Source organism: Dyella telluris, assembly GCF_014297575.1.
GTDB lineage: Bacteria > Pseudomonadota > Gammaproteobacteria > Xanthomonadales > Rhodanobacteraceae > Dyella > Dyella telluris.
Map to the genome: position 1 here is coordinate 1767974 of NZ_CP060412.1, position 57238 is coordinate 1825211.

Below are 57238 nucleotides of genomic sequence, written 5' to 3' on the forward strand. Positions count from 1 at the left end.
GATGGTGAAATTCAAGACCCAGACCGGCCGCAGCGTGATCTTCCGTGCACGCATGGCTGATGGCTCCGCCCCGCCGTTTGGCGCGGAGGTGGTGAACCAGAAGGGCGTGTCGCTGGGTGTGGTCGGCCAGGGTGGCCTGATCCTTGCGCGTGGCGTGGAACAGGCCGGCGTGCTGATGGCGCGCTGGCAGGACGACAACGGTGACGACCGAGCTTGCTCGTTCTCCTACGACCTGCCGGCGAAGACCAAAGCCAAGTCGACCGAACAGAAGTACGAGCAGTTCAACGTCACCTGCAAGGCCGACATCGCTCCGGTCGCACAGGTCGCAAAGGCAGCCCCATGATGCAGATCGCCTCCCTGTTCCGCCGCCCGCTGGGCCTGGCCGCCTTGCTCCTTGCGCTGTGCGGCTTCATCGGCGTTGCGCCCGCGGCGATGGCGGCTGGCGCCACCCCCTCGTGCAGCGGCGGGCCGTCGGGCAGTCTTTCGATGCCAAGCGTCACCGTACCGTCCAATACCCCCGTGGGCACTCTGCTGGGCAACCCGGTGACGATAACCGCCACCTTCAATTGCAACGGCGTGCCCAGCGTGCCGGCCGCTAACGGCGGCACCAATGCCGCGGGCATCCAGGTGTTCAACCTGAAGGCAAGCCAGTTGTATCCCCAACAGGTGCCGTCGCCGTCCAATACCAACATCACGGTGCTGACCTACGCGACCAGCGTGGCAGGCATCGGCCTGCAGCTCACCATCACTCCGGGCATGAGCGGTTACGACTCCACACCGGGTGACCAACAAGCCAACGCTTATATGGTGGGCAATGTACCTGCACCGAGCGGTAGCCTGACCGTGACCTACACGGCTCAGTTGGTCGTGATCAACAACAACGGCGGGCAGATCGGCTACGGCACCATCCAGGGAACAACCCTGCTCAACTACTACTGGTATGTGCGCGGCTGCCAGTCCCTCAGCGGTGGCTGCAACGGAGCCCAGGTCAGTGCAAGTCTCAATTCGACGCTTTCGCTCAATGGTGGAGCGGTGGTGGCGCTGCCCACTTGCACCATCGATGCCGGATCGCAGAACAAGGCAGTGACACTGCCTGCCATCACGACCACCACGATGAATGGCAAGGGCAACACCAGCGGTCTGACGGCGTTTTCCATCGGACTCACCTGCCAGAGCGGCGCCAATCTCTCGGTGACCCTGACCAGCTCCCAGTCCACCTCAACCGCTGGCGTCATGAACTCCACCGGCAGTGCGAACGGCGTGGGCGTGCGCCTGCTCGACCAGAACCAGCAGCCGATCCAGTGGAACACTGCAACCGCGCTCGGCACCGTGTCGAGCACCACGGTCTCTCTGCCCTATTACGCGCAGTACTACCAGACCGGCAACAATGTGACTATCGGCAAGGTCTCCGCGCAGGCCACTATCACCGTGGCTTACCAGTAGCGATCCGCACTTATTCGTAGGTGCGAATGGTCAGCTGTGCGTCACCCGCCCCCGCATAGCTTGCGTAGTAATTGAGCAGGCGGTCCTGCGAGCCCAGCACGGACTCAAGGGAAACCACCTCTTGTCGATACATGGAGGCATGGGCAGGTTGACCATTCGGTTCGAGCCCGCAGCCGCCCATCGACCGGCCAAACGACGCCGGCGTGCCTTCCGTGCTGCAGGTGGGTGCGACCACACCGCCCACGAAGGTGATCGTGCCACTCGCACTTGCATGCGCCCACGACGCGCCCAGCGCCAAGGCGACCACGCAACCCATCCAGGTCCTGCGAATCCAGCCCTTCATAAATGCCCCTTCCCGCGCCTCCTGCGGAAAGAGGAGGTGCATGACGGGTCTATCGGCGTGGGCCCCTGAGCCTTGATATGCAAAACCCGGGCAGGTGTTGGCAACGTGAACTGCGTCACGTTTTTGGCGGGTGTCGGGAAGCCGACTCGTAGAACTACGGATGGGGACGGACGAGGGGCGTCGCCGGGCTGCTCCCCTTAGCGGCCAGTCTCAGCGGAACTTGAGGGCCTTGTTGGGCAACGGTTTAGAAACGATTCCCGCGTGTCAGCGTGAGGAAACGTACTTCTCGCGACGGATATGCATCACCGGCAGGCCGAAGTCCTTCAGGGCGGCAAAGGCCGCGTCGACCATGTTGGGGTTGCCGCACAGGTAGGCGATGTCCCGGTCGGCGCTGGGCGCCAGCTCGGCCAGCACGGTCTGCACGTGGCCCGCGCGGTCGTTGGGGCGGGGCACGTCGCGGGGCTGGCGGCTCAGGCAGCCGTGGAAGCTGAAGCCCGGGTTGGCCTGGGCAAAGGCTTCGAACTCGTCGCCGTAGAGCAGCTCGGTCTCGTTGCGGGCACCGTACAGCAGCACCACTTCGCGCCCCTGCTTCACCAGCTCGGCAATCTGCGGAAGCATGGCGCGGTACGGCGTGACGCCGGTACCGGTGGCCAGCAGCAGGTAGCGGGCATTGGTGTCGCCGGCCTGCAGGCAGAAGCGGCCATACGGGCCGCTGGCGCTGATTTCGCCACCGATCGGCAGCTCGCCCAGCAGCTTGGTGGCCGCGCCACCCTCCACGTAGCTCACCGCGATCTCGATGCGCTGCACCGGCGAGGAGCCGTCGCCCACGGTACCCACCGAATAGCTGCGCTTGGTGGCGGTGCCGTCGTCGTAATGGAAGTGGATCTGCAGGAACTGCCCCGGCGTAAAGCTCAGCGGCTGGCCATCGGCGCGCTCGAACGCCATGTGCCGCACGGTGGGCGCCAGCATGGTGGAGTCGACGAGACGGAGCGGGAAATGGTCGGCCATGGGTCTTCCGGGGGAAACAGTGAGGGTCCCGTTCCTGAACGGAGCGGTGTGGCAAGCCACGTATAATAGAAGGCTGGCCCCTTCGGTGCAGCCCATGTCCCCTGATTCAACACCCGCGCTGGTCGTCGAAAACCTGCGCAAGACCTACAGCAACGGCGTCGAAGCCCTCAAAGGCATCAGTCTCACGGTCCAGCCTGGCGATTTCTTCGCCCTGCTCGGCCCCAACGGCGCCGGCAAATCCACCCTCATCGGCATCCTTTCCTCTCTGGTCAACGCCTCCGGCGGCGACGCCAAGGTGTTCGGCGTGTCGGTGAACCAGCAGCGCGGCAAGGCCATGCAGCTGATCGGCCTGGTACCCCAGGAGATCAACTTCAACCAGTTCGAGAAGCCGTTCGACATCTGCGTCAATGAGGCCGGTTTCTACGGCATTCCCCGCAAGATCGCCGCCGAACGCGCCGAGAAGTACCTGAAGGAACTGCGCCTGTGGGACAAGGCCCACCATCAGGCGCGCATGCTCTCCGGAGGCATGAAGCGCCGCCTGATGATCGCCCGCGCGATGATGAACGAGCCCAAGCTGCTCATCCTCGACGAGCCAACCGCCGGCGTGGACATCGAAATCCGCCGCTCCATGTGGCAGTTCGTCAGCGGCATCAACGCCGCCGGCACCACCGTGATCCTCACCACGCACTACCTGGAAGAGGCCGAAAACCTCTGCCGCAACATCGCCATCATCGACCACGGCACCATCGTGGAGAACACCTCGATGAAGCGCCTGCTGGCCTCGCTGGACGTGGAAACCTTCGTGCTCGACGTGAACCACGTGCCTGCCGACCTGCCCGCCATCCACGGCATCACCCTGCGTCGCATCGACGACCACACGGTGGAAGCGGAGATGGCCCGCTCGCACGACCTCAACTCGCTGTTCGCCGCGCTCTCCGAGCACGGTGTCACGGTGACGTCGATGCGCAACAAGACCAACCGATTGGAAGAACTGTTCGTGCGCCTCGTCGAAAACGGCCGCAAGGAAACCACGGAGAAGGCCGCATGAACGCCGCCGGCAACCTCGTTGCACTCAACACCATTGTCCGGCGCGAGATCGTGCGCATCATGCGCATCTGGACGCAGACGCTGATCCCGCCCGCCATCACGATGACGCTGTACTTCGTCATCTTCGGCAAGCTGATCGGCAGCCGCATCGGCCAGATGCATGGCTTTACCTACATGCAGTACATCGTGCCCGGCCTGGTCATGATGAGCATCATCACCAACAGCTACGGCAACATCTCCAGCTCGTTCTTCGGCGCCAAGTTCAGCCGCGCCGTGGAAGAAATGCTGGTGTCGCCCATGCCCAACTGGGTGATCCTGCTGGGCTACGTCACCGGCGCGGTGACCCGCGGCCTCGTGGTCGGTGCGCTGGTGCTGCTGATCGCGCTGTTCTTCACCGACCTGCACGTGTCTCACCCGCTCATCACCTTCTTCTCGGTGCTGCTGGGCGCCACGGTGTTCTCGCTGGCCGGCTTCGTCAACGCCGTGTTCGCCAAGAAGTTCGACGACATCGCCCTGGTACCCACCTTCGTGCTCACCCCGCTTACCTACCTGGGCGGCGTGTTCTATTCGGTGGACCTGCTGGGCGAGCCCTGGCGCGCCATCTCCATGGTCAACCCCATCCTGTACATGGTGAACGCATTCCGCTTCGGCGTGCTCGGCGTGAGCGACGTGAACATCTGGGTGGCCTTCGCGGTGATGCTGGTGTTCGTGTTCGGCCTGGCCGCCGTGGCGCTGAACCTGCTCAAGCGCGGCGTGGGCATGCGTTCGTAACAGACGAGGAAAAGGTAGGAGCGCACCTTGTGCGCGACCGAAGAGTTTCAGTGCACCGCTTCGCCGGGTTGTCGCGCACAAGGTGCGCTCCTACAGAAGAACCAAAGATCCATCCATGCGCGTCAACAAATACATCAGCGAAGCCGGCATCTGCTCCCGCCGCGAGGCGGACGAAATGCTGCTGGCCGGCCGCGTCACCATCAACGGTGAAGTCGTCACCACCGGCGCCAAGGCGCTGGAGGGCGACGAAGTGCGCGTGGATGGCGAAGTCGTCAAGGCGCGCATCCTGTCGCATGCACCGTCGACCAAGCGCGCGGTGTACATCGCGCTGAACAAGCCAGTCGGCGTCACCTGCACCACCGACAATGCGGTCAAGGGCAACATCGTTGACTTCGTCGACCACCAGGAACGCATCTTCCCGATCGGCCGCCTGGACAAGGATTCCGAGGGCCTGATCCTGCTCACCAGCAACGGCGATATCGTCAACGAGATCCTGCGTTCAGAGAACAACCACGAGAAGGAATACCTCGTGGCGGTGAACAAGGCGGTCACTGACGAGTTCCTGCAGGGCATGGCGCGCGGTGTGCGCATCCATGGCCAGATGACCAAGCCATGCAAGGTGCGCAAGATCGCCAAGTTCGGCTTCGCCATCATCCTTACGCAGGGGCTGAATAGGCAGATACGCCTGATGGCAGCGGCGTTTGGTTATCGCGTGACGCAGTTGCGGCGAGTGCGCATCATCAATGTGAAGCTGGGGCATCTGAAGCCCGGGCAGTGGCGCAATCTGACGGAAGCGGAGTTGAAGGGGTTGTTGCCTCAACGTACGCAGTGGTGATGGGCTATGGCGCTGTAGCGCGGCGGGCTGGACTTCTTCCTCTGCGGCTATCGCGCCTGCTTTCTCCCTCTCTCCTCCGGGAGAGGGTTGGGGTGAGGGGGCAGGCTTGCCTTATCTCTCCGTCGGAGTCGTCATTCCGGCGGGGGTCGGACAAGCGCGAAGAGCGGCCCAGTAGGGCGAGCGCAGCGAGTCATCCAGAGCCCTTGGTGTTGTTTGGTTATCGCCCTGCAGCTTCTTTCTTTTGACCGTCATTCCCGCGAAGTCGGGAATCTAGTGACTTTGCTGTGGGCCCTTGCTCTGGGCCTCCGGTCTCGCACTCTTCCGCGATCTGGCCGCTTACGCAGCGGGGGCGTTTCGACCTCCTGCCGGAGGCCGAGTCACTTTTCTTTGCTGGCCCAAAGAAAAGTAACCCAAAGAAATGGCCTTAAAGGCTGGCAGCATGCCGATGGGATAAGCCCGAACGGCTGAGGAACGGTGTTGCTTGGCAACCTTCGCCTCTACACAGCGGGTACTTCCAAGCGCTTCGCAACGCGCCGAAGCGCAGAGGACTTAACGCGGAGCGTCGTGCCGCGAAGCGGCACATCCTTCCTTGCCACTAGGACTTTCACGTTGAACATCACCTGTCGCTCGTCCTCTCCCGTTCGGGAGAGGACTGGGGTGAACACTGAGGCGAGAAAGAAACGGGCTTCACACGGTGCGAGAAACCCCTGTAGGAGCGCACCTTGTGCGCGACCGCAGCGCCATGTCGATACCGCTCCGTCAGGTGGTCGCGCACAGGGTGCGCTCCTACAGACAAGCTGAGCCGGCGTGCGATACGCCGTAGCGTCCCGCGACGCGATGTGCAGCGCAGCTGCACGAGCCTTCGGCTCGACGCTTTTGACCTACCCGCCCCCTTGAGCGGCGGTGAGGGGCGGACGACAGGCCCGCAGGGGGATCGGCAAGGATGCCGATCCCTTTTCGACAGGACAGGGACGTCCTGTCGAAAAGCCCGGCCGACCCTCACGGACTGGCCGGCTCTATCGGCCAGCGCCGCGATGGGGTGCCCCTTTCTTTTGGTTACTTTTCTTTGGGCAAGCAAAGAAAAGTGACCCGGCCTCCGGCAGGAGGTCGGAACGCCCGCCGCGTAGGCGGCCCGGTCGCGGTAGCGCACGAGGCCCACGGCCAAGAACAAAGTCACTTGCCCCCTGCCCATGCCCCCTTTTGTGGGGTTCGCAGGGGTGATGGCAAAAGCATGGAGCGGCAAGGTCAGCACAAAACCAACCGCGCCAAACCTCACCACACCACCATCGCGTTCCTTTCAGACTCCTCCCATGGATCACCTCCCGCCCTATGCCGACCATGCAGGGATTCCCCCTCAACGATCCGGCATGAACATGTCCGCCACCCGCCCCTTCTCCGGCACCGCCCTACTCGGCTGGTCCGCCCTCAATTTCATCCCCGCCTTCCTGATCTACCAGCTCATCCACGACAACATGGGGGTGATCTACTTCTTCTTCATTCCACTGGCGTCGGTCGCCACGTGGGTGGTTACCCTGCCCTTCGGACTCATGACCAGCCGGTTCAAGGAATGGGTGGCAGGCGGCGCGCTCGGGACGGTCTGGTCTGTCCTGCTGTGCGCGAGCTTGCTCGGTCACCCTTAACCGCGCATCACTGCTGCAAAGCAGCACTCAGTTCGCGAATTCGTATCGCCATGACCGCCAGACCTGGGCCTCGCGCGCACCACCGAAGGGTGCAGGTGCAGCACCCTTCGAATCACCCCTTGCACTCGGCCATGCGCCCCCTCAGGTGCATACGTATTCACTTCGATCATTCGGCGACGTCATCGCAGAATCGCCGGACTGAAGTTTGGGGAGAGGCCATGAATCTGAATTCCGCACCGGCGCCGAAGAACGCCGTCGATGACCTGGGACAGCACGCCACCGCGCGCGTGGTGTTGATTGCCGCCGCCGCCGCACTGGGCGGATTCCTGTTTGGCTTCGACACCGCCGTGATCAACGGCGCGGTGGATGCCATCCAGGGCAGCTTTGGCCTGGAAAAGACTCAGGTTGGTTTTGCCGTGGCCTGTGCACTGCTGGGTTCGGCGGTCGGTGCCTGGTTCGCCGGATCGCTGGCCGATCGTTTCGGCCGCGTGCGCACCATGCAGGTGGCCGCGCTGTTCCTCGCGCTCAGCGCCGTGGGCGCGGGCGTGGCGGCCAGCGTGGGTACGCTGATCTTCTGGCGCCTGGTTGGCGGCATCGGCATTGGCGTGGCCTCGGTGATTGCCCCCACTTACATCGCCGAAGTCTCCCCGGCCGCTGTCCGCGGCCGCCTTGGCTCGTTGCAGCAACTGGCCATCGTGCTTGGCATCTTTGCGGCCCTGCTCAGCGATGCCTGGCTGGCCGGCACGGCCGGCGGCGCGGCGAGCCCGCTCTGGCTGGGCCTGGGCGCATGGCGCTGGATGTTCCTGGTGGCGGTGGTTCCCGCGCTGATCTACGGCTCGCTGGTACTGGGCGTTCCCGAATCGCCGCGCTACCTGGTGGCCAAGGGCCGTGCCGCCGAAGCGAAGGAGGTGCTGCGCAAGGTGCTCGCCATCACCAGCGACACCGCGCTGGATGCCAAGGTGAAGGACATCCAGGACAGCCTGCATTCGGAGTACCGCCCCACACTGAAAGATCTGTACAGCCCGGGCCATGGGCTGCTGCCGGTGGTGTGGGTCGGCATCCTGCTGTCAGTGTTCCAGCAGTTTGTGGGCATCAACGTCATCTTCTATTACTCCAACACCTTGTGGCATTCGGTGGGCTTCAGCGAAACGGATGCGTTCTCCATTTCGGTCGCCACGTCGGTGGTCAATGTGCTGGTGACGCTGATTGCCATTGCGCTGGTGGACCGCATCGGCCGCAAGCCGCTGCTGCTGATCGGCTCGGCAGGCATGACGGTCACGCTCGGCGCCATGGCGCTGTGCTTCTCGCAGGCCATCGGCAGCGGCGAAGCGCTCAGCCTGCCGGCCCCGTGGAATATCGTGGCGCTGATCTCGGCCAATGCGTATGTGGTGTTCTTCGGCATGAGTTGGGGACCGATGGTGTGGGTGCTGCTGGGCGAAATGTTCCCCAACCGCATCCGCGCCATCGCGCTGGCCGTGGCTGCCGCCGCCCAGTGGCTGGCCAACTTCGCCATCACCACCAGTTTCCCGCCGCTGGCCAAGCTGGGCCTGCCCTTCGCCTACGGCCTGTACGCCGCCTTTGCCCTGTTGTCGCTGCTGTTCGTGGCGAAGTGGGTCCGCGAAACCAAGGGCCTGGAGCTGGAAGACATGCAGGGCTGAGCCCGCACGCCGGGTCTGACGCGTCCGCGCGACTGCGCACGGCCGTCCAGACCCGGTTTTCACCCCGCCATGCGATCATGTCGCATGACTGATTTCCGCACCCTCCCCCTCAAGCCCGCGTTGCTCGCCAGCGTGGAAACCCTTGGCTATGCCGAGATGACCCCGGTGCAGGCCCTGAGCCTGCCGCCGATCCTCGAGGGCCGCGACGTGATTGCGCAGGCCCGCACCGGCAGCGGCAAGACCGCCGCCTTCGGCCTGGGGCTGCTGCAACACCTGGATGTCGAGACCATCCGGCTGCAGGCGCTGGTGCTCTGCCCGACGCGCGAGCTGGCCGACCAGGTGAGCAAGTCCATCCGCAAGCTGGCGGCCAATATTCCCAACGTGAAGCTGCTGACGCTGTGCGGCGGCATGCCGCTGGGACCGCAGCTGGCCTCGCTCACGCACGATCCGCACATCGTGGTGGGCACGCCCGGCCGCGTGCAGGAGCACCTCAAGCGCGGCAGCCTGCATGGTGGCGGCATCAAGACGCTGGTACTGGACGAAGCGGACCGCATGCTCGACATGGGCTTCTCCGAAGCCATCGACGACATCGTCGGGCGCATCGCCAAGCATCACCAGACGCTGCTGTTCTCGGCCACGTATGCCGAAGAGATCCGCCAGGTGAGCAAGCGCCTGCAGCGTGAGCCGGTGGAAGTGACGGTGGAAGCGCCGCACGAGGAATCGACCATCGAGCAGCGCTTCCACGAAGTGGAACCGGCGCAGAAGATCGACGCGCTCGCCCAGCTGCTGGCCAAGGGCACGCTGAGCGCGGAACAGGCGCAGCACGCGCTGGTGTTCTGCAACATGCGCAAGGACGTGGATGCGGTGGCGCAGGAACTGGATCGCCGCGGCTTCTTCGCGCTGGCCCTGCATGGCGACATGGAACAGCGCGATCGTGACGAGGTGCTAGTGCAGTTCGCCAACCGCAGCTGCTGCGTGCTGGTAGCCACGGATGTCGCCGCGCGCGGACTGGACATCGCCTCGCTGCCGCTGGTGGTGAGCTACGACATTGCACACGACCCCGATACCCACACGCATCGCGTGGGCCGCACCGGCCGCGCGGGCGAGAACGGCCTGGCCATCACCCTGGTCACGCCGCGCGAGCGCCCGAAAGCGCAGAACATCGAGGAACAGCTGGGCCAGCCGTTGCCGTGGCATCCGTTGCGCGTGGCGCCGGCGCGCGGCAAGCAGCTCAATCTTGCGCCGATGAAAACGCTGGTGATCGATGCGGGCCGACAGGACAAGCTGCGACCCGGCGATATCCTGGGCGCACTCACCGGCGATGCCGGACTCGACGCCAAGGACATCGGCAAGATCGACGTGTTCGCCACGCGCGCCTATGTCGCCATTCGCCGGGACCTGGCCAACAAGGCACTGGAACGGCTGCGCGCGGGCAAGATCAAGGGCCGCAACTTCCGCGTTCGTACCTTGCAGTGATGCCCACCTTCCACCGTACGGGAAACGTTTGATGATCCGCTGGCTCGCCTTCGCTGCGCTTGGCGCCGTCGCCACCACCGCCCAGGCCGCCACGCCGGTGTATGGCTACCACGTGGTGCATGCCTACCCGCACGACACGTCGGCCTATACCGAGGGCCTGTTCTACAAGGACGGCTATCTTTACGAAAGCACCGGCGAAGAGGGTGACTCCACCGTGCGCAAGGTGGCGCTGGAAAGCGGCAAGGTGGTGCAGCGTCATGACCTGGACCCGAAGGTTTTCGGCGAGGGCATCGTCGACTGGGGCCAGCGCCTCATCCAGCTCACCTGGAAGGACCAGCGGGGTTTCGTCTACGACCTGGCCAGCTTCAAGCAACAGGGCACGTTCAACTACCCCGGCGAAGGCTGGGCGTTGACGCGCGATGACAAGCACATCTACATGAGTGACGGTTCGGCGGTGCTGCGCGTGCTGGACCCGCAGACACTGGCCACGGTGAGCAGCATCCTGGTCACCGACAACGGCCAGGCCGTGACCAACCTCAACGAGCTGGAGTGGGTGAAGGGCGAGATCTATGCCAACGTGTGGCTCACCGACCGCATCGCGCGCATCGACCCGGCCACCGGGCACGTCACCGGCTGGATCGACCTCACCGGCCTGTTCGATATCAACAGCCTGCCCGATCCGGGCAACGACGTGCTCAACGGCATTGCCTACGACGCCCAGCACGATCGCCTGTTCGTCACCGGCAAGCGCTGGCCGAAGCTGTTCGAGATCACCCTGGTGCCGCCGGCCCGCTGAAGACACCCACGCCCCTGCCATCCGGCAGGGGTTGTGACCCTCGGGCGGCGTTAAAGTGGGGCGTTGCCTTGCCCGGAGCTTTCGATGCGTCCTCTTCCCGTTCTGCTGCCTTTGGCCCTCAGTCTTGCCGTCTCCAGCGCCTACGCTGCGGAGGCGCCCGTACAGCCGCGCGCCCAGCCCTCGCTGCTGGCCCTTTCCACCGCACCCAGCGAAACGCAGTTGCACGCCACCATCGAAAAGCTGGTGGGCTTTGGCACGCGCCACACGCTGTCCGATACCAAGTCGGACAAGCGCGGCATCGGTGCCGCCCGGCGCTGGGTGAAGTCGCAGTTCGAAGCCATCTCGAAGGAATGTGGCGGCTGCATTGAAGTGGTGACGCCGTCGCAGGTGTTCACCGGCAAGCGGGTGCCGCAGCCCACCGAAGTGATGGACGTGGTGGCGATCAAGCGCGGCAAGACCGATCCCAAGCGCGTGATCGTGATGACCGGCCACCTCGATTCGCGCGTCACCGACGTGATGAATACGAAGTCCGATGCCCCGGGTGCGAACGATGACGCCTCCGGCGTTGCCGCGCTGATGGAAGCGGCGCGCCTGCTGTCGAAGGAAGACAACGACGCCACGCTGGTGTTCGCCGCCTTGTCCGGTGAAGAACAGGGCCTGTACGGCGGCAAGGTGCTGGCCGATTACGCCGTGCAGCAGGGCTGGCAGGTGCAGGCCGACCTCAACAACGACATCGTCGGCAACAGCCACGGCCAGAACGGTGTGCTGGACAACACCACGGTGCGCATCTTCTCCGAAGGCACCAAGAGCAACGAAACGCCGGAGCAGGCCAAGTACCGCGCTTACCACGGCGGCGAAGTGGATTCGCCCTCGCGCAACGTGGCGCGCTACATGGAACAGATCGCCAGCACTTACCTGCCCGACCTGCGAGTGCACATGGTGTATCGCACCGACCGCTACAGTCGTGGCGGCGACCAGGTGCCGTTCCTCGAAGCAGGCTACCCCGGCGTGCGCGTCACCGAGGGCCACGAGGATTACACCCGCCAGCACCAGGATCTGCGCACGGAGAAGGGCATCAAGTACGGCGACACCATCGATGGCGTCGACTTCCGTTATCTGGCCCGTGTGACCGCGCTCAACACCGTCACCATGGCGGCGCTTAGCCGTGCGCCCGCGCCGCCGACCGGCGTGAGCACCGAAGGCGCGCTCGCCACCGACACCACCATGCACTGGAAGAAAGTGCCGGGCGCCGCCGGCTACGTGGTGCACTGGCGCGACACCACTGCGCCGCAGTGGCAGTACAGCCGCAACGTGGGCGACACCGACCAGGCCGTGATCAAGGACGTGGTGATCGACGACTGGTTCTTCGGCGTATCGGCTGTCTCCGCCGATGGCTACGAAAGCCCGGTGGTATTCCCCGGCGACGCCGGCAGCTTCGAGCGTTCGCCCGCGCCCAAATCCCCCTGACGCGTCCGGCGCGCCTTTACCGTCATCCCCGCACCTGCGTTCGTTTGCGCAGGTCACGGGCATGACGGAAAGGCGTATCGCCTCCCCGCCAGCGCGGCGAGCCTGAGAGCAGGAAAACCTCTACTATCTCCGTGCCGCTGCACCTGCGGGTGCCGCGGCCGCATCGGGAGGGGTGCGCACAACGGACGATACCCGGGGGGGAATCCATGTTCTGCCAGATGCTTGTGCCGGCGCTGCCGCTGGCTGCCGTTGCCCTTGCCGCGCCCGAACGGTCGCGGCTCCTTCGCCACCGGGTGAGGTGATCCATGGGCACCCGGAGCAACGTTCCCCTGCGCGGCGAGCCTGAAGGGCGGATCAACCCGCAGACCGGCCGCCTCGTGCGCCACGGCCCCTTCCGTCGTTACCTGGCCTCCCATTGGCAGGGCAACCAGCCATTGGCACGCGCGTTCTGGCTCAACACGATCGCACTCGGTGTTTTCCTGCTGCTGATCGAAGCCGGCGCACTGGCCTGGTTCTGGTGGAAGCCACCGGCATGGGCGCTGGTGATGACGCTCTTGGCCGTCTATATCCCGCTGCGGTTGCTCATCGCGCTGTGGCAGCTGGTGGGCACCGTGCGCTCGGCCATGCTGCAGGACAACCGCTGGTCGTTACCGGCGAACCTGGGGCTGGCCGTCATCGCGCTGGCACTGCTGGGCCAGATGGCGTCCTACGGCATGGAGGCTCCCTCGTTGTCCGATGAGGTGCCCTGGCCAACCAAGCTGTACGTGCAACAGGTGACCGCGCTCGACGACGAAGGCACCGTGCAGGCCGCGGGCACCTTCGAGCCGCGGTTTGTGCAGCGGGTGGAAGACATGCTGTCCGACCCCGCGCATCCGCGGCACCGGCTGGCACTGACCGCCTCGCAAGGCTACCTTGCATCCGCCGTGGCGTTGCGCGACTTCCTCAGGCGGCGACCGGACATCGTCGTGGACGTGCCCACGCGCTGCGGCGGCATCTGCCTCATTCCGTTCATGGCGGCGAACCAGCGCAACGTGGCACCTCACGCGACGCTGATCTTCGAACCGCTCGCCCGCCACGATGACACGCTGGGGCTCCTGCAGCACGACACTCGCCGCGTGCAGGATGATTTCCGCCAGCGGCTGACGCAGCTCGGTGCATCGCCCTACTTCCTCGACGACACCCTGGGCCATGCCAACCACAGCGGTTACGTGCCCGATGCCACGGTGCTGTTCGACAACGGCAGCATCACCGGGGTGGTCACGCAGGACGCCTTGTTCAATGGCGCGCAATGGCGCTACGAGCAGTTCCTGCATCCGCTGCGCGGCACCTCCATGGAACCGCTCGCGCAGAGCATGGACCTGATCCGCACGCACTATCCGCAGATCTTCCACACCTGGCTGCAGGACGTGCTGGCCGCCCGCTACAAGGCCACCGCCAACCAGCGTTCGGCCATCTACGGCCACGAAACCATGAAGGCCATCGAGAGCGCCGCCCGCGAAGCCAGCCGGACCGTGCCGGACGCCACCCTGGAGCGGCTTGCCCTGCAACGTCGCGACGAACTGGTGCGAATCCTTGCCGCCAGTTCGCGCCGGCAGTGCGGCGAGTACCTGGCCGGCTATTCGGTGGAACTGGGCGTGCACGACATGGACTATTTCCTGGAGGACATCAACCGTTCCAAGGATCTGATCGCCGACGGTGCACCACTGGCGGGCGCCGGCCACTACGACCCCATCCTCGATCGCGATGCGCTGGACCAGGCTCGCCTGCCCGCGTTCGCCAGCGTGTCGCGTGGCGTCGGGCAAAGTCCTTATGACACCGCCTGCCCGCGCGAAATCCGCCTGCTCGATGCGCTCACGTCCACGCCGAGCACAGAGCACGCCATGGCCCTTCGCGCCATGGCGGTAGGCAAGGACGACACCGGACGCATGGCCTTCCTGCTCAACCCCTGAGGAAGATCACGCTTCCGGCCAGCGCACGCCCAGCGCGGCGAGCCGACGCAGGCCGTCGACGCTGGGCGACAACGCACGGCCACGCGGGGAACGGCGCAACCAGCCCGCGTCGAGCAAGGTGTCAGTCAACGAGACACCGAGCGGGCCACCCAGATGCAGGCGCCGTTCGGTCCAGTCGAGACAACCGCGTCCCGCCAGCGGCAGCAGTGCCTGTACGCGCGCCGCATCGAGTCCGGCATCGACCAGCGCCTGCGCGCCTTCTTCATGCAGCCGCATGCCCTCGCTGGCCGCCAGCACGAAACCTCGCTGCAGCAACACATCGCACAGGCCCACGCCCAGCCGCCCCGCCAGGTGGCGATAGCAAGTGCGTGCCATGCGCAGCGGGCGATCGCCGCCGCTGGGGTCCGGAAGCGCCATCGGCGTGCGCGGCAAGGCCAGGGCTTCGATCAACGCGGCGACATCATCATTGGCCAGGTGGTAGTAGCGATGGCGCCCTTGCTCATGCACGGCCAGCAGACCTCCTTCGAGCAGCCGCCTGAGATGCGCACTGCCGGTGGCCGCGCTCACGCCAGCCACGCGGGCCAGCTCGCCCGCGGGCCGCATGGTGCCGTCGATCAGCGCCAGCAACATGGCGGCACGCGCCGGTTCGGCGAGCAGTGCGCCAATCTCGGCCAATTGATACCGGCTGGGGGAGATCGCATCGTTCATGCGCGCAGTCTAACGCCGCCATCGCGACGGACCCTTCGATGCGTGGCGAAACATTCAGCGACCGGCGACGGGACACTGTGGCCATGGACATGCATCGCTATCCCGATACACGGGTCATCCGCCCCTCCATCCTCTACTTCGGCACGCCGGTGGTGCTGATCACCACGCGCAACCCGGACGGCACCATCAACATCACGCCGATGTCTTCCGCCTGGGCCCTGGCCGACCGTGTCGTCATCGGCCTTGCCGGCGGTGGCCAGGGACTGGCCAACCTGCATCGCGAGCGCGAATGCGTGCTCAACTTTGCCAGCGAGGCCATGCATCACGGCGTGGAACGCATCGCGCCCACCACGGGATGCCAACCGGTGCCGGGCTGGAAGCAGGCCAACGGCTACCGGCACGAACCGGACAAGTTCGCGCTGGGTGGGTGGCACGCCCTGCCATCGTTGTCGGTGCAGCCGCCGCGCATCAGGGAGTGTCCGTTGCAGATGGAAGCGCGCGTGATGCTGGACATCGAACGCCCGCTCGATGCGTGGCGCGACGGCGCCGGTGGTTACACCATCATCGAACTGGAAGTGCTGCATGTGCATGCGCATGACGACGTGACGGTGCCCGACACGCAACACGTCGATCCGCAACGCTACCGCCCGCTGTTCTATCTGTTCCGTCATTACGTGGGCCCGGGCAAGCCGCTGGGTCGCACGTTTAAAGCGGAAGTTTGAGTCGCGCGAGGTGATGTTGTCGCGCCGTGGCCCGGAGCTAGGATCGACCTCCACACGGTTTGTTGGCTGCACGGTCGAGCATGCGCATCCTGGTTACGGGCAGTTCGGGTCATCTGGGCGAAGCACTGGCGCGCACACTGCGGGACGCAGGCCACGAAGTGATCGGGCTGGATACCGTCGAAGGGCCTTGCACCCACCGCGTGGGTTCCATCGTCGACCGCGCCTTCGTGCGTCGCTGCATTGCCGGCGTCACCACGGTGTTCCATCCTGCCACGCTACACAAACCGCACGTGGCCACGCACAGCCGGCAGGCGTTCCTGGACGTCAACCTCACCGGCACGCTGAACCTGCTGGAAGAGGCCGTGGCGACGGGCGTGGAATCGTTCGTCTATACCAGCACCACCAGCGTGTTTGGCGACGCACTGACGCCGAAAACCAGCGAGCCGGCGGCGTGGGTCACCGAAGACATGGCCGCCGTGCCGAAGAATATCTACGGCGTCACCAAGGCGGCCGCCGAAGACCTGTGCCAGCTGTTCCAGCGCAACCAGGGCCTGTCCACCATGGTGTTGCGTACCTCGCGGTTCTTCCCCGAGGAAGACGACGACCGCACCGTGCGTGCACGCTATACCGACGACAATCTCAAGACCAACGAATACCTGTATCGCCGCGTCGATATCGAAGACGTGGTGAGCGCACACCTGCTGGCCGCCCGCCGTGCACCCGTGCTGGGCTTTCGCCGCTACATCATCAGCGCCACCACGCCGTTCCAGCACGACGATGTCGCCGAACTGCGCGTGCATGCGCCACTGGCGCTGCGCCGCCGCGTGCCCGGCTATGAAGAGATCTACGCGCAGCGTGGCTGGCGCATGGCACAGGGCATCGACCGCGTGTACGTGAACCAGCGTGCCCGCGACGAGCTGGGCTGGGCGCCACGCCACGACTTCGCCGCCCTGCTGGAACGCCTGCAGGCGGGCGAGGACATCCGCAGCCCGCTGGCACGGCTGATCGGCTCCAAGGGGTATCACGGTGAGACGTTTGGTGACGGCCCCTATCCGGTTGAGTCGTGAAGGCGGGGATGACGGTGAGGGGAAAGTGATCTCCCCGGGCAATTTGCCCGCGCTACCAGGACGATCGCGCTAAACCGCAATCGCCAACGCCGCCGCCAGCCAGATGGCCAGCACGCCGAACGCAAAGGCCTGGCGCGCCGGGCGGATGCGTTCGGCGCCGTCATCAGTCACCGGCGTGGTGACGATCCAGGGCACCGAGGCCAGCAGGGCAAAGCCGGTGAAGGCCAATATGGTCACCAGCCGGTCCACCACCCGCCATGGCGAGGGCTCGTGCACGCCCCAGTAGCCGAGGAAGGCCATGCCCATGGCACACAGGGTGGCGGACGCGGAACACAACCCGACAACTGAACCTGTTGGCGCTCGCATGGCGAAGGCTTCCGGCGGGAGATGGCCGGAGATTACAGCAGCCACCCCGCGCAGCCGCGTGAAAGGCCATGTCGAAACGGGAAGGGCCCGTTCGTCATGAGGATAGGCGCGCCGGAAAAGGCGCCCTTCACCTCATGCCAAGGAGTCGCCGATGTTCCTGTCCAGCCGCACCACCCGCACCCTCGCCAGTGCCTTGCTGTTCCCGCTGACGGCCGCCACGGCCCACGCTGCCCCGGCCACGTATGTGATCGACCCTGCCCACACCTACCCCAGCTTCGAGGCGGACCACTTCGGCGGCCTGTCCACCTGGCGCGGCAAGTTCGACCGCACCGCCGGCAAGGTCACCCTGGACAAGGCCACCGGCACGGGTAGCGTGGACATCACGGTGGATGCCACCAGCGTGGATTTCGGCCTGGATGCCATGAACGAGAAAGCGCGCAGCAATGAGCTGTTCGACGTGGCGAAGTACCCCACCGCCGTCTATCGCGGCACGCTGACCGGCTTCACCAACGGCGCGCCGACCCGGGTGGAAGGCTCACTCACCCTGCACGGCGTGACACGTCCACTGGCACTGGCCATCAAGAGCTTCAAGTGCGTGCCGCATCCGCTGTACAAGCGCGAACTGTGCGGCGCTGATGCCTACGCCACCTTCAAGCGCGACGAGTTCGGCATGGCTGCCGGCAAGGACTACGGCTTCAACATGGACGTGGTGCTGCGCATCCAGGTGGAAGCGCTGGTGGACGATGGCAGCGCCGGCAAGGTCGCGCAGCTCGCGCCGGCCCATTGAAGCGAGGGAAACCACCATGTCACTCACGCTCTACATGCATCCGCTGGCCGCGTACTGCCACAAGCCACTCATCGCGCTGTATGAAAACGACACGCCGTTCCAGGCCCAGATCGTCGACCTGGCCGACGATGTCCAGCGCGCGGCGTTCTACGCACTCTGGCCCATCGGCAAGTTCCCCGTACTGAACGACCATACGCGCGGCTGCCTGGTGCCCGAATCGAGCATCATCATCGAATACCTCGCCCGGCATTACCCGGGCAAGGTCACGCTGGTGCCGAAGGACGCGGATGAGGCACGCGAGGTGCGCTTCCGTGACCGCTTCTTCGACCAGTACGTCGCCGAGCCCATGCAGAAGGTGATCACCGATCGCCTGCGCCCGAAGGGCGACCGCGACCGCTACGGCGTCGCCATCGCGCGCGACAAGCTGCGCACGGCGCTGGATTTGCTCGAGCGTGAGTTCGAGCGCGACGACGGCAAGCGCTTGTGGGCCGCCGGTGAGCACTACAGCATGGCCGACTGCGCGGCGTCGCCTGCGCTGTTCTACGCCAACTTCGTGATCCCGCTGGAAGACGACCATCCGCTCACGGCGGCCTACCTGCTGCGGCTGATGCAACGCCCCTCGTACGCCCGCGTACTGCGCGAAGCAGAACCCTACCTGCATCTGGTGCCGGCCGAACCCGTCGAAGCCTGAGCCTGCATCAACACCTTCATTTCAAGGAGAGAATCCATGCTCATCGCACTCATCATCATCGTGCTCGTGGTTGCCGTCCTGCTGGCAACGGCGGCATCGCGCCCGGACCAGTTCCGCATCGAGCGATCCGCCACCATCAAGGCCACTCCCGAACGCATCTTTCCCTACATCAACGACCTGCATCGCTGGCAGGCGTGGTCGCCCTACGAAAAGAAGGATCCGGCCATGCAGCGCAGCTTCGAAGGTCCGGCGAGCGGCCCGGGTGCGGCCTATGGCTGGAGTGGCAACAAGAACATCGGCAGCGGACGCATGGAGATCAGTGAATCCACGCCGTCCTCGCGCGTGCGCATCAAGCTGGATTTCTTCACGCCGTTCAAGGCGAGCAACACGGCGGAATTCGTGCTCGAACCCACGGGCGATGCCACGCGCATCACCTGGTCCATGCAGGGGCGCTCCAACTACATGAGCAAGCTGATGGGCCTGGCGTTCAACATCGACAAGATGGTCGGCAAGGACTTCGAGGACGGCCTGGTCAACCTGCGCATGCTGACCGAACAGAACCCCTGATTTCGGAGTGCCGCACCGCACGCGGAGGCGCGCGTTTTTCAAATAAATAACAGCAGGCTTACGCCACGCCTAAGCAAGCCGGCTTGTGGCTGAACAAAATCGGGAGCGCGCTGTATTCAACGTCAACCGCCTTCGTCGCCTCTCGTTTTCCGGCCTGAGTCATCCATCAACGGATGGCACACAGGGGTCTCCAACACCGCCATGCAGTGGGCGCAAGCCCAGGGGTTGTGACACCTGTCCAAAACCTGTCGGAACCACGAGGACCCAAACCATGAAGAACCTTATGACGTCGCGTTTCAGCCTGATCGCCTTTGGCATGATCGCCGCCTTCGCCAGCGCCGGTGCCATGGCCCAGGCCGCTACCACCACCGACATCCCGGGCCACCCCCGCGTCAGCGAAGTGAACCAGCGCCTGGACAACCAGCAGAACCGCATCCAGGCCGGTGTTGCCGACGGGCAGCTCAACGCCAAACAGGCCGCACGCGACGAGAAGCAGGATTCGAACATCGCCGCCCGCGAAAGCCGCGACGAAGCCGAGCATGGTGGCCACCTCACCAAGCAGGAAGACAAGAACCTCAACAAGTCGCTCAACCACGACAGCAAGCGCATCCACAAGCAGCGCACGAACTGATCGTCATTGCGGGTTGGTTCGGGACGGCCCGGTGCACCGGGCCGTTCGCGTTTGCGGCCAACCAACTTCCAGCACTGGTCCGCGACGGTCGTCGTGCGAGTATCCCGGGACCATCAATGCGGCGGGAGGGTCGTATGGTCAACCGGATTCTGGCGGCAGCGTGCCTGTGTGCGCTCACGATCGGCGTGGCCTACGCGGCCGATTCCACGGCAGGAAAGCCCCAATACGGCGCCTGGGGCTTCGATCAGGCCGGCGCCGACACCAAGGTCAAACCCGGCAACGACTTCTTCCGCTACGCCAACGGCACCTGGCTGGATCGCACGCCGATCCCCGCCGACAAGCCTGCCGTGAGTCTTCGACTGGCGATGACCGACCTCACCGAACAGCGGCTCCATGACCTGATGGAGGCCGCGGCCAAGGGCAAGGCGGGTGAAGCCACGCTCGATGGCAAGGTGGGTGCGTTCTATCAGTCCTTCATGGACCAGGCGCGCATCGACGCGCTGGGCGCCAAGCCGATCGGGCCGCAGCTGGATGCCGTGAAGCAGGCAGGCTCGCGCGACGCGCAGGCCGGCTTGATGGGGCGCACCAACACCGATTTCGAAGGATCGCTGTTCAATATCGGCTTCGACGTCGACCTGAAGGACATCAACCGTTACTCGATCTACGTGAGCCAGGCCGGCCTGGGCATGCCCGATCGCGACTACTACCTGAAAGCAGAATTCGCCAAGCAGAAGGCCGCCTACCAGGCCTACGTCACGCAGCTGCTCACGCTGGCCGGCTGGCCGCAGCCGGAGACGGCCGCCAAGGATGTGGTGGCCTTCGAGACGGCCATTGCCGAGGCCAGCATCAGCAAGGTGGCCCAGCGCGATCCCGTGGCCATGTACAACCCGATGAGCCTGGACGCACTGAAGAAACTCGCACCCGGTTTTGCCTGGGAGGATTTCTTCCAGTCTGCCCAGCTTGGCCAGCTCAAGCGCGTGGTGGTGATGGAGAAAACCGCATTTCCGAAACTCGCCGCGCTGTACGCGAAGACGCCGGTGGCGACCATCCAGGCATGGCAGGCCGCGCGCATCGCGGACAACGCTGCGTATTACCTGTCGGAGCCGTTCCAGCGGGCCTACTTCGACATGCACGACAAGACGCTGGCCGGCCAACAGCAGATGGAAGTGCGCTGGAAGCGTGGCGTGCATGCCGTGTCGGGCGGTGACTGCGGCTTTGGCGAGCGGCTGGCCTGCTTCGGCAACCTCGGCTGGGCCGTGGGCGAGCTCTACACCGACAGGTACTTCCCGGCGTCGTCCAAGACCAAGATCGAAGAGCTCGTGGCCAACCTCAAGGCGGCCTACCGCGTGCGCATCGAGAAGCTCGACTGGATGGGGCCGGAAACCCGCAAGGAAGCCCTGAAGAAGCTCGACACCTACACCATCAAGGTGGGCTACCCCGATCATCCGCGCGATTACGCGAACGTCAGCATGCGCAGCGATGACCTGACCGGCAACGTGCTGCGCGCCGCGCAGGCCGACTGGTCGTTCTACGTGAACCGGCTCGATAAGTCCGTGGACCGCAGCGACTGGAGCATGACGCCGCAGACCAACGATGCCTACAACGGCTCGCTGCGCGACATCGTGTTCCCCGCCGCCATCCTGCAGCCACCCATCTTCGACCCCAACGCCGACCCAGCCATCAACTACGGCGCCATCGGCGGCGTGATCGGCCACGAACTGACCCACGGCTTCGACGACCAGGGCCGCAAGATCGACGCCTCCGGCGCGTTGCGCGACTGGTGGACGCCCGCCGATGCGAAGGCCTTCGAAGCACGCGCGAAGAAACTCGGTGCACAGTACGACGCCTTCGAACCACTACCCGGCGTGCACATCAACGGCAACCTGACCATGGGCGAGAACATCGCCGATCTCGGCGGCCTCACGCTGGCACTCGACGCCTACCATGCCTCCCTCCACGGCCAGCCCGCGCCGGTGATCGACGGCCTGACCGGCGACCAGCGCGTGTTCCTCGGCTGGGCCCAGGCCTGGCGCGGCAAGCTCACCGACGACGCCATCCGCCGCCAGGTCACCAGCGACCCGCATTCGCCGCGCACCTTCCGGGTGAACGGGCCGGTACGCAATATCGATGCGTGGTATCAGGCGTTTGACGTGAAGGCGGGGGAGAAGCTTTATCTGGACCCGAAGGAGCGGGTGCGGATCTGGTAGCCGGCCAGCCCAACCGGGCGGACATCCTTGGATTGCCGCCCTGCTGCATGGGTGATTAGACTGGCAAGCGTTCCTTGAGGGGGGAATCGTCATGCGTGTCTTGTCCGTGGCCGCGCTTTGCGTTGCGGCGATACTGAGCACCCGTGGAGTGATGGCTGATGACCTTCGTCATCAGGCCGAGGCCAGCTTGCTGGTCCAGGGAAAGGCCGTGGTGAATCCCGACGGCAAGATCGCGAGCTACAGCCTGCGGGAACCCGACAAGCTTCCCGCTCCCGTCATCGACCTAATCAGGCAGAACGTCACCGCGTGGACGCTGGTGTTCACCTATGCCCCGGCAGCACCGGTGGAAGAGCAGATGACCATGCGCATCATTGCGACCGAAGCGGATGACAAGCACACCACGCTGCGCCTCGCGAGCGCCTCTTTCGAGGAAACGAATCGCCCCGCCAACGAAAGCGTGCGCTCCAGGGACCGGATGCCACCGACGTATCCGAAATCCGTGCTCGACGCCCACGTTTCGGGAACGGTATACGTACTGGCACGCGTAGGCCGCGATGGCCACGTGCTGGATGCCGCGGCCGAGCAGGTAAACCTGCATCAGTACACGGAGCAATACACGCAGGGCCTCTACCGCAAAGCGCTCGGCGCGGCGGCAGCAAGAGCGATCAAGCAATGGACCTTCGATGTGCCCGTGGCTGGCCCCACCGCCGGACGGGACTTCTGGTATGTCCGCATTCCCTGCAGATTCCACCTGCACGACTCGCGCGACCCATCCTTCGACAGCCACACCGGCGACACGTATGGCTCCTGGGAAATCTACCTGCGTGGGCCACGTGAAACCATTCCCTGGGTACAGGATCCGTCACTCCTCGCCGAAGCACCGGATGCCACGCCGGACGGCGGAATCCACCAGCTGGGAGCGGGCCCGTCGTTGCAGGCAGCGCCGGCCCCGAACTGATACGCCGCGGAATCTCAGCCGGACAGGTCGCCCTGCCTGAGCGGGGCGCCGATTCCCCGATGGAACAGCGCCACCATCGGCGTGGTCATCATCGTGGTGACAATGGCCATCACCAGCAGGATGGTGAACATGCCGCTGTTGATCACGCCGGCATCCAGGCCCACCTTGATCACGATGAGTTCCATCATGCCGCGCGCGTTCATCAGCGAGCCGATGGTCAGGCTGTCTCGCCAGCTTTGACCGGCGATGCGCGCACCCGCAGTGCCACCGAGCAGCTTGCCGATCACCGATACCGCAAGCACCAGCAGCAAGGCGATGCCCGCACCACCGGTCAGCAGGTTGGGACTGGTGCTGAGTCCGGCGAGCACAAAGAACACTGGCAATAGCGTCGCCACGGTGAGGTGCTCGACGCGTTCGATCAGCTTGTGCAGAAGGCGATCGTCGCGCGGCAGGCTGACGCCGAACAGGAACGCACCGAACACCGCGTGCAGGTTCAGCCATTCGGTGATCGCCGCGCAGCCAAAACCACCGGCGAGCAGGAAGGCAAGCACGGCGGTACTGGTGTTGCCATCCGGCGCGTGGCGCGCGAGCAGCTTCGCGCACAAAGGGCGCAACACGAACCAGGTCAGCGCCAGCAGCAGCGCCAGGCCGATCATGGTGCGCCAGAACGGCGCCCAGGTGCCGTGCGCACTGATCAAGGCCACCACGAAGGCGAGCATGATCCAGGCGAGCACATCCGCCACGGCCGCAGCGGCGATGCCGAGCCGACCGGGAAGGCTGTCCGTCATGTGCCGTTCTTTCACGATGCGCGCCATCACCGGCAACGCCGTGATCGCGCAAGCCGTGGCGAAGAACAGGGTGAAGGCCAGCTCGCTGATGCCAGGCGGTGCGTAATCGGCATACAGCATGGGCGCCACGCCCAGTGCCACCGCCACGGGAAGGATCACGGCCAGGCCGCCGATCCAAGCGGCCGGACGCATAAGCCCACCCCTGGCATGGGCCGGTACGCGCAGTTCCGCGCCCACCACCACCATGAAAAGCACCAGGCCCAGCGTGCTCAGGCTCTGCAACTGGCCGAGGCTCTGCGCAGGAAACAACGCCTGCTGCCAGCCTGGTGCGATGGCGCCAAACACGATGGGCCCCAGGGCCAGGCCGGCCAGCATCTCGCCGACCACCGCAGGCTGCCCGAAGCGCCGTGCGATGGCGGCGATAAGACGCGAGGCCACGATGATCACCAGCAGTTGGACGAGCAGCAGCGGATGGCCCATGCAAGGCTCTCGGTGGGTGTGGGTGGCCCGGAGGCAAGAGGCGAGATTGCCCGGCCGGCGGGGCGCTCCGCAACATTCTTCGTTGGGGACCATGCCCCCGCCGCGTAGGGGAATGCCACGGGGCGGCCCCGCCCCGTCCAGGCGGCTCGGCCTGCGAAAATTTCCTGCTATTCCCTAACTCCGCCCCGGTCCTGGAGTTTTCGGGCTTATCCACGTGAAATCCACAATCTATTGGGTTGACCCACCCCCCGGTACCCCGATATGTTGTGCCCCGTCGGTGCCACTCTCAGACCAATGGTCGGAATGGCTTAAAACGGGAATCCGGTGGAAATCCGGGACTGCCCCGCAGCGGTAAGCGGAAACGAAAGCCAACAACGCACTGGCCCTCAGCGGCTGGGAAGCGGGAGCGAGTAGGTCGGGTCGAAAGGCCCACGTCCGCAAGTCCGAAGACCTGCCGACAACTGCAGCCAACGCGCTGCGGTGCGAGGTGACGGCTTCCGCGGGGAAGTGCGTCGATGCGCGGGGCGACCAGCCCTGCTGCTCGACCGACCGCGAAAACCTCACCTCATCCATCCAGCCCTGCGCGCGGGAGCAGGCGTTTGTGACCAAGCTTGGAGCGAAGTCGCCATGCAACCTATTGATACCACCGGCCGCGAGCGTAACGACGAGCGCGGCGACAGCACTGTTTTCCCTGCCGACGCCGTCGTGGCCGAAACGCCGCGCGCGGATGCTCCGTTTGCCCTGACCCCGCCCCACAACCCGGGCCAGATGCGCGTGACCAAGCGTAGCGGCCGCCAGGAAGTGGTGGACGTGAACAAGATTGTCCGCGCCGTGACCCGCAGCAGCGAAGGCCTGCATGCGGTGGACCCGATGCGCGTGGCGCTCAAGACCATTGGCGGCCTGTACGACGGCGCCACCACGCAGGAGCTGGACCAGCTCTCCATCCGCACCGCCGCCGCGCTCACCGCCGAGGAGCCCGAATACGGCCAGCTCGCCGCGCGCCTGCTGGGCGCGTTCGTGGACAAGGAAGTGAGCGGCCAGGAAATCCAGAGCTTCTCGCAGTCCATCGCACGTGGCGCGGAGCTGGGCATCCTCAATGACCGCCTGCGCGACTTTGTCGCCACCAACTCGCGCAAGCTCAACGACGCCATCGATCCGCTCGCCACGCGCCGCTTCGAGTACTTCGGCCTGCGCACGGTCTACGACCGCTACCTGCTGCGCCACCCGCAGCTGCGCAAGGTGATCGAGACGCCGCAGCACTTCTTCATGCGCATTGCCTGCGCGCTCGGCGGCAACGAGATCGGCGAGACGCTGGAGCTGTACCGCCTGCTCTCCTCGCTGGAATACATCGCCAGCTCACCGACGCTGTTCAACGCCGGCACCGCGCACGAGCAGCTGAGCTCCTGCTTCCTGCTCGACTCGCCGCTGGATTCGCTCGAATCCATCTACGAGAAGTACGGCGACGTGGCCAAGCTCAGCAAGTTCGCCGGCGGCATTGGCCTGGCCTACTCGCGCGTGCGTTCGCGTGGCTCGCTGATCAAGGGCACCAACGGCCATTCCAACGGCCTGGTGCCGTGGCTGAAGACGCTGGACGCCTCCGTGGCGGCCGTGAACCAGGGCGGCAAGCGCAAGGGCGCGGCCTGCGTGTACCTGGAGCCGTGGCACGGCGACATCGAGGAGTTCCTCGAGCTGCGCGACAACACCGGTGACGACGCCCGCCGCACGCACAACCTCAACCTGGCCAACTGGATCCCCGACGAATTCATGCGTCGCGTGGAAACCGACGGTGAGTGGTCGCTGTTCGATTCCAAGGTGGTGCCGCACTTCGTCGACAGCTGGGGCGAGACCTTCGAGAAGTCCTATCGCGAAGCCGAGGCCGCTGGCCTGGCCGTGAAGAAGGTGAAGGCACGCGAGCTGTATGCCCGCATGCTGCGCACGCTGGCCCAGACCGGCAACGGCTGGATGACCTTCAAGGATCGCAGCAACGCCACCAGCAACCAGACGGCGAAGGCGGAAAACGTCATCCACCTGTCGAACCTGTGCACCGAAATCCTCGAAGTCACCAATGCCGACGAAACGGCGGTGTGCAACCTGGGCTCGGTGAACCTGTCGCGCCACGTGGTGGACGGCCGCTTCGATTTCGACAAGCTCGCCGCCACCGTGCGCACTGCCGTGCGCCAGCTGGACCGTGTGATCGACCTGAACTTCTACCCCATCGACACCGCCAAGGTCGCCAACAACAAGTGGCGTCCGGTGGGCCTGGGCGTGATGGGCCTGCAGGACGTGTTCTTCAAGCTGCGCCTGCCGTTCGACTCGGCCGAAGCACTGGAGCTGTCCACGCGCATCGCCGAAGAGATCTATTACAACGCGCTGTCGCAGTCCAACGAGCTGGCGATGGAACAAGGCGCGCACCCGGGCTTCGCGGAAACCCGCGCCGCCAACGGTGAACTGCAGTTCGACTACTGGACCCAGGCCACGCCGCACGACACCGCGCGCTGGGACGAACTGCGCGAATCGATCAAGGCCAAGGGCCTGCGCAACTCGCTGCTGATCGCCATTGCGCCGACCGCCACCATTGCCTCCATCGCCGGTTGCTACGAGTGCATCGAGCCGCAGGTGAGCAACCTGTTCAAGCGCGAAACGCTGTCGGGCGACTTCCTGGTGGTGAACCGCTATCTGGTGGAAGAACTCAAGACGCTGGGCCTGTGGACCGCCGACGTGCGTGACGCGATCAAGCTGGCGGAAGGTTCGATCCAGGGCATCAGCGCCATTCCGGAACGCCTGCGCACGATTTACCGCACCGTGTGGGAACTGCCGCAGAAGGCCCTGATCGACCTGGGTGCCGCGCGCGGCGCGTACATCGACCAGAGCCAGTCGCTGAACCTGTTCATGGAAAACCCGAACATCGGCCAGCTCAGCTCCATGTACATGTACGCCTGGAAGTCCGGCATCAAGACCACGTACTACCTGCGTTCGCGCCCGGCCACGAAGATCGCCAAGACCACCGTCTCGGCTGCCGCACCGGCTGCCAAACCGACGACACCTGTCGTGGATCAGGATCAGGCGAACGCGGCCGTGTTCTGCTCGCTGGAAAATCCGGAGTATTGCGAGGCGTGTCAGTAATCCTCACCGTCATCCCCGCGAAGGCGGGAATGACGATCAAGGATTAAGGTCAACGTAGAGGTCGCGCCAGTAGGGATTGGTCTTCTCGATCAACCGAACCTTCCAGGCGCGATTCCACTTTTTAATGGCCTTTTCCCGCTGTATCGCCGATTCCATCGATTCATGCATTTCGTACCAGACCAGCTGATGGACCTGATACCGATGGCTGAAACCTTCAACAACATCGTTGCGATGCTGCCAGATGCGCGCGGGAAGGTTGGAGGTGACACCGGTGTACAAGGTGCCGTTGCGATCACTGGCGAGGATGTAGACGCAAGGCTGGCGCTCAGACATGTGATCAACTCCGTTTCTTCACGGTATGAGCTTGCCGCCATCCACAACCCAATTCGACCGTCATCCCCGCGCAGGCGGGGATCCAGCGCCTTTCTCCGACACGTCTCGGCGAAGTAATGGAAGACACTGGATTCCGGCCTGCGCGGGAATGACGAGCAAAGAGCAAAGGCGCGCTACGCGGCTAGCGCGACATACACGAGGAACCCCATGTCCACCCAAAACATTCTCGATCCCGGCTTCGAACTCACCCTGCGCCCCATGCGCTACCCCGAGTTCTACGAGATGTACCGCAACGCGATCAAGAACACCTGGACGGTGGACGAGGTGGATTTCTCGCTGGACGTCACCGACCTGCGTTCGAAGATGAGCGAAGCGGACCGCCACCTGATCCATCGCCTGGTCGCGTTTTTCGCCACCGGCGACACCATCGTGGCGAACAACCTGGTGCTGAATCTCTATCAGCACATCAATGCGCCGGAAGCGCGCATGTACCTGTCGCGCCAGCTCTACGAAGAAGCGCTGCACGTGCAGTTCTACCTGACCCTGCTCGACACCTATATCCCCGACCCTGCCGAGCGCAACAAGGCCTTCGCAGCGATCCAGAACATCCCGTCCATCCGCCAGAAGGGCGAGTTCTGCTTCAAGTGGATCGACTCCATCCAGAACCTGCAGAGGCTGGAAACGCGCGAGCAGCGTCGCCAGTTCCTGCTCAACCTGATCTGCTTCGCTGCGTGCATCGAAGGCTTGTTCTTCTTCGCCGCCTTCGCCTATGTGTACTTCCTGCGCTCGCGCGGCCTGCTGCACGGCCTGGCCTCGGGCACCAACTGGGTGTTCCGCGACGAGAGCTGCCACATGGCTTTCGCCTTTGACGTGGTGCGCACGGTGCGTTCGGAGGAGCCGGATCTGTTTGACGACGAGATGCGCACCCAGATCGAAGAAATGCTGGAAGACGCCATTGCCTGCGAAACCCAGTTCGCCGAGGACGTGCTCTCCGGTGGCGTGGCGGGGCTGTCGGTGAAGGACATGCGCCAGTACCTCGAGTACTGCGCCGACCAGCGCCTGGCCCAGCTTGACCTGCCGAAGAAGTACGGCGCGAAGAATCCGTTCGACTTCATGGACCTGCAGGACGTGCAGGAAGTGACCAACTTCTTCGAGCGTCGCGTGTCGGCCTATCAGGTGGGCGTGCAGGGCGAAGTCGCGTTCGACATGTCGTTCTGATTCGCCGTTTCATGCCGTAACGACAAGGCCAGCCCGCTGCATGGGGCTGGCCTTGTTCCTTTCGGCATCTGGATTCTTGTCCCGGGAGACAGAGTCGCGTCTTACTTGCCCTGCACCGTGCCCAGGCTTACAAACGGCAGCGCGCTGCTCCCGGTATAGGTGGGCAGGTGCCCATCCCACTTTTCGATCGCCGACATCTGCACGATGTTCGGGTTGGATCGCAACGCTTCGCCCTTCAGTTCGATCGCCTTGGCTTCCGCCTGTGCGATGGTGATCTGGGCCTGGGCACGTCCCTGTGCTTCGGCTTCCACCTTTTCCGCTTCGGCCTTCGCCTGCGCCACTTCGTTCTGGCGCTGTTCGGCCATCTGCGTTGCCTGGATCTTGGCGTTGATCGACTGCACCACGTTCTCCGGCAGCCGCAGCTCGCCGATCCAGTAGATCTTTTCGACGTCGATGCCCACGGCGGACACCTCGTCGCTCACATCCTTCTGCACTGCCTCGATCAGGTTGGCCTTGCCCTTGCCGTACACCGATTCGATATCCAGGCTGGAGGCTTCCTTCACCAGCGCATCGCGGATCATGTTGCGCAGGTAGACGTCGGTGATCTCGTCGATGCCCTTGCGGTACTTCTGGAAGATCAGCGTCACCTTGGAAGGATCGATGTGGTACGTGATGCCCACGTCCGCGTTCACGGTAAGACCCTGCGCCGTCTGGAAGCTGATCGACTCGTCCACCGGGCGCCCTTCGGTGGACGAGCGCGTGAACGTGTAGGTCTGCGTGAACGTAGGGAACGTGTACATCTCGTAGCCCCAGCCCACCCAATAGCGGCCCGGCGGCAGTTCCTGCAGGGCTCCCTTGTCGTCGCCGTACATCTGGAATTTCACGCCGACGTTGCCCGCCGGCACCTTGGAGCAGCCAGCAAGCATCAGCGCGGCGAGCGACAACGACATCGTCAACATGCGTTTCATGGCGATCATTCCTTGTGAGTGAAACCGTGGCGTAGCAGCAGCCAGCCCCACGCCAGAAGCAGTGCCAGCAGGGCCAGGCCCACCAGCACGGCGAGCGTGCTGGCGGCCGAGATCAGCTCCGGCCCGATGACAGCGACGTACAACACCAGGCAGGACACGTACGGCCACCGCCGTCGTGCCAGCCAGTCGACCAGCGTCTTCATGGTTTTTCCCCGTGAGTGGTCAAGCGTTCGGCAAGTGCCGTATGGACGTCCATTCGGCATCGACCGCCCGCGGCACGACCCGCGTGCCGTGACTGCGATGCGAAAGGAACGAAAGGGGTGGCTAACCCGTGGGCGGGAGGCGTCGCCGTGCGAGGCGTGACGGGTCAGCGGGACAGTGCGTATAGGCCTTCATATAAGCGCACTCCAGGCGCGCCGTTGGATGAGGACGGGGCGCACTCTACTCCGAATTTTGTGCGTTGCAACAAGTCAGCGCTGACGCAAATCTGGCCCGATCGGCCTATTGACTACAGCTGTAGTCACGGCGTACGTTGACTACAGTTGTAGTCACCAGGATCGGGATATGGGCAAGCCAAGCATTGGCGACCAGGAGCTGGCGCTCCTGCAGTACCTCGCCGAACACGGCAACGCATCGGTGGGCGAAGTGGCGGCCGGTTTCGGCGAGCCGCGCGGGCTTGCCCGCTCCACCGTGCTGACCATGATGGAGCGGCTGCGCGGCAAGTCGTACCTGCGCCGCAAGCAGGTGGACGGCGTGTATCGCTACAGCCCCGCCACCGGGCCGGCCGAGGTGATGCGCAGCGCGGTCGGCCAGTTCGTGGAAAAGACACTCAGCGGTTCGGTGTCACCCTTCGTGGCGTGGATGTCCGAACGCAGCGAGGTGAGCGACCGCGAACTCGCCGAACTCGAAGCGCTGGTGCAACAGCTGCAGTCGCGACGCAAGGAGAGCTGACATGACCACCCTCATCCCCGTGGTGGAAACCGTGATGATGCGGCTTGCCTGGACGTCGTTGCAGGCCGCGCTGCTGGTGGGCGCCGTGTGGCTGATCAATCGCCAGCTTCCGCGCCTGTCCGCGGCGACGCGCTCGGTGTTGTGGTGGCTGCTCGGCGTGCAGCTGCTGCTGGGCCTGTTGCTGCCCACGCCCGTGTCGCTGCCGTTGTTGTCACCGTCGCCTGTCGCGGTTACCACGACGAGCACGACGCGAATCGACGACAACACCCATGTCTTCATGGTGTCGACCACGGCACCCGCGGAGCACCGCATCGCCAGCATGGGCCAGAGCGGCCGCTCCACGACGGAAGCACTGGCCGACGCCGCCGACCGCGACGCCGGAGCGCCCACTGCATCAGCGCGCCCATTGGTGGCCCGCCTGCTGCCCGTGGCCTTTGCCTTGTGGCTGGCCGGCGTGCTCGTGCAGCTGCTGGTGACGCTGCGGCATTGGCGCGAAGCGCGCGCCGTGGTGCGTGCCTCGCGCCCGCTGGACGATGCCGGCCTTCAGGCGCTATGTGCAGAGCAGGCGCGCGCCATGGGTTTGCGCCGTCTGCCTTCGTTGCGCGTCTCCGATGACATCCGTTCACCCCAGGTCAGCGGCCTGTGGCGCCCGGTGGTGTTGCTGCCGGCAGGCCAAGGCTTGTCCGCCGGCGAATCGGCGCTCGCGCTGGCGCATGAACTGACGCACCTGCGTCGCGGTGACCTGTGGATGGGTTGGGTCCCCGGCATCGCGCAGCGCCTGTTCTTCTTCCATCCGATGGTGGCGTGGGCGATGCGCGAATACGCCCTCAACCGTGAGGCCGCCTGCGACGCGCAGGTGGTGCAGCAGCACGACGCTGCACCGCAGGACTACGGTCGACTGCTGTTGCGCCTTGGCGTGGCCCATCCGCTGCACGCCGGCCTTGCCGGCGCGTCGCCGACCTTCCTCAATCTGAAGCGTCGACTCGCACTGTTACAGCTGAGCGACCAGGCGAACACGCCGCGCTGGCGCAGCGCACTGATCATCGCGCTGGTGGCGGCGATTGGCGTGATGCCCTATCGCGTGACGCAGGCCAAGGCGGACGTTGCCGCCGCGCCGGCTGCATCACCCGTGGCAGATGCTTTGCCGTCGCCGTCGCCGTCGCCGTCGCCGTCGCCGTCGCCGTCGCCGAATCCGCATCCGAATCCGGCTCCGGCTCGGACTGAGGCGGCCACCGCGGCAGCAACGGTTGTGGCATCGGCCGCGTCGGCTGTAACGCCGACACCCGTCACGCCAGCGACACCGGCGACACCGGCAACGCCACCGACGCCCGCCACTCCGGCAACTCCGCCCACGCCGGTGACGCCGCCGATTCCTGCGCTGCCGCGCGTACCGAAGGCGCCACCTGCACCACCTGCACCGCCCGCGCCTCCGCCGGCTGCCACGGGCTTTACCGCGCATCACGTGGATATCGACACGCGCGACGACGCCCCCTACGGCTTTGCCGTGCTGGACCACGATTCCATGATCGTCAACGGCAGCAATGTCGACCTTTCCATGGCCCGCAGCCTGCAGCACGACCGCACGCCGCTGGTGCTGTTTCGACGCGGTACGGATACCTACCTGATTCGCGACGACACCTATGTCGCGCGCGCCAAGGCCGCCTATGCACCGGTCACCGAGCTTTCCAAGGAGCAGGGCCAGCTGGGTGGCCAGCAGGGTCGGATTGGCGGCGAACAGGCCGGCATCGGCGCCCGCATGGGTTCCTTGGGTCAACGCCTGTCCCGCGTGGCCCAGCGTGAATCCGATCTGGCCCTTAGGCAGGCGCGTTATCCAGCGACCAACAACGGCGATGACGAACGTGCCGGCTTCGCGGAGGAGCGCGCGGAAATCCAGCGCGAGCAGGCCGGACTGGAACGCGAGCAGCGCGACCTGGCACAGCAGCAGCAGGCACTGAGCAAGCAGCAGCAGGCGTTGAGCGAGAAGCTCCAGCAGGCTTCCGCGCGCGCCAACGAGCAGATGAACGCACTGCTCACCAAGGCGCTCGCCGAAGGTGCCGCCAAGGCCATTAGCAACCGCTGAGCAGGCGCGGTGACGCGGATCGCCCGCGTCACCGCCATCGAATCACCCGCATGCAATGACGAACCGTCCCGGCCCGAGCCGGGATGACGGGAGCGGCTTGCCTGTGCACACCCGGCAGGACGCGCCACAGGAGACGACATGATCGGCTACTACGCTGCCACCGCCATCAGCAGCCTGCGTCGCAGCAAGACGCTGGCGGCCCTGATGATCCTGGTGATCGGGCTCGGCATTGGCGCGAGCATGACCATGATCACCATCTTCCACGTGCTGTCAGAGGATCCGCTGCCCGGGCGCAGCGACCAGCTCTTCGCACCGGTGATCGATCCGCGCCCGCTCGCGCGCGATCGCAGCGAGCCCGGTGAACCCGACGGCAACTTCACCTGGCCCGATGCCATGAACCTGCTGCACGCCGCGCGCGCCGACCGTCAGGCCGCGATGGCCGGTGGCGCCGTGCCGGTACGCCCGGCGCAGGGCGGTGGACTGCCGTTCTATGAAACCGGTCATTACGTGACAGCCGATTTCTTCGCCATGTTCAGCGTGCCCTTCGCCGCGGGGAGTGGCTGGCGCAAAGAAGATGACCAAGCGCATGCGCGCGTCGTGGTGCTCAACAGCGACCTCAGTCGCAAGCTGTTCGGCAGCGAGCCTGCGATGGGCCGCACGGTGCGCCTGAAGAACATCGATTTCCGCGTTATCGGCGTGGTCGATCACTGGAACCCGCAGCCGCAGTTCTATGCGCAGATCAATGGTCGCGTGTACGGCAAGCCCGATCAGTTCTTCCTGCCGCTGCAGACCGCGCAGGATCTGGCCCTGGACTTCAACGGCCGCTTCTCCTGCTGGGACGGCGGCGGCGATGCCCGCACCAGCGACCATTGCGTGTGGCTGCAGTTCTGGGTGCAGCTGGATACGGCGGCGAAAGCCAACACGTACCGCAGCTATCTGGCCAGCTACTGGCACGACCAGCAGGCGCACGGCCGCATGCAGCGGCCAGTGCGGGCGGAGCTCTATGGCCTGGTCGACTGGCTCGCGCGCCAGCACGCCATTCCCGATGACCTGCGCCTGCAGTTGTCGCTGTCGCTAGGCTTCCTCGCCGTATGCATGCTCAACGTGGTGGGCCTGCTGCTCGCCACCTTCCTGCGTCGCGGCGGCGAGATCAGCGTGCGCCGTGCGCTTGGCGCGCGACGCTGGGACATCTTCCTGCAGCTGGGCGTGGAGGCGTCCGTCATCGGACTGGCCGGCGGGTTGCTCGGCCTGGGCATCGCCTTCGTCGGCTTGTGGAGCGTGCGCCAGCGACCGGATGGCTACGCCCAGCTCGCGCAGATGGACGCCCGCATGCTGCTTGGCACGATCGCCCTGGCGCTCGTGGCCAGCGTCGTCGCCGGCCTGCTGCCCGCATGGCGCGCCTGCCGCATTCCACCCGCCCTGCAACTGAAGACGCAATAAGGACCGCCATGTCGCACTCCCCGTTGATCGCCAGCCTGATGCGCCACAAGCTCACCGTCGGCCTGTTGGTGACGCAGGTGGCACTGACCTGCGCCATCGTCTGCAACGTCGCCTCCATCATTGGCCATCGCCTCGCACAGATGCAGCTGCCCAGTGGCGTGGCGGAGAACGAACTGGTGTTGATCGAGAGCATCAGCGTGGACGAATCCACCAACGCGCTCGCCAGGCACGATGTCGACCTGGCCGCACTTCGAAACATCCCTGGTGTGGTGTCGGCGGCGGCCGTGGATTCGGTTCCGTTCAGCGGCAACAACTGGAGCAACGGCGTATCGCTGCTGCCCAACGGTCCGGCGCTGACCACGGCCACGGCCTACAGCGGCACACAGGATGAGATGCGCACACTGGGCATGCACCTGGTCGCCGGCCGCCCGTTCCTGCCGGAGGAATACATTCCGCTGGATGCAAAGCACGACTGGGCCGGCATCAATCACGTGCCTTCGACCATCATCACGCAGTCTCTGGCAGCGAAGCTGTTTCCCGGCGGCAACGCGCTGGGCAACGTGATCTATCCTGGTGATGGCCCCATCCGCATCGTCGGCGTGGTGGATCACCTGCTGCGTCCCACGCTGGATGAATCGGAAGCCAGCGGCTACGCCACGCTGTTTCCCATGCTGCCCGACACCGCCAACATCACCTACGTGATGCGCACGGCGCCGCGTGAGCGCGAACGCGTGCTCGCCGACGCGCAGCGTGTGCTCGCTCAACTCGACGGCAACCGCGTGCTGCGCAAGCCACAGACGTTCACTCAGCTACGCGATGACTACTTCCGCCGTGATCGCACCATGATCTCCTTGCTGCTGGCCGCGGCGCTGGGGCTGTTGCTGGTCACCGCAGCCGGCATTACCGGCCTCGCGAGTTTCTGGGTGCAGCAGAGGCGACGCTCCATCGGCATTCGTCGCGCCGTGGGCGCGACGCGGCGAGACATCCTGCGCTATTTCCAGACGGAGAACTTCGTGATCGTCGGCGCTGGCGTGATGCTGGGTGTGGTGCTGGCGTATGGGCTCAATGTGTTCTTGATGGAGCACTACGCGCTGCAACGGCTGCCCTGGTTTTACGTGCCCGTGGGGGCGGTGGCCTTGTGGATGCTGGGGCAGGGAGCCGTGTTGGGGCCGGCGCTGAGGGCAAGCGGGGTGCCACCGGTGGTGGCGACGAGGGGGTGAGAAGAAAGGTTGCGGAAGCGAGAGGCGGTCAGCACGCCTTGCGGCTTTCCCACGCACCCTCTCCCCGACGGGGAGAGGGTGCAAAGTGCCGGGATGGCGCCGAAACAGCGGTGCCCTACCCCATCAATCCTTCGGTGGCTTCATCTCATACTCCCGCGGCGGGACATCGCCCGCGAGATTGCGCACGAAGTAATCCCACCGCTTGCGCATCATGTAATTGCTGGCCGCACCGTAGCCGTGGCGTGCGTTGGGAATCAGCAGCAGGTCGAAATCCTTGTTCGCCTTGATCAATGCATCCACCACCAGCAAGGTTTCGTAGGGCGGCACGTTGTCGTCCATGGTGCCGTGCGCCAGCAGCAGGTGGCCCTTGAGGCCGGCGGCATGGTTCTGGTTGGCCTGGTCGTCGTAGTTGCTCTTGCCGTCCTTGCCGGCCACCAGCAGGCCCTGCCACTTCTCCGCCCAGTCGTCTTCGTAGTTGCGGTTGTCGTGGTTGCCGCTTTCGGCAATGCCCACCTTGAACAGATCGGCGTCACGGAACATCGCGGTCACGGTGGCGTTGCCGCCGCCGGAATGACCCCAGATGCCGACGCGATCCATGTCGATCCACGAATAACGCTTGCCCAGTTCCTTCAGGCCGATGACCTGGTCCGGCAACGTGTTGTCGCCGATGTTGGCGAAGTACGCGTCATGGAAGGCCTTGGAGCGCCATGGCGTGCCCATGCCGTCGATGGCCACCACGATGAAGCCCAGTTCGGCCAGCGCCTGATGGTCCACGCGTGCCGGGGCAAAACTGCGCGATCCCACCGAGCCGGTCTGCGGGCCGGGGTAGATGTAGTCGATAACCGGGTACTTCTTCGACGGGTCGAAATGCGTCGGCTTGAACATCAGGCCGTACAGGTCGGTCTTGCCGTCGCGTCCCTTCACCGTGAACGGCTCGGGGGCTTTCCAGCCGGTGGCAAGCAGGCGCGAGATATCGGCCTTCGCGATGGTGCTCACCACGTGACCGTCCTGCATGCTGCGCAGCACGGTGACCGACGGCGTGGTCGGCGTGGACCAGGCATCGGCAAACAGACGTCCATCCGGCGATAGGGTCACCGTATGGTCGGCCGGCTCCGGCGCCAGCAACGTCGGTGCGCCGCCATCCAGGCTCACCTTGTAGAACTGCTGGTAGTACGGATCCACGCCGTGCTCGCGACCCACGCCGCGGAACCACAGCGTGCGCGAGGTTGCATCCACCTTGAGCACTTCGGTGACATTGCCTTCGCCGGTGGTGATGGCGTGCTTGAGCTTGCCGCTGTCCAGGTCGTACAGGTACAGGTTGCCCCAGTTGTTGCGCTCGCTGAACCACACCACTTCATGGCTGGCCGGCAGGTACTGCCAGTTCACCTTGCCGTTGCCGCTTTCGTAATAGGTCGGCACGCTTTCGTCGAATACCGTGCGCACCTCGCCGGTATGGATGTCCGCCACGCGGAACCATGCCTGCTTGTGATCGCGCGACGACGACACGAAGGCCAGCGAGCTCGCATCCGGCGCCCACTGCACGTCATCCCAGCCACCGTCGCGGCCGCAGCTCACGTCGTCGCACAGGGTGGAGCGGTGCTGGTCCGGCTCCATCTTCAGGCGCAACACCTTGCGGGCGTCCACGTCGACGATGACGCGTTCAATCATCGTCACGTCCTTGTCGCCGACCAGCGGATACTTCCACTTCTCCACCTTCGGATGCCCGACGTTGGTGCCGACCAGCACCATGTCACCGGTCTTGCGCTGGTCCTGCTGGAACGTGGCGATGCGCTTCGAATCCGGCGACCACACCAGGATGGCCTTGTTGGTGTGCTTCCAGCCTGCGTTGTCGGTGGCGTAGCCGTAATTCTCCACGCCATCAAGAGTGAGCTGAGTCTCCTTGCCGGTGGCGACATCGCGCACCCACAGGTTCCAGTCGCGCACGAAGGCCTCGCTGCGCTTGTCCGGCGAAAGCACCACCGGCTCCTTGCCGACGCCATCCGCATTCTCGTCGCGGCCGGCGGTGCAGGCAGCCTTGCCCTTGGTGTCGCACAGGTAATGCTTGCCCTTCAGGCTGACATCGAGGCGGCCATCGGCCGCGGTCGTGAAGGTAGTGATACCCAGCTTGGTCGCGCTGACCGGCTTGTCCAGCGCCTTGCTGAGCGCGGCAGCGAGCTTCGCGTGGTCAAACGCCGGCTCGGCCTTGCCCGTCGCGGTATCGAAACGCAGGTAGTGATCACCGGTGGCGTCGTGGTCGCGATACCAGAAGTGCGTGTCGTCCTGCCAGGTCACGGTCTGCACCGCGTGATCCACCAGCGGCGTCACGTTGTAACCCACGTAGCGCTCTGCCCGCGCGTAATCATCGTTGGTCAGGGTACGCCCCTGCGCCGCCGCACCCATCGAAAGCGCGCCAAGCGCCAACGCGCCAGCCAGGCGCGCGCTGCGTGTGTTCAAGGTCATGCCTACTCCCCAGTCAATCGCGGTGTTGCGGCGCGCACGAGTTCCGGCGCCGAATCTTTCATCCTAGTGTCATACGGGATGGGGGACCCCTGCCATTGGTACTGAGGGGAAGGCGTGGTGCGTCGGTCCGGGGGGTTCTCAGGCAAGTCTGGGGTGGTGAATGAGCAATAGCGGGTGGTGAGGCAAGATTGACCCCTCACCCCGGCCCTCTCCCCGGAGGGGAGAGGGAGAAGTGGTGTGCATCGCACATCCATCTGATCGCAATGAAGGAGCGCAGCGACGTTCCGCTTTAAGTCCTCAGCGCATCGGCGCGTTGCGAAGCGCTTCGAGGTACCCGCTTGGTAGAGGCGGAGGTCGCCACGCAGCAACGTTCCTCAGCCGTTCGGGCTTCTCCCGAGGGAATGCTGCCAGCCTTTAAGGCCATTTCTTTGGGTTACTTTTCTTTGGGCCAGCAAAGAAAAGTGACTCGGCCTCCGGCAGGAGGTCGAAACGCCCCCGCTGCGTAAGCGGCAAGCTGGCGGAATCACCGCATACCGAAGGCCAGAGCCAAGGCACTGGATCCCAGCTTCCGCTGGGATGACGGTCAAAAGAATGAAGCGTCGGGGCAATAGCCGATCACTGTCGAGACTGGATCCCGGCCCTTGCCTCTTTTACGAAGTGCGCAGGGATGACGAGATCGAAGCGGCAAGGCGAACACACGCATCCAACCCAGGCGAAGCTCGACCTAAGCAAACTTCAACAACCCCACCCCCAGCATGATCAACCCCAACCCCACCCAGCCCGAAACCCGCAACCGCTCCCCGAACAACGTCATCCCCAACACCGTCGTCGCCACCAGCCCCACCCCGCCCCAGATACCGTAGGCCACGGAAAGCTGTATGCCGCGAATGGCGTAACTCAGCGCCGTGAATGCCGCCAGCGCGCACACAATCGCCGCCACCGCCGGACGCTTGTAGGCGAACCCGTGGGACTGCTTCATCAGCACGTTCGCGCCGATCTCCAGCACGATGGCGATGGAGAGATAGAGCAGGTGGATCGGCTCGAAATCAGGAAGCACGGCCGTCCTCCTTCGGTGCCTCGTCAGTGCCGCGCTCCAGCAACACGATGCCCGCGATGATCAGCGCGATGGCCACCAGCTTCACCGGCGACAGCACTTCGGCGAACAACCACGCGCTGCATACGGTGATCAGCACCAGGCCCAGGCTCTCCCATGCACCATAGGCCACCGCCAGCGGAATGCGCTTCACCGCCAGCGCAAGGCTGGTGTACGACAGCACCAGCATCACGTACATCACCGCCAGGCCCTGCGCGTGCGAGCCGTGGTGCGTGCCGTACTTCATCGCCAATGTGCCGGCCACTTCGGTGACAATAGCGACCGCCATGAATAACCAGTAGCGCATGTGGGTCTCCTTGCCCCGCGATTGCGACGCCATCCTACCCTCGCCCTCCCCGGTACCGCCATGAATCCACCCAATCCCGCCCCTGTCGCCACCTCGTTGCCGGAAGCACGCCTGCTCGAGATGGTGTTTCCCGACCACACCAATCACCTCGGTACGCTGTTCGGTGGCCAGGCGCTGGCCTGGATGGACAAGGCGGCCTTCATCGTGGCCTCGCGCCATGCCCGTCGCACGGTGGTCACCGCGCGCTCGGAGGAAGTGAATTTCCGCGTGCCCGTGCGCAAGGGCCAGCTGGCCGAACTGGTCGCGCGCATCGTGCACGTGGGCCACAGCTCGATGACGGTGGAAGTGGAACTGACCGCCGAAGATCCGCTGACCGGCGATCGCCGCGTGTGCACCACCGGCCGTTTCGTGATGGTCGCGCTCGATTCCAACGGCACGCCCGCCACGGTGCCGGCGCTGCCCACCGTCATCGGCTAAGGTGGTCATCCGCTGCGGCGCACCCAGGCGTCGCAGCGATTCTCCGGCCAGAGGGTTACGCCATGTCGCCTCGTTTCACCATCGTCGGCAATTACATCTCGCCCTATGTACGCAAGGTGCTGGCGTGCATGGAACTGAAAGGGCTGGCGTACGACATCGACCCGATCACGCCCTTCGTCGGCGACGACCGCTTCAGCGAGCTGAGCCCGCTGCGACGTATTCCGGTGCTGATCGAAGGCGAGCTGGTGCTCAACGACTCATCGGTGATCTGCCAGTACCTGGAAGATCGCTTTCCCGCGCCGTCGCTCTATCCCGCCGACGTCGCGCAACGCGCGAAGGCACGCTGGCTGGAGGAATACTGCGATACCCACCTGGCAAACGTGCTGGTGTGGAAGCTGTTCTACCAGAAGGCCATCCTGCGCCGCGTGTTCCACGAGGAGACCGACGAGGCCGTGGTGGAGCGCGCGCGCAACGTGGAAATTCCCGCCGCCATCGATTACCTGGAAAGCCAGTTGCCCGCTGAGGGTTTCGCGTTCGGCGAGCTTTCCATCGCGGACATCAGCATCGCCTCGTACTTCCGCACGGCATCCTTCGTGCGCTACACCATCGATGCCGAACGCTGGCCGCGTACGGCGCAGCTGGTGGACCGCACGCAATCGCTGCCGGTGTTCCAGCAACTGGGCCATTGGGAAGAAACGGCGCTGCGCCTGCCGGTTACCGAGCAGCGCGCCGCGCTGCAGGCCGCCGGGGCACCGCTGACCTCATGGACCATGGGTTCACACACGCCGCGCAAAGGCCTCGCGCGCATGGAGTAGGCGCTCGCGGAGGGTGTCGCCTCAGCGCAGGTGCAGCCAGTGCAGGTGCACGCCGTTCTCGCGGTCTTCCGCGCGGAAGCCCTCGCGGCCTTCGGCCACGATGCCCCACACCGTGCGCAGGGTTTCGCCCTGCGGCTCATCCACGCGCACGTGCTCTCCGAGCGGAATGGCGAAGCGGGTTTCCAGCATCATCACCTGGTCCCGTTCCCACACCAGCACGGCCTGGCGTGCCGAGGTGGCGCCCCAGCCGAGGTGGATCTGCACTTCCTTGGGGGCGTAACTGCCGCGGTTGTCGAGCTTCCAGTTCTCCGACCGACGCAGCAGCGCCTGCAGGCGCGGGTCGTTCCAATCCACGCGATTGCCCTTCACGAGTGGCTTGTGTGCGGTCATGTGGAAACTGATCTCATCCGGCAGTACGACAGCACCGCGGCGCAAGCCGCCACGGCAGGGGTATACGCCGCCACGTCGGCGCCGTATGGCTCGGTTATCGGCATGGCTTACGCCAACTTGAGGAACTTGCCCGGCAAGCGGGTCTAGTCCGTCCGACACCCCACCGTCGGCACTATGGCGGGCGCCGAACCGCGGCCATACTCCGCCGCGAACCCACCCGGAGGCTTTCCCATGCGTGCCCCGCTCGTCGCGTTCGCCCTCTGCCTGGCCCTGCCCTGTTTCGCAGACACTCCCGCTTCCACCGATGCGCTGGCGACACCGCCGGCCAACGCCCAGCGCTTCAGCATTCTCTCCCCCGCCGGCAAGCACGGCACCTCGGCACGATGGGTGACCGCCGATGGCACGCACATGGGCCGCGACAGCCTGTTGCTGCGCGGCATGGTCACCGAAGTGGACAGCAGCGCCACGCTGGGCAGCGACGGCATGCTGCAGCACGTGGTGGTGCGCGGCCACACGCCCAACGGTGACGCCGGCGAAACCTTCCATGTGAAGGATGGCACCGCCAGCTGGAAAAGCCCGGTCGATTCGGGCTCGGCGCCTTATGCAGCCCCTGCCGAGTACGTCGCCTTCGGCGGCCCGTTCGACCTCAACGCCGACATGGTGGAGAAGCTGCTCGCCACGCCGGACAAGACACTCACCCTGCTGCCGGGCGGCAAGGCCCACGCCGAGAAACTCACCACGGCCACTGTTGGCGATGGCGCGAAGAAACAAGTGGTCACTGCCTACGCGGTCAGCGGGCTCAGCAACACGCCGGTGCCGGTCTGGGTGGACGCGAAGGGCCATTTCTTCGGCTTCATCTACGGCCTGTCGTGGTTGCCGGAAGGTTACGAGTCCGCGCTGCCCATGCTGGAGAAGATCCAGACCGAGGCACTGGCGCAACACGCCAGGGCCATCGTGCCCAAGCTGGAGAAGACACCGGCCGGGCCGGTGGCATTCACCCACGTGCGCGCCTTCCTCGACGGCAACCGCTTTGCCGACAACCAGACCATCGTGGTCGACAAGGGCGTGATCACCGCCGTCGGCGACGCCGCCACGGTGCAGGTACCGAAGAACGCGCAGGTGATCGACGGCAACGGCAAGACGCTGGTGCCCGGCCTGTGGGACGCACACCAGCACGTGCCCGACGATGCCAGCGGCCCGATGCTGTTGTCGCTCGGCATTACCTCGGTGCGTGATCCGGGCAATGACAACGCGCAGACCCTTTCCCGTGCGCAACGTCGCGCCAGGGGTGAGTTGCTGGGCCCGCACGTGTATCCGTCCATGCTGATCGACGGCAAGGGCCCGAACACGGCGCAGGTCGCCACGGTGGCCACCTCGCAGGACGAAGCCATCAAGCTGACCGACAAGGCGAAGGCCGACGGCTTCGGCGCCATCAAGCTCTACGGCACGTTCAATCCGGACTGGGTGAAGGCCACCGCGGCCGAAGCGCACAAGCAGGGCCTGCACGTGCACGGCCACCTGCCGGCAGGCATGCGCCCGAAGGAAGCCATCGACGATGGCTACGACGAGATCACGCATATCTACTTCGTGATGATGCAGGCCATGCCCGATGACGTGGTGAAGGTATCCAACGGCATGGCGCGCTTCGAGGGGCCGGGGCGTTACGCGCGCAACGTCGACCTCGACAAGGAGCCGATGAAATCGCTGATCGCCACCATGGCGCAGCATCAGATCACTTCGGATCCCACGCTGGTGATCGCCGAAAGCCTGTATGTGCCGGAGAACGGCGATCTCTCGCCGTCCTACGCGCCGTTCGTCGGCACGCTGCCGCCCGCCGTGGAACGCGGCTTCCGCCAGGGCGGCTTCACCGTACCCAAGGATCTGACGCGCGCCGATTACCGCGCCAGCTTCGCCAAGCTGCAGGCGCTGGTCGGCGCGATGCACAAGGCCGGCGTGCCCATCGTGGCCGGTACCGACGGCACCGGCATGGAGCTGGTGCGCGAACTGGAGCTTTACGTGCAGGCCGGCTTTACCAACGCCGAGGCGCTCGCCAGCGCCACCATCGGCACCGCGCACCTGGTCGGTGTCGATGCGCGTACCGGCAGCATCCAGACCGGAAAGGCGGCGGACCTGGTGCTGGTGGAGGGCAACCCTGCGGTGAACATCGGCGACCTGCGCCACACCGAGGTGGTGATGATGGACGGAAAGCTGATGGATGCCACCGCGCTGCGCAGCGAGGGCGGCATCAGCAAGCGGCCGGCGTGGGAAGAGTGATGAAGGCGCGCCTTGCCGGCGAGGTTCAGTGCAGGGCGCCCATCACTTCGACCATCCAGTCGATGAACACACGCAGTCGCAGCGGCAGTTGCCGCTGCGACGGGTACAGCACGCTGATCGGGAAGGAAGGCGGCGGCATGGAGGGCAGCAGTTCGATCAGCGCGCCGCACTTCAGTTCGCTCTCCACGCGGTAACGCGGAAACTGCGCAATGCCCAGGCCCGCCTCGCAACAGGCGAGATAGGCCTCCGTGCCGCTGATGGTGATCGGCGCCGGCAGGTTCACTTCGCGCATGCGCCTGCCCACCATGAACTCCAGCGGCGTGGTGCGCCGCGTGGTGGGCGAGGCCCAGTTCACCGCCACGTGTCCGTCCTGCAGGTCGGCCAGCGTCTGCGGCAGGCCATGCCGTTTCACGTAAGCGGGGCTGGCCACCGTGGCCTGCGACAGGTTCGCCACGCGACGACCCACCATGGTGGAATCGGGCAGGTCACCGGCACGCAGCACGCAATCCACGCCTTCCTGGACAAGGTCGATGAAGCGATCGCTGGTGCCGATATCCAGCTCGATCTGCGGGTAGCGCGCCACGAAGGCCGGCAGCGCGGGGATCAGCACGGTGCGCGCCAGCGACGACGCCAGGTCGATGCGCAGCCGCCCCTTGGGCACCATGGCCGCCTCGCGGAAGTCGGCTTCCACCGCGTCCAGGTCCGTCAGCAGGCGAACACAGTGGTTGTAGTACACCTCGCCATCCCGGGTGGGTCGCACGCGCCGGGTGGTGCGCTGGAGCAGATGGGCACCCAGCCGCTCCTCCAGCCGCTTGATGGTGTGGGTCAGCGTGGCGCGCGGCAGGCTGAGGTCATCGGCGGCCCGGGTGAAGCTGCCCAGCTCGACGATGCGCGTGAACACCCGCATGGCTTGCAGACGATCCATGGAACAGGCACCCCGATTGTTGGCGATTCCATCAACAGAGATGGCGATTATTGAGCATTTATCGCAAGCCTGTCATGACGAAGAATTCTCGGCCTGACTTCTCCCACCCCGTCCAAGGAATTCCCATGCACATGCGACAGCTCGGCAAGAATGGTCCCTCCGTCTCCGCCCTCGGCCTCGGCTGCATGGGCATGAGCGACTTCTACGGAAGCGACCGCGACGAAGCCGAATCCATCGCCACCATCCACCACGCGCTGGAGCGCGGCTTCAACTTCCTCGACACCGCCGATGTGTACGGCCCGCATACCAACGAAGTGCTGGTGGGCAAGGCCATCCAGGGCCGCCGTGAGCAGGCCTTCATCGCCACCAAATTCGGCATCGTGCGCGACCCGAACGACCCGTCGAAGCGCGGCGTGAACGGTCGCCCCGAATATGTGCGCGCCTCGGTGGACGCCAGCCTCAAGCGCCTGGGTACCGACCATATCGACCTGTACTACCAGCACCGCGTGGACACCAGCGTGCCCATCGAGGAGACCGTGGGCGCCATGGCCGACCTGGTGAAGGCCGGCAAGGTGCGCTACCTGGGCCTGTCCGAAGCCTCCGGCGCCACGCTGGAACGCGCGGCCAAGGTGCATCCCATCGCGGCACTGCAGGTGGAGTTCTCGCTGTGGACGCGTGACCCGCAGGAAAACGGCATGGTGGAATCCTGCGCACAGACCGGCACCAGCATCGTGGCGTACTCGCCGCTGGGCCGCGGCTTCCTCACCGGCGCGTTCCGCACGCCGGACGACTTCGAGGCCGACGACTACCGCCGCTCGAGCCCGCGCTTCCAGGGTGACAACTTCTTCCGCAACCTGGCGTTGGTGGACAAGGTGAAGGCCATCGCCGCCGACAAGGGCTGCACGCCCGCGCAACTGGCACTGGCCTGGGTGCTGGCACAGGGCAAGGACGTGTTCGCCATACCGGGCACGCGCCGCCGCGCACGCCTGGATGAAAACCTGGGCGCCATGGATGTGACCTTGACCACCGGCGAGCTCGAAGCCATCGACGCGATCTTCCCGCCGGATGCCGCCGCCGGCGCGCGTTACGCCGGACCGATGATGCAGATGGTGAACAAGTAAATGCACCTCACCGAATGCGCCTGACAAGCGCCACTCTGCTTTCTTACTGCTCGAGTAGGTTTTCGCTTACATCGTTTTTTTTGACGGCGAGGCAATCTACTCAGGCCGGCGGTTTCCACGAACCCCGGCACCCCAGGGATCGGTCGCCCCCCTAGAGCCGATCCATGAGGCCCCCGAAAGGGGGCCTTTTTTTTGTGCCCTTGATCCCGCCACGGACCGCGCGGCCAGCGTCCACATCACGAATCCATCAACGCGGACGTCTATCAGGTCGATGCGGCCTGCCATGCCTGGCGTTCGGCCGCATCGAGCAGCAACTCCTGTGCCTGCCCGCTGCTTGCCGACGCCATGGCCGCCTCGATCACGGCCATCACGGTGATCGCCTGCGCGGGCGTCACCGGATTGGCGGAGCGCCCCAGCACCGCGTCGCGGAACATCGCGTAGTAGCGACGCTGGTCACCCTGGGGCGCGGGGACCTGCGTGACCTTGCCGTGGCCGTCGTGCAGCACCAGCGGATCGGGATCGACACCCCAGCCTTCCTGCCCCGGCCGCAGGCCGCCAATCAGCTGGGTCTCCTGCGGGTCGATCCTCGCCTTGACGAGGCTGCCCTGCGTGCCGTGCACGATGAAGCGCGGGCTGCCCCCGGCCACCAGCATGGACGCATGCAGGATCACGCGCCGGGCGCCGTACTCCAGCACCACGTGAGCCCAGTCGGTGGATTCACCGCCTTCGCGCTGGATCGCCAGGCTTGCCCACACACGGTCCGGCAGGCCGAACAGGCACAGCGCCTGATCCACCAGGTGCGGGCCAAGGTCGTACCACAGGCCGCTGCCGGCACCGGCCTGCTCGCGCCAGCGGGCACGCACCTGGGGACGGTAGCGGTCGATATGCGATTCAAAATGCGTAACCTCGCCCAGCACACCTTGCGCCATGGCCTGGCGCACGCCGAGGAAGTCGGTATCCCAGCGCCGGTTCTGGAACACCGACAACACGCGCTGCTGCCGGTCCGCGATGGCAGCCAGCTCTCGCGCCTGCATCAGGTCGAGGGCGAAGGGCTTGTCCACCACCACATGCTTGCCCGCCTCCATCGCTGCACGCGCCAGCGGCGCGTGGGTGTCGTTGGGTGAGGCGATCACCACGATATCCAGCGCGGGGTCGGCCAGCGCGGCCTGCACATCGGCCACCACCTCGACATCGGGCAGGTCCGCATGCACCTTGCCGGCATCGCGCGACACCACCGTGGTCAGCGCCAACCCCGGCACGCTGCGGATCAACGGCGCGTGGAAAGTCTTGCCGGCAAAACCATAGCCGACCAGCGCAACGCGCAAGGGTGCGGTGGAATCGTTCATGACAACATCCGGATTCAGGCGGGGAACCGTCATGATAGGCCATGCCCGCCGGCACGCCGTCCGCAGCGGCTTCGCGCGCCCATGACGCCATCGCGCGCACCATCGCAGGCCTCGCCTGTGTCAGGAGTGCTGCCATGTCGATTCGTCTGCTGGTGTTTCTCGCCTTGCTTGCAGGCACACCCCTGGCGCATGCACAGAACACGCCGGCCGCGGCGCCTGCGCAGGTCAAGCGGACCATCATCGACCAGCACGAGCAGAGTGGCGTACCGGGCACGTCGATCGTGCTGGGCACGGCGGAGATCCCTGCCGGTGGCGCTTCCGGCTGGCACAAGCATGACGGCGATGAATCGGGCTATGTGCTCAAGGGCAACCTGGTGCTGAAGACGCGCGACAAGCCCGATCTGGTGCTGAAAGCGGGCGACCACTTCTTCAATCCGCGCGGCGCCGTGCACAACCTGGTCGCCGCCCCCGACAGCGATGGCGGCCTGGCGCTGTCCACCTGGATCGTCGACAAGGGCAAGCCGCTGGCCGAGCCGGTGAAATAACGCCACCTCCCCCGTTGGGTCGCGATGGATACGCCACTCCCTCTCGCGACCAGGGATTGGCGTGGGGCAAGAAGGCCGGCGGCAGACCCAAGCCCCCTTTTCCACGGCTCGCCTTAGCATCGTCTTAGAAGGCGCAGGGCTGTCTAAGACCCCGCTAAGCAATCCGCAAGCGCGCATCACCGCCATGAAACAGAACTGTCAAATGGCGAACCCAGGCTAGTGCGCTGACTCCAGCCACTGCCTATCCAACCATGTCCATTGCCTCCAGCCGGCGCATCCAGGCGTCGCACCCCGTTTTGCGTCCTCTTTCCGGCGCCATTGCCTTCGCGCTGGTCGCCGGCCTGGCGCTCGCCATGCCGGCCTACGCCGGCGACAACGATGCCACTGCCACCAGCTCACCGGCAGACGCCTCGGCGTCCCGGGCCAACGCCAACGCGCTGAAGGCGCCCAAGCAGCTGGAAGAAGTCGAAGTGCAGGGCACCGCCGCCCAGTCCGCCATCACCCAGGCGCCGACGCAGGCCGACCTCAACATCACCCAGCCGCAGTCGGTGATCGGCCTGGACTGGATCAGCAACCACGTGGCGCCCACCGCCGACTACGCCACCATCGCCGCGATTGCGCCGGGCGTGACGAACGTGAGCACGGCTGGCCCGGGCCTGGGCGAATCCAAGCAGATGACGCTGCGCGGCTTCAACGACAACCAGTACAACGTCACCTATGACGGCATCCCGTTCGGTGACACCAACGACTTCAGCCACCACACCAGCAGCTATTTCCCGGCCAAGATGCTCGGCCAGGTGCTGATCGATCGCGGCCCGGGCAACGCCAGCACCATCGGCGAGGCGACCTTTGGCGGCACCGTGGCGCTGAGCTCGAAGGACCCGACCGACAGCTTCTCGTTCATCCCCACGCAGAGCTTTGGCAGCTACGACACCTCGCTGACCCACCTGGAAGTGAACTCGGGCAAGCTCGATGACCTCGGTGGCGGCAAGTTCATCGCCAGCGGGCAGTACATCAGCACCGACACCGCCAAGACCGACGGCGACATGTCGCGCAAGACCGGCTACATCAAGTACGTGCAGCCGATCGGCAGCAGCACCGAGATCACCTTCCTCAGCAACTACAACACCATCCGCTTCAACAACCCGAACCTGAGTTCGCTGACGCTGCAGCAGATCGACCAGCTGGGCCGCAATTTCGGCCTGAACGACGACCGCACCAGCACCAACTGCGCCTGCTACAACTACCAGACCAAGCAGACCGACCTGGAATACCTGGGCGTGCACAGCCTGCTGTCGGAGACCTGGTCGCTGGACAACAAGGTCTACACGTACGCCTACGACAACACCAGCCACGAGAGCCCGTACGTGGGTACCAAGGCGTCGCCTACCAACATGGGCGGCTACGTGAAGATCAACAACTACCGCGCCTGGGGCGACACGTTCCAGCTGGTGCACGCGGATGACCACGGCGAGTTCCGCACTGGCGGCTGGTACGAATACACCGATAACAACCGCAGCAGCATCGCCATCGACTACGGTCGCGGCGGCGCCGTCGACGTGAAGCCGGGTGCATCCACCTTCGGTACGTTCAACAGCAAGGGCGTGTACAGCGGCCCGTACAAGTACACGATGACGGACCAGCTGCACACCGGCCAGCTGTACGCCGAGTACCAGTGGTACGCCTATGACGGCCTGAGCATCACCCCGGGCGTGAAGTACTTCGACGTCAGCCGCGACATCCAGGCGCCGATCAACCAGACCACCAAGACCCCGCTTTACTACAAGCAGAGCTGGGACAAGACGCTGGGTTACCTCACTGCCAACTACATGCTGCGCGACGACTGGAGCATCTATGCCCAGGCCGCGCAGGGCTTCCTCACGCCGAACCTCAACCAGTTCTACGTGCCCGATCCCACGGCGAACAACACGCATCCCACGCAGACGATGAACTACCAGTTCGGCACGGTCTACAAGACCGAACGCTTCAATGCGGATGCCGACGTGTATTTCATCAACTACAAGAACTACCAGTTCTCCACCAACGTGCCGGGCACCACCGATCCGGTGTACTACCTGGCCAAGGGCGCGTACATCAAGGGCATCGAAGGCGAGGCGACCTACTACGTGGCCGCCGGCACCAGCGTGTTCGCCAACGCATCGTTCCAGGATGCCTATTTCAAGGGCTCCAGCCTCGACATGCCGAACGTGCCCGACCGCACTGCCGCGCTCGGCGTGATGTACGAGAACGAAGGTTTCTTCGCGTCGCTTTACGACAAGTACTCGGGCAGCCAGAAGGCCTACAACTCCAGCTTCAACCCGGATGTGGCCTCCTCGGTGACCTCCACCATCAGCACCGGCGGTTACTGGCAGGCGGCCATGAGCGTGGGCTACGGCCAGAACCTCACCGGCTCGGTGATCAAGAGCTACAAGGTGCGCCTGCAGGTGGACAACCTGTTCGACGCGCACAACCTGGTGATCAACTCGGTAAGCGGCAACGTGGGTTCGTACTACGTGCTGCCGGGCCGCAGCTGGTTCGCCTCGCTGTCGCTGGCACTCTGAGGCGAGGGAACCTACGTTGATGTTCAGGCATGCGTTCCTCACCCTGCTGTTGATCGTCCCGTCGCTGGCTGTGGCCAGCGACAAGCACGCCGCCGGCACCTACCTGAGCGATGCACAGGTCAGCGCCGTCATGGCCGCCCTGCCCGCGCCCAGTGCGCCGGGCAGCGCGGAAGACAAGGCCGACTACGCCGCCACGGACCGCGCCTTTGCGGACCGTTCGGCGGCTGACTTCGACCAGGCCAGGCGGGAAGAAAAATTCAACGCGTTCGACTTTGCCCCGGTGATCGGCAAGGGCTTCCAGGCGGACAAGCTTCCGCACGTGGCCGCCCTGTTCAAGGAAGCCGAGCAGGAAACCAAGGACGCGGTGGACCGCTCCAAGAACCACTGGAAGCGTCCCCGACCCTGCCCGCCGGCCTCCGATTGCGCCAGCAACCCGGAAAAGGCAGCGAAGAAAAGCTTCGGCTACCCGAGCGGCCACTCCAGCCGCGCCACGGTGGACGCCGTGCTGCTGACCCAGCTGTTCCCGCAGGACGCCGACGCGCTGATGCAGCACGCCCGCGATATCGGTTGGCGCCGTGTGGTGAAGGGCGTGCATACCCTGCAGGACATCTATGCGGGACGCCAATTCGGACAGGCCCTGGCCACCGACATGCTCGCCTCGCCCGCCATGCAACACGACCTGGCGGCGGCCCGCGATGAACTGCGCGCTGCCGGTTTGGCTCCGAAGACGCCGTAAGCCCCCGGGGGTCACCCGGCCCCCGATCCCTCTTGCGTCTTGCCTGGAGCACGCCCACGGATGGGCCTCTTTTTCCCCGGACGGTAACAAAACGGAAAGACAATGGACGGTGGGCCCGGGCCTTCCGCGGCATGCCGTTCGCGTACTGAGGGGAGCAAGGTGCACATCATCCTGGTGGAAGACGATCTGGAGCTGGGCGCGGCCATCCAGCGTGTGCTGCAGCGGCTGTCGTACACGGTGACGTGGCTCACCGACGGCAGCCAGGCCATCGCCACCATGCAGGCCACGGCGGCAGATCTGGTGCTGCTCGACCTTGGCCTTCCGGGCAAGGACGGGCTGGACATCCTCACCGAAGCGCGCAGCGAAAACATCCGCACGCCGGTGCTCATCCTCACCGCGCGCGATGCGGTACAGGCGCGCGTGCACGGACTGGACGCCGGCGCCGACGATTACCTCACCAAGCCGTTCCACCTCGACGAACTGGGCGCGCGCATCCGCTCGCTCACCCGTCGCATGCAGGGGCTGGCCGCCAACCGCATCGAGGCCGGCGCACTGTGCCTGGACCTGGGTTCGCTCGAAGTCACCTTCCGTGGCAACAGGGTGGACCTCACCCGGCGCGAGCTCTCCTTGCTGCAGGCGCTGATGGAACGCGCCGGCCGCGTCGTACGCCGCGATACGCTGGAAAGTTCGCTGTACGGTGGCGAGAAGGTGGTGACCGGCGGCGCCATCGACGTGCTGGTGCACTCACTGCGCCGCAAGCTGAGTTTCGACACCATCCAGAACGTACGCGCGTTCGGCTACATGATTCCGCGGGACGCCCGGTGAAACCCACCAGCCTGCGCGGGCGCCTGCGCTGGATGATCATCGCGCTACTGCTGCTGTTCCTGCTGCCACTCGCGTTCTACAGCTTCTACCGCACCAGCGACGAGATGGCGGTGCTCTCCGATGCGCGCCTCGCCGAAGCAGCGCACACCGTGGCCGCGCTGATCCGCCAGTCCGGCCTGCAGGCCTTTGCCAACCACGATGGCGTGATCGTGCCGGTACAGAAGAAAAGCGTGCTGGCCGCCATGGGCGAAGTCGCCACGCACGAGTCGGAGGTGGGTTTCCAGGTGTTCGACCGGGACGGCAAGCTGGTGCTCGGCACCGTGAACCTGATGACCCTGCCGGCGACGCCAGACGACCGCTCCGCCTACCACGACCTGAAGAAGCAGCACCACGTGTGGCGCGTCTTCAACTACGTGGACCCGCAGAGCCAGTACGTCATCCGCACGGCCGACCGCTACGACAGCCGCGAGAACATCGTGTACACGCTGTGGGTGGACCACGGCGTGCCCTTCCTGCTCGGCCTGCCCGTGCTCGCGCTGCTGGTGGGCTGGGCGGTGGGTCGCGGATTGCGCCCGCTGGCCAGCCTGACCACGGCCTTGTCCGCACGCGAACCCGGCAGCCGTGAGCGTATCGAGCTGCCCCACGCGCCGCGCGAACTTCGCCCCGTGCTCGGCGCGCTCAACGAACAGCTGGTGCGCCAGGAAGACGCACTGGAACGCGAGCGACGCTTCAGTGCCGATGTCGCGCACGAACTCCGCACGCCGCTGGCCTCCATCCTGCTCAACCTCGAAAGCGCCATGGAAACCGTCGACCCCGACGAGATCCAGGACAGCCTGGCCGGTGCACACCACAGCGTCGCCACGCTGAGCCGGCGCGTGGAGCAGTTGCTCACCCTGGCCAGGATGGAAGCCGGCGCGGCGTCCACCCGCTTCGAAGCTGTCGACCTCATGGACGTGGCAGGCGGCGTGGTGAAGGAACTGACTCCCGTCATCCAGCGTCGCGGCGTCGAACTCGGCTTCGCGCAGCAGGACGGCCAGGTACTGGTGCAGGGCTATGCACCGGCGCTCATCGCACTGCTGCGCAACCTGCTGGAAAACTCGCTGCGCTACGTACCCGCCGGCGGCCGCATCCAGCTCGCCATCGCACAGGGCCGACAGGACGCCACGCTGGAAGTGATCGACGACGGCCCGGGCATTCCGACCGAACGCCGACATGCCGTGTTCGCCCGTTTCCATCGGGAAGCCGGCAGCCGCGGCGAAGGCTATGGCCTGGGCCTTTCCATCGTCGCGCGTGCTGCCACCTTGCACCGCGCTTCCATCGAGCTGCTTGATTCGCCGCTGGGGCGGGGGCTTAGGGTGCGGGTGTCGATTCCCTTGTTGTGTCCTTAGCTGCGTCGCGATCCGTCTCGATGGCAAGGGGGTGAGAAGTACGACACGTCATTCCGGCGCGCCCCACTAAAGGGAGCGAGGGCTGGAGGTCCTCTTCAACGGCCGAAGGCACGGTCATCCAGACTGTCGATTCTCAGATCTGGCGATACCTCAATCTAGCCGCCTGCGGCGGGCTTCCGAACCGCTGCCGCGGTCCGGGTCACTTTTCGGCGTCGAGCTGAAGGCTCGTGCAGCTGCGCTGCACATCGCGTCACGCCGCAATGGCATATCGCTTGCCGGCGTGGCTTGTCTGTAGGAGCGCACCCTGTGCGCGACAGCCTGACAGAGCGGTATCGACACGACGCTGCGGTCGCGCACAAGGTGCGCTCCTACAGGGGGGGATCGCACCGTGTGAAGCCCGTTTCTTTCTCGCCTCAGTGCTCACCCCAGTCCTCTCCCGAACGGGAGAGGACGAGCGACAGGGGATGTTCAACGTGAACACCCGAGTGGCAAGGAAGGATGTGCCGCGCAGCGGCACGACGCTCCGCGTTAAGTCCTCTTCGCATCGGCGCGTTGCGAAGCGCTTGGAAGTACCCGCTGTGTAGAGGCGAAGGTTGCAAAGCAACAACGTTCCTCAGCCGTTCGGGCTTATCCCACCGGCATGCTGCCAGCCTTTAAGGCCATTTCTTTGGGTTACTTTTCTTTGGGCCAGCAAAGAAAAGTGACTCGGCCTTCGGCAGAAGGTCGAAACGCCTCCGCGGCGTAAGCGGCCCGCTCGCGGAAACGCCCGAGACCAAAGGCCCAGAGCAAAGTCACTAGATCCCGGTCTTCGCCGTAATCACGACCTCGCCCCGCGCAAGCTTGGGCTCTACTGACCCAGGCCAGGACCACCCACTCACGCCAACGTAATCACCGCCTGCAAACCACCACCCTCGCGATTCTCCAGCTTCAGCTGCCCACCAATCGACGCGATCAGCTGCGCGCCAATGGCCAGCCCCAAGCCAGCACCGCCGGTGTCGCGGTTGCGCGAGGATTCAAGCCGATAGAACGGTTGCAGCACCTGCTCAAGCTCGCCCTCGGGAATGCCGGGGCCACGGTCGGCGACGATGATGCGCAGTGCATTCGCATCGCCGCGCTGAAGCGCCACTTCCGCCGAACCGCCGTACTTGATGGCGTTATCGATAAGGTTCACGAGTACACGCCGCAGGGCCTGCGGGCGCAAGGTGGCGGTGATATCGGCCTTGCCGGTCATGCTCACCGGCTGGCCAACGTCCTGGTAATCGAATACCAGGCTTTCCAGGAACGCTCCCACGTCCATCTTCACCGGCTTCTCGGCATCGCCGTGGGCGCTGCGCGCATAGGCCACGCCTTCCTTCACCAGGTGTTGCAGTTCCTTCAGGTCGTCCAGGATGCGTTGCTGTTCGGGCGATTCATCCAGCGCTTCGACGCGCAGGCGCATGCGGGTGATCGGCGTCTGCAGGTCGTGAGAGATGGCGGCCAGAATATGCAGGCGCTCCTTCAGATGGCGGGCGATGCGGTCCTGCATGGTGTTGAAGGCCTTCGCCGCACGCGCTACTTCGGTGGGGCCATCCTGCGCCACGCGCGGGCCGTTCGCGGTGGGCGTCATCGCGTCCGCGGCTTCGGCAAGCGTGGTGAGCGGCCGCGTGGCCAGCCTCACCGCCAGCCAGGTGCACACCAGCAGCAGGATCACCTGCAGGGTGAACACGAAGGGCAGCCAGGCGGCCAGCGGCTTCATGTGCGGCGTGATCTGCAGCGTCAGCGGGGAGCCATCGTGCAGGGTGAAGTGCACCTGATAACGCTCGGGCGACGTGGAAATGGTGTTGCCGTAGACGCGATAGTCCGGCCCCACTTCCTTGGCGATCAGGGCCAGCACGTCGCGCGAGCGCTGCGTGGCCAGCTGGTTGCCGGGCTCGCCGGGGCCAAGGATGTAGAAGTAGTTGTCGCGCTCCAGCCGGTTCAGCCAGCGCGAACGCTCCGCGGCAGGCAGGCGGTCGATCACCGACACCGACGTGCCCACGTCGTGTTCCAGCGTGTTGAACATCACCGCCGTGGCGGACTGCGTGCGCTCCATGTAGAGCAGCGCGAACGACAGGCCCTGCGCCAGCATCAGCCCGGCAAAGATGATCAGGTACAGCCGCGACGCCATGCTGCGCGGCAGCCAGCGACTGGCGGTGACCGGGGCGATGGCACTCATGGCTGGTCGCCGTTGAGGATCACCGGCATGGAGAACACGTAGCCTTCGCTGCGCACCGTCTTGATGTAGGTCTGCTCGCGTGCACCGTCCTGCAGGCGCTGGCGCAGGCGACTGACCATCAGGTCGATGGAGCGATCGAACAGTTCGGCGTCGCGTCCCTGCGTGAGGTTGAGCAGCTGGTCGCGCGACAGTACGCGCTGGGGATGATCGAGGAACACGCGCAGCAGGCGGAACTCCGCGCCGCTGAGCGACACCACCGTGCCATCGTCGTCGAGCAGGTGGCGCGCTGTGGTATCCAGCCGCCAGCGGCCAAACGCAATGACATCACTGGTTTCGGTGACGCGCAGGTTCGGCGGCAACATGCGCGTGCGGCGGATCACCGCCTTGATGCGCGCCAGCAGCTCGCGCGGCGAGAACGGCTTGGTGACGTAGTCGTCCGCGCCCATCTCCAGGCCGATGATGCGGTCGGTCTCGTCATCGCGCGCGGTGAGCAGCACTACCGGCACGTGCTTGTGCTTGCCGGCGCGCAGCGTGCGGCACAGTACCAGCCCGTCGTCGCCCGGCATCATGATGTCCAGCACCACCAGGTCGAACGCCGAGGTGTCGAGCTGCGCGAACATCTCGCGACCCTCGGCGGCGCCGCTGGCGCGCAGGCCATTCTTGCGCAGGTAATCCACGATGCCGGTGCGGATGCCGTGGTCGTCATCCACGACCAGGATATGGTCGACGTGTTCCATGCTTTCTCCAGTGGTGGTACCGGCCGTGGTCAACGCTGTCATGCCTTGCCTAGCAGCTCGCGGACCTTTGCTTCCGTCTGATCGTAGTCTCCCTCGCCGACATGGCGATAGACCACGTGACCCTCGCGATCGATCAGGTAGATGGCAGGCCAGAAGCGGTTGCCCCAGGCGTTCCAGATCCGGTTGTCGTTATCCATGGCTACCGGATAACGGATGCCCAGCGTGCTGATGGCCTGCTTCAGGCTGGTCACGTCGCGTTCTTCGTCGTACTCGGGCGTGTGCACGCCCACCACCACCAGCCCGTCGTTGGCATAGCGGTCGTACAGCGCCTTGGTGTGGGGCAGCACGTGCAGGCAGTTGATGCATTCGCGCGTCCAGAACTCCACCAGCACCACCTTGCCACGCAGCTGCTGCGTGGACAGCGGCGAGGAGTTGAGCCAGCGCGTGGCGCCCTCGAAATCGGGCGCCGGCGTGTCGGACCGCGGGGTCTGGGCATGGGCGTCGAGCCAGCCGCCGGGCCAGGCGGCAAACAGGGCGGCCGTGAAGGTCGCGGTGGCGGCAACGAGTTTCAGGAATTTCATGGCGGATTCTCCAGGCATGGGCGGCACGGGCGCCACCGACAGATGCATTGGAGCAAGGTGTCTTGTACCGGGCGTGTCCTCGCCCCCGGCTTTTTGTATCGCTTTGTATCCGTGCGCCGGGCCCGGAAGGGACGACGGTAGCCCGGAATGTATCCGAATGTATCCACCCGTCCGGGTGACACGTTTCGATGCCATCGGGCAGCGGACTCGACACATCACCGATACGCGGCGGGCGTCTCCTAGGCACACCGGCTGATCCACGGCCATGACCACCCCACTTCAGGAGACTGCACCATGTCCGCTACCAACAACACCGTGTCCGCTTCGAACATCCTCTACACCGGCTACACCACCACCGCCGGCGGCCGCGAAGGCCGTGCCGTCAGCGACGACGGCCAGCTCGACGTCAAGCTCTCCACCCCCGGTTCCAACCTGCCGGGCACGAACCCGGAGCAGCTGTTCGGCGCCGGCTGGTCCGCCTGTTTCACCGGCGCCATGCGCCATGCCGCCCGCGCCGCCAGGATCGACTTTCCCCTCGCCACGGCCGTGAGCGCGGAGATCGACCTGGGCCTGGATGCCGACGGTTACTTCCTGCAGGCCCGCCTGCTGGTGTCGCTGCCTGGCCTGGATCGCGCCACCGCCCAGCAGCTGATCGACGCTGCCCACCAGACCTGCCCTTACTCCAAGGCGACGCGCGGGAACATCAACGTCACCATCACGCTCGC

At 65.3% G+C, this 57238-nt stretch carries 52 protein-coding genes and 1 riboswitch (2 of these 53 cut by a window edge); of the genes, 35 read left to right on the top strand and 17 right to left on the bottom strand.

The features are described from left to right. Positions 1 to 343: the final stretch of a fimbria/pilus outer membrane usher protein gene (locus H8F01_RS08050; protein WP_187058477.1), read on the top strand. 2471 nt of this gene lie to the left of the window's left edge; the window shows 343 of its 2814 coding nt (coding positions 2472-2814); the start codon falls outside the window, past its left edge; the stop codon is at positions 341 to 343. Further along, a complete protein-coding gene (locus H8F01_RS08055) occupies positions 340 to 1443 on the top strand; it encodes a fimbrial protein (RefSeq protein ID WP_187058478.1) in 1104 nt (367 codons plus the stop codon). Before H8F01_RS08050 ends, H8F01_RS08055 begins: the two co-directional genes overlap by 4 nt. A gap of 10 nt (positions 1444 to 1453) precedes the next feature. Here the strand turns inward: H8F01_RS08055 and H8F01_RS08060 are convergent, their stop codons facing one another. After that, positions 1454 to 1786 carry a hypothetical protein gene (locus H8F01_RS08060; RefSeq protein ID WP_187058479.1) on the bottom strand — a complete coding sequence of 111 codons (333 nt, stop codon included), beginning with the start codon at positions 1784 to 1786 and terminating at the stop codon, positions 1454 to 1456. A 264-nt stretch (positions 1787 to 2050) separates the two neighbouring features. Further along, complete coding sequence (locus tag H8F01_RS08065) at positions 2051 to 2794, bottom strand: FAD-binding oxidoreductase (protein WP_187058480.1); 744 nt, start codon at positions 2792 to 2794, stop codon at positions 2051 to 2053. A gap of 94 nt (positions 2795 to 2888) precedes the next feature. On the opposite strand from H8F01_RS08065, the gene H8F01_RS08070 reads away from it, so the two are divergent. The 9 genes from H8F01_RS08070 (at position 2889) to H8F01_RS08110 (ending at position 14433) form a co-directional block, all read left to right on the top strand. Then, positions 2889 to 3842: an ABC transporter ATP-binding protein gene (locus H8F01_RS08070; protein ID WP_187058481.1), complete on the top strand. Its 954-nt coding sequence runs from the start codon at positions 2889 to 2891 to the stop codon at positions 3840 to 3842. Further along, entirely contained in the window at positions 3839 to 4612 is a 774-nt protein-coding gene (locus tag H8F01_RS08075) for an ABC transporter permease (protein ID WP_187058482.1), read from the top strand. Before H8F01_RS08070 ends, H8F01_RS08075 begins: the two co-directional genes overlap by 4 nt. Positions 4613 to 4727: 115 nt before the next feature. Beyond that, a complete protein-coding gene (locus tag H8F01_RS08080) occupies positions 4728 to 5447 on the top strand; it encodes a pseudouridine synthase (protein WP_187058483.1) in 720 nt (239 codons plus the stop codon). Positions 5448 to 6814: 1367 nt separating this feature from the next. Continuing rightward, complete coding sequence (locus tag H8F01_RS08085; protein ID WP_187058484.1) at positions 6815 to 7087, top strand: hypothetical protein; 273 nt, start codon at positions 6815 to 6817, stop codon at positions 7085 to 7087. 218 nt (positions 7088 to 7305) lie between these two features. Further along, positions 7306 to 8745 (top strand): sugar porter family MFS transporter, encoded by a 1440-nt coding sequence (locus H8F01_RS08090; RefSeq protein ID WP_187058485.1) that lies wholly within the window; start codon positions 7306 to 7308, stop codon positions 8743 to 8745. 84 nt (positions 8746 to 8829) lie between these two features. Next, the gene (gene dbpA / locus H8F01_RS08095) at positions 8830 to 10221 is read left to right on the top strand and encodes an ATP-dependent RNA helicase DbpA (protein ID WP_187058486.1); all 1392 of its coding nucleotides are present in this window, start codon (positions 8830 to 8832) and stop codon (positions 10219 to 10221) included. Between the two features lie 31 nt (positions 10222 to 10252). Next, a complete protein-coding gene (locus H8F01_RS08100) occupies positions 10253 to 11017 on the top strand; it encodes a glutaminyl-peptide cyclotransferase (RefSeq protein WP_187058487.1) in 765 nt (254 codons plus the stop codon). 84 nt (positions 11018 to 11101) lie between these two features. Next, complete coding sequence (locus H8F01_RS08105; RefSeq protein WP_187058488.1) at positions 11102 to 12484, top strand: M28 family metallopeptidase; 1383 nt, start codon at positions 11102 to 11104, stop codon at positions 12482 to 12484. Positions 12485 to 12789: 305 nt separating this feature from the next. Then, positions 12790 to 14433, top strand: coding sequence for a hypothetical protein (locus H8F01_RS08110; protein ID WP_187058489.1), 1644 nt, complete (start codon positions 12790 to 12792; stop codon positions 14431 to 14433). A 6-nt stretch (positions 14434 to 14439) separates the two neighbouring features. Here the strand turns inward: H8F01_RS08110 and H8F01_RS08115 are convergent, their stop codons facing one another. After that, a complete protein-coding gene (locus H8F01_RS08115; protein WP_187058490.1) occupies positions 14440 to 15141 on the bottom strand; it encodes an ArsR/SmtB family transcription factor in 702 nt (233 codons plus the stop codon). An 83-nt stretch (positions 15142 to 15224) separates the two neighbouring features. On the opposite strand from H8F01_RS08115, the gene H8F01_RS08120 reads away from it, so the two are divergent. Both H8F01_RS08120 and H8F01_RS08125 read left to right on the top strand, forming a co-directional pair. Next, positions 15225 to 15863, top strand: coding sequence for a flavin reductase family protein (locus tag H8F01_RS08120; protein ID WP_187058491.1), 639 nt, complete (start codon positions 15225 to 15227; stop codon positions 15861 to 15863). Between the two features lie 80 nt (positions 15864 to 15943). Next, on the top strand, positions 15944 to 16930 hold the full coding sequence (locus H8F01_RS08125) for an NAD-dependent epimerase/dehydratase family protein (protein WP_187058492.1): 987 nt from the start codon (positions 15944 to 15946) through the stop codon (positions 16928 to 16930). A gap of 69 nt (positions 16931 to 16999) precedes the next feature. On the opposite strand, the gene H8F01_RS08130 is transcribed toward H8F01_RS08125, so the two are convergent. After that, positions 17000 to 17296, bottom strand: coding sequence for a hypothetical protein (locus tag H8F01_RS08130; RefSeq protein ID WP_187058493.1), 297 nt, complete (start codon positions 17294 to 17296; stop codon positions 17000 to 17002). 151 nt (positions 17297 to 17447) lie between these two features. Here H8F01_RS08130 and H8F01_RS08135 point away from each other — a divergent pair, with 151 nt between their 5' ends. The 6 genes from H8F01_RS08135 (at position 17448) to H8F01_RS08160 (ending at position 23137) form a co-directional block, all read left to right on the top strand. Then, on the top strand, positions 17448 to 18083 hold the full coding sequence (locus H8F01_RS08135; protein WP_187058494.1) for a YceI family protein: 636 nt from the start codon (positions 17448 to 17450) through the stop codon (positions 18081 to 18083). 16 nt (positions 18084 to 18099) lie between these two features. Then, positions 18100 to 18774, top strand: coding sequence for a glutathione S-transferase family protein (locus H8F01_RS08140; protein WP_187058495.1), 675 nt, complete (start codon positions 18100 to 18102; stop codon positions 18772 to 18774). Positions 18775 to 18810: 36 nt separating this feature from the next. After that, positions 18811 to 19341 carry an SRPBCC family protein gene (locus H8F01_RS08145; RefSeq protein ID WP_187058496.1) on the top strand — a complete coding sequence of 177 codons (531 nt, stop codon included), beginning with the start codon at positions 18811 to 18813 and terminating at the stop codon, positions 19339 to 19341. Between the two features lie 271 nt (positions 19342 to 19612). Beyond that, a complete protein-coding gene (locus H8F01_RS08150; RefSeq protein WP_238481189.1) occupies positions 19613 to 19972 on the top strand; it encodes a hypothetical protein in 360 nt (119 codons plus the stop codon). A 134-nt stretch (positions 19973 to 20106) separates the two neighbouring features. Beyond that, entirely contained in the window at positions 20107 to 22179 is a 2073-nt protein-coding gene (locus H8F01_RS08155) for a M13 family metallopeptidase (RefSeq protein WP_187058497.1), read from the top strand. Positions 22180 to 22279: 100 nt separating this feature from the next. Then, positions 22280 to 23137, top strand: a complete 858-nt coding sequence (locus tag H8F01_RS08160; protein WP_187058498.1) for a hypothetical protein — start codon at positions 22280 to 22282, stop codon at positions 23135 to 23137. Between the two features lie 14 nt (positions 23138 to 23151). Here the strand turns inward: H8F01_RS08160 and H8F01_RS08165 are convergent, their stop codons facing one another. Then, positions 23152 to 24405, bottom strand: a complete 1254-nt coding sequence (locus H8F01_RS08165; RefSeq protein WP_187058499.1) for a cation:proton antiporter — start codon at positions 24403 to 24405, stop codon at positions 23152 to 23154. A gap of 259 nt (positions 24406 to 24664) precedes the next feature. Continuing rightward, positions 24665 to 24878, top strand: a riboswitch (cobalamin riboswitch). Positions 24879 to 25032: 154 nt separating this feature from the next. Between H8F01_RS08165 and H8F01_RS08170 the strand changes: the two genes are divergently transcribed. Further along, a complete protein-coding gene (locus H8F01_RS08170; RefSeq protein WP_187058500.1) occupies positions 25033 to 27528 on the top strand; it encodes a ribonucleoside-diphosphate reductase subunit alpha in 2496 nt (831 codons plus the stop codon). A gap of 36 nt (positions 27529 to 27564) precedes the next feature. Here H8F01_RS08170 and H8F01_RS08175 read toward each other — a convergent pair whose 3' ends face one another. Then, positions 27565 to 27861 (bottom strand): GIY-YIG nuclease family protein, encoded by a 297-nt coding sequence (locus H8F01_RS08175; protein WP_187058501.1) that lies wholly within the window; start codon positions 27859 to 27861, stop codon positions 27565 to 27567. A gap of 207 nt (positions 27862 to 28068) precedes the next feature. Between H8F01_RS08175 and H8F01_RS08180 the strand changes: the two genes are divergently transcribed. Beyond that, positions 28069 to 29079, top strand: a complete 1011-nt coding sequence (locus H8F01_RS08180) for a ribonucleotide-diphosphate reductase subunit beta (RefSeq protein ID WP_187058502.1) — start codon at positions 28069 to 28071, stop codon at positions 29077 to 29079. Between the two features lie 101 nt (positions 29080 to 29180). Here the strand turns inward: H8F01_RS08180 and H8F01_RS08185 are convergent, their stop codons facing one another. Beyond that, positions 29181 to 30047 (bottom strand): SPFH domain-containing protein, encoded by an 867-nt coding sequence (locus H8F01_RS08185; protein ID WP_187058503.1) that lies wholly within the window; start codon positions 30045 to 30047, stop codon positions 29181 to 29183. Positions 30048 to 30052: 5 nt separating this feature from the next. Next, the gene (locus tag H8F01_RS08190) at positions 30053 to 30250 is read right to left on the bottom strand and encodes a hypothetical protein (protein ID WP_187058504.1); all 198 of its coding nucleotides are present in this window, start codon (positions 30248 to 30250) and stop codon (positions 30053 to 30055) included. A 361-nt stretch (positions 30251 to 30611) separates the two neighbouring features. Between H8F01_RS08190 and H8F01_RS08195 the strand changes: the two genes are divergently transcribed. The 4 genes from H8F01_RS08195 to H8F01_RS08210 all read left to right on the top strand — a co-directional run bounded on the left by H8F01_RS08195 (position 30612) and on the right by H8F01_RS08210 (position 35738). Next, positions 30612 to 30998 carry a BlaI/MecI/CopY family transcriptional regulator gene (locus H8F01_RS08195; RefSeq protein ID WP_187058505.1) on the top strand — a complete coding sequence of 129 codons (387 nt, stop codon included), beginning with the start codon at positions 30612 to 30614 and terminating at the stop codon, positions 30996 to 30998. A gap of 1 nt (position 30999) precedes the next feature. Then, a complete protein-coding gene (locus H8F01_RS08200) occupies positions 31000 to 33078 on the top strand; it encodes a M56 family metallopeptidase (protein WP_187058506.1) in 2079 nt (692 codons plus the stop codon). 138 nt (positions 33079 to 33216) lie between these two features. Then, positions 33217 to 34518: an ABC transporter permease gene (locus H8F01_RS08205; protein ID WP_187058507.1), complete on the top strand. Its 1302-nt coding sequence runs from the start codon at positions 33217 to 33219 to the stop codon at positions 34516 to 34518. 8 nt (positions 34519 to 34526) lie between these two features. Further along, on the top strand, positions 34527 to 35738 hold the full coding sequence (locus H8F01_RS08210; protein ID WP_187058508.1) for an ABC transporter permease: 1212 nt from the start codon (positions 34527 to 34529) through the stop codon (positions 35736 to 35738). A gap of 123 nt (positions 35739 to 35861) precedes the next feature. Here the strand turns inward: H8F01_RS08210 and H8F01_RS08215 are convergent, their stop codons facing one another. The 3 genes from H8F01_RS08215 to H8F01_RS08225 all read right to left on the bottom strand — a co-directional run bounded on the left by H8F01_RS08215 (position 35862) and on the right by H8F01_RS08225 (position 39598). Further along, complete coding sequence (locus tag H8F01_RS08215) at positions 35862 to 38198, bottom strand: S9 family peptidase (protein WP_187058509.1); 2337 nt, start codon at positions 38196 to 38198, stop codon at positions 35862 to 35864. 724 nt (positions 38199 to 38922) lie between these two features. Then, on the bottom strand, positions 38923 to 39255 hold the full coding sequence (gene mdtI, locus H8F01_RS08220; RefSeq protein ID WP_187058510.1) for a multidrug/spermidine efflux SMR transporter subunit MdtI: 333 nt from the start codon (positions 39253 to 39255) through the stop codon (positions 38923 to 38925). Beyond that, positions 39245 to 39598 carry an SMR family transporter gene (locus H8F01_RS08225; protein ID WP_187058511.1) on the bottom strand — a complete coding sequence of 118 codons (354 nt, stop codon included), beginning with the start codon at positions 39596 to 39598 and terminating at the stop codon, positions 39245 to 39247. The genes mdtI and H8F01_RS08225 overlap by 11 nt, the downstream gene beginning before the upstream one ends. Positions 39599 to 39658: 60 nt before the next feature. Here H8F01_RS08225 and H8F01_RS08230 point away from each other — a divergent pair, with 60 nt between their 5' ends. Beyond that, positions 39659 to 40075 (top strand): acyl-CoA thioesterase, encoded by a 417-nt coding sequence (locus tag H8F01_RS08230; RefSeq protein WP_187058512.1) that lies wholly within the window; start codon positions 39659 to 39661, stop codon positions 40073 to 40075. Positions 40076 to 40137: 62 nt separating this feature from the next. Then, positions 40138 to 40890 carry a glutathione S-transferase family protein gene (locus H8F01_RS08235; protein WP_187058513.1) on the top strand — a complete coding sequence of 251 codons (753 nt, stop codon included), beginning with the start codon at positions 40138 to 40140 and terminating at the stop codon, positions 40888 to 40890. 21 nt (positions 40891 to 40911) lie between these two features. Here H8F01_RS08235 and H8F01_RS08240 read toward each other — a convergent pair whose 3' ends face one another. Next, positions 40912 to 41280, bottom strand: a complete 369-nt coding sequence (locus tag H8F01_RS08240; protein WP_187058514.1) for a hypothetical protein — start codon at positions 41278 to 41280, stop codon at positions 40912 to 40914. Positions 41281 to 41511: 231 nt separating this feature from the next. On the opposite strand from H8F01_RS08240, the gene H8F01_RS08245 reads away from it, so the two are divergent. Further along, positions 41512 to 43554, top strand: a complete 2043-nt coding sequence (locus H8F01_RS08245) for an amidohydrolase family protein (protein ID WP_187058515.1) — start codon at positions 41512 to 41514, stop codon at positions 43552 to 43554. Between the two features lie 25 nt (positions 43555 to 43579). On the opposite strand, the gene H8F01_RS08250 is transcribed toward H8F01_RS08245, so the two are convergent. Next, positions 43580 to 44479 (bottom strand): LysR family transcriptional regulator, encoded by a 900-nt coding sequence (locus H8F01_RS08250; RefSeq protein ID WP_187058516.1) that lies wholly within the window; start codon positions 44477 to 44479, stop codon positions 43580 to 43582. Positions 44480 to 44604: 125 nt separating this feature from the next. Here H8F01_RS08250 and H8F01_RS08255 point away from each other — a divergent pair, with 125 nt between their 5' ends. Continuing rightward, a complete protein-coding gene (locus tag H8F01_RS08255) occupies positions 44605 to 45600 on the top strand; it encodes an aldo/keto reductase (protein ID WP_187058517.1) in 996 nt (331 codons plus the stop codon). A gap of 263 nt (positions 45601 to 45863) precedes the next feature. On the opposite strand, the gene H8F01_RS08260 is transcribed toward H8F01_RS08255, so the two are convergent. Continuing rightward, on the bottom strand, positions 45864 to 46946 hold the full coding sequence (locus tag H8F01_RS08260) for an oxidoreductase (protein WP_187058518.1): 1083 nt from the start codon (positions 46944 to 46946) through the stop codon (positions 45864 to 45866). A gap of 134 nt (positions 46947 to 47080) precedes the next feature. On the opposite strand from H8F01_RS08260, the gene H8F01_RS08265 reads away from it, so the two are divergent. From H8F01_RS08265 to H8F01_RS08285, 5 genes are all read left to right on the top strand, one after another. After that, entirely contained in the window at positions 47081 to 47491 is a 411-nt protein-coding gene (locus tag H8F01_RS08265) for a cupin domain-containing protein (protein WP_187058519.1), read from the top strand. A 251-nt stretch (positions 47492 to 47742) separates the two neighbouring features. Then, a complete protein-coding gene (locus H8F01_RS08270; protein WP_187058520.1) occupies positions 47743 to 50052 on the top strand; it encodes a TonB-dependent receptor in 2310 nt (769 codons plus the stop codon). Positions 50053 to 50071: 19 nt separating this feature from the next. Next, a complete protein-coding gene (locus tag H8F01_RS08275) occupies positions 50072 to 50788 on the top strand; it encodes a phosphatase PAP2 family protein (RefSeq protein ID WP_187058521.1) in 717 nt (238 codons plus the stop codon). 159 nt (positions 50789 to 50947) lie between these two features. Then, positions 50948 to 51613, top strand: a complete 666-nt coding sequence (locus H8F01_RS08280; protein ID WP_187058522.1) for a response regulator — start codon at positions 50948 to 50950, stop codon at positions 51611 to 51613. Continuing rightward, positions 51610 to 53001, top strand: a complete 1392-nt coding sequence (locus H8F01_RS08285; RefSeq protein ID WP_187058523.1) for a sensor histidine kinase — start codon at positions 51610 to 51612, stop codon at positions 52999 to 53001. The genes H8F01_RS08280 and H8F01_RS08285 overlap by 4 nt, the downstream gene beginning before the upstream one ends. An 874-nt stretch (positions 53002 to 53875) precedes the next feature. Here the strand turns inward: H8F01_RS08285 and H8F01_RS08290 are convergent. From H8F01_RS08290 to H8F01_RS08300, 3 genes are read right to left on the bottom strand one after another with little or no spacing between them, the layout of a single operon-like run. Further along, on the bottom strand, positions 53876 to 55195 hold the full coding sequence (locus H8F01_RS08290) for a sensor histidine kinase (protein ID WP_187058524.1): 1320 nt from the start codon (positions 55193 to 55195) through the stop codon (positions 53876 to 53878). Then, positions 55192 to 55932, bottom strand: a complete 741-nt coding sequence (locus H8F01_RS08295; RefSeq protein WP_187058525.1) for a response regulator — start codon at positions 55930 to 55932, stop codon at positions 55192 to 55194. The genes H8F01_RS08290 and H8F01_RS08295 overlap by 4 nt, the downstream gene beginning before the upstream one ends. 38 nt (positions 55933 to 55970) lie before the next feature. Next, entirely contained in the window at positions 55971 to 56513 is a 543-nt protein-coding gene (locus H8F01_RS08300) for a redoxin family protein (RefSeq protein WP_187058526.1), read from the bottom strand. 294 nt (positions 56514 to 56807) lie between these two features. On the opposite strand from H8F01_RS08300, the gene H8F01_RS08305 reads away from it, so the two are divergent. Next, positions 56808 to 57238, top strand: partial view of an organic hydroperoxide resistance protein gene (locus tag H8F01_RS08305; protein ID WP_187058527.1) — the 5' portion only. 4 nt of this gene lie beyond the right edge of the window; 431 of the gene's 435 nt are visible here — the first part of the coding sequence; it begins with the start codon at positions 56808 to 56810; its stop codon lies off the right edge, out of view.

Coding starts and splice junctions, on each gene's coding strand:
- H8F01_RS08055 (WP_187058478.1), top strand. CDS start 340: ATGATGCAGATCGCCTCCCTGTTCCGCCGCCCGCTGGGCCTGGCCGCC.
- H8F01_RS08060 (WP_187058479.1), bottom strand. CDS start 1,786: ATGAAGGGCTGGATTCGCAGGACCTGGATGGGTTGCGTGGTCGCCTTG.
- H8F01_RS08065 (WP_187058480.1), bottom strand. CDS start 2,794: ATGGCCGACCATTTCCCGCTCCGTCTCGTCGACTCCACCATGCTGGCG.
- H8F01_RS08070 (WP_187058481.1), top strand. CDS start 2,889: ATGTCCCCTGATTCAACACCCGCGCTGGTCGTCGAAAACCTGCGCAAG.
- H8F01_RS08075 (WP_187058482.1), top strand. CDS start 3,839: ATGAACGCCGCCGGCAACCTCGTTGCACTCAACACCATTGTCCGGCGC.
- H8F01_RS08080 (WP_187058483.1), top strand. CDS start 4,728: ATGCGCGTCAACAAATACATCAGCGAAGCCGGCATCTGCTCCCGCCGC.
- H8F01_RS08085 (WP_187058484.1), top strand. CDS start 6,815: ATGAACATGTCCGCCACCCGCCCCTTCTCCGGCACCGCCCTACTCGGC.
- H8F01_RS08090 (WP_187058485.1), top strand. CDS start 7,306: ATGAATCTGAATTCCGCACCGGCGCCGAAGAACGCCGTCGATGACCTG.
- dbpA (WP_187058486.1), top strand. CDS start 8,830: ATGACTGATTTCCGCACCCTCCCCCTCAAGCCCGCGTTGCTCGCCAGC.
- H8F01_RS08100 (WP_187058487.1), top strand. CDS start 10,253: ATGATCCGCTGGCTCGCCTTCGCTGCGCTTGGCGCCGTCGCCACCACC.
- H8F01_RS08105 (WP_187058488.1), top strand. CDS start 11,102: ATGCGTCCTCTTCCCGTTCTGCTGCCTTTGGCCCTCAGTCTTGCCGTC.
- H8F01_RS08110 (WP_187058489.1), top strand. CDS start 12,790: ATGGGCACCCGGAGCAACGTTCCCCTGCGCGGCGAGCCTGAAGGGCGG.
- H8F01_RS08115 (WP_187058490.1), bottom strand. CDS start 15,141: ATGAACGATGCGATCTCCCCCAGCCGGTATCAATTGGCCGAGATTGGC.
- H8F01_RS08120 (WP_187058491.1), top strand. CDS start 15,225: ATGGACATGCATCGCTATCCCGATACACGGGTCATCCGCCCCTCCATC.
- H8F01_RS08125 (WP_187058492.1), top strand. CDS start 15,944: ATGCGCATCCTGGTTACGGGCAGTTCGGGTCATCTGGGCGAAGCACTG.
- H8F01_RS08130 (WP_187058493.1), bottom strand. CDS start 17,296: ATGCGAGCGCCAACAGGTTCAGTTGTCGGGTTGTGTTCCGCGTCCGCC.
- H8F01_RS08135 (WP_187058494.1), top strand. CDS start 17,448: ATGTTCCTGTCCAGCCGCACCACCCGCACCCTCGCCAGTGCCTTGCTG.
- H8F01_RS08140 (WP_187058495.1), top strand. CDS start 18,100: ATGTCACTCACGCTCTACATGCATCCGCTGGCCGCGTACTGCCACAAG.
- H8F01_RS08145 (WP_187058496.1), top strand. CDS start 18,811: ATGCTCATCGCACTCATCATCATCGTGCTCGTGGTTGCCGTCCTGCTG.
- H8F01_RS08150 (WP_238481189.1), top strand. CDS start 19,613: ATGAAGAACCTTATGACGTCGCGTTTCAGCCTGATCGCCTTTGGCATG.
- H8F01_RS08155 (WP_187058497.1), top strand. CDS start 20,107: ATGGTCAACCGGATTCTGGCGGCAGCGTGCCTGTGTGCGCTCACGATC.
- H8F01_RS08165 (WP_187058499.1), bottom strand. CDS start 24,405: ATGGGCCATCCGCTGCTGCTCGTCCAACTGCTGGTGATCATCGTGGCC.
- H8F01_RS08170 (WP_187058500.1), top strand. CDS start 25,033: ATGCAACCTATTGATACCACCGGCCGCGAGCGTAACGACGAGCGCGGC.
- H8F01_RS08175 (WP_187058501.1), bottom strand. CDS start 27,861: ATGTCTGAGCGCCAGCCTTGCGTCTACATCCTCGCCAGTGATCGCAAC.
- H8F01_RS08180 (WP_187058502.1), top strand. CDS start 28,069: ATGTCCACCCAAAACATTCTCGATCCCGGCTTCGAACTCACCCTGCGC.
- H8F01_RS08185 (WP_187058503.1), bottom strand. CDS start 30,047: ATGAAACGCATGTTGACGATGTCGTTGTCGCTCGCCGCGCTGATGCTT.
- H8F01_RS08190 (WP_187058504.1), bottom strand. CDS start 30,250: ATGAAGACGCTGGTCGACTGGCTGGCACGACGGCGGTGGCCGTACGTG.
- H8F01_RS08195 (WP_187058505.1), top strand. CDS start 30,612: ATGGGCAAGCCAAGCATTGGCGACCAGGAGCTGGCGCTCCTGCAGTAC.
- H8F01_RS08200 (WP_187058506.1), top strand. CDS start 31,000: ATGACCACCCTCATCCCCGTGGTGGAAACCGTGATGATGCGGCTTGCC.
- H8F01_RS08205 (WP_187058507.1), top strand. CDS start 33,217: ATGATCGGCTACTACGCTGCCACCGCCATCAGCAGCCTGCGTCGCAGC.
- H8F01_RS08210 (WP_187058508.1), top strand. CDS start 34,527: ATGTCGCACTCCCCGTTGATCGCCAGCCTGATGCGCCACAAGCTCACC.
- H8F01_RS08215 (WP_187058509.1), bottom strand. CDS start 38,198: ATGACCTTGAACACACGCAGCGCGCGCCTGGCTGGCGCGTTGGCGCTT.
- H8F01_RS08225 (WP_187058511.1), bottom strand. CDS start 39,598: ATGCGCTACTGGTTATTCATGGCGGTCGCTATTGTCACCGAAGTGGCC.
- H8F01_RS08230 (WP_187058512.1), top strand. CDS start 39,659: ATGAATCCACCCAATCCCGCCCCTGTCGCCACCTCGTTGCCGGAAGCA.
- H8F01_RS08235 (WP_187058513.1), top strand. CDS start 40,138: ATGTCGCCTCGTTTCACCATCGTCGGCAATTACATCTCGCCCTATGTA.
- H8F01_RS08240 (WP_187058514.1), bottom strand. CDS start 41,280: ATGACCGCACACAAGCCACTCGTGAAGGGCAATCGCGTGGATTGGAAC.
- H8F01_RS08245 (WP_187058515.1), top strand. CDS start 41,512: ATGCGTGCCCCGCTCGTCGCGTTCGCCCTCTGCCTGGCCCTGCCCTGT.
- H8F01_RS08250 (WP_187058516.1), bottom strand. CDS start 44,479: ATGGATCGTCTGCAAGCCATGCGGGTGTTCACGCGCATCGTCGAGCTG.
- H8F01_RS08255 (WP_187058517.1), top strand. CDS start 44,605: ATGCACATGCGACAGCTCGGCAAGAATGGTCCCTCCGTCTCCGCCCTC.
- H8F01_RS08260 (WP_187058518.1), bottom strand. CDS start 46,946: ATGAACGATTCCACCGCACCCTTGCGCGTTGCGCTGGTCGGCTATGGT.
- H8F01_RS08265 (WP_187058519.1), top strand. CDS start 47,081: ATGTCGATTCGTCTGCTGGTGTTTCTCGCCTTGCTTGCAGGCACACCC.
- H8F01_RS08270 (WP_187058520.1), top strand. CDS start 47,743: ATGTCCATTGCCTCCAGCCGGCGCATCCAGGCGTCGCACCCCGTTTTG.
- H8F01_RS08275 (WP_187058521.1), top strand. CDS start 50,072: ATGTTCAGGCATGCGTTCCTCACCCTGCTGTTGATCGTCCCGTCGCTG.
- H8F01_RS08290 (WP_187058524.1), bottom strand. CDS start 55,195: ATGAGTGCCATCGCCCCGGTCACCGCCAGTCGCTGGCTGCCGCGCAGC.
- H8F01_RS08295 (WP_187058525.1), bottom strand. CDS start 55,932: ATGGAACACGTCGACCATATCCTGGTCGTGGATGACGACCACGGCATC.
- H8F01_RS08300 (WP_187058526.1), bottom strand. CDS start 56,513: ATGAAATTCCTGAAACTCGTTGCCGCCACCGCGACCTTCACGGCCGCC.